The following is a 55,804-nucleotide window of genomic DNA, read 5'->3' on the forward strand; positions in this document are numbered from 1 at the left end:
TTAAATTCAAACACTACACTATCCGAACCATCTGATTTCTATACAATACTGTCTATTTTAAACCAAATTGCAAAGGATTAATGAATAAAAGAGGATATAATATTTCTATACAATACTGTCTATTTTAAACTGTTTTGGTTTGTTGAATCAATTGATACACTTGTGAATTTCTATACAATACTGTCTATTTTAAACTCACCATTTTTATTGGATTGATCCCATCTTTCAACAATTTCTATACAATACTGTCTATTTTAAACTCGTGTAACAACCAAATACAAAATTGTATTATTTATGCATTTCTATACAATACTGTCTATTTTAAACTTTGTTCTTATATATATACTTTTCTATATTAATAAAATTTCTATACAATACTGTCTATTTTAAACCATGCTCCACCGTAAATACAAAACCATATTCCGTTTTATTTCTATACAATACTGTCTATTTTAAACTGGTTCACCAATACTTATTTTACATGGACTGACTTTAATTTCTATACAATACTGTCTATTTTAAACTCAGTAGTGAGAGGAACAATAATATCATCGTTAATCACATTTCTATACAATACTGTCTATTTTAAACAAAGCTTGTTTATAATCTGTTTCATATATATGTAAACTAATTTCTATACAATACTGTCTATTTTAAACATTAGATGCAACCTACAATCACGAATTCATAAGTTGATTTCTATACAATACTGTCTATTTTAAACCCATATGAAAGAATGTTAGAATATAAAATTAGTAGATATTTCTATACAATACTGTCTATTTTAAACATTGAGCCAACGGTTTTTTAGGATTACCACTCGGATAAATTTCTATACAATACTGTCTATTTTAAACCCGTGTAAATCTAAATATTTTCCAGTAGCGTCTTGATTTCTATACAATACTGTCTATTTTAAACTTCATAGTAATACCAGTTCCAGCCAATTGTCTTTCGCATTTCTATACAATACTGTCTATTTTAAACAGGGAAAAAAGAGAAAGGAAAATTATATTTTAGGTGATTTCTATACAATACTGTCTATTTTAAACTTAATAGCTGAAGCAATATTTGAATCTATTTTTTCAATATTTCTATACAATACTGTCTATTTTAAACTTGTATGAAACAGGTAGTAGTAAATGTGACAGATAGATTTCTATACAATACTGTCTATTTTAAACTTCAAATGCTGATATAAGTTTAATTCAAGGAAAAAGATTTCTATACAATACTGTCTATTTTAAACATTAGAACTACGGAAAGGTGGTTCAACAAGAGAATTATTTCTATACAATACTGTCTATTTTAAACTATAAGCGATCCCCCTTAATTTTTTATTTGTGTTGGTATTTCTATACAATACTGTCTATTTTAAACTCCATATTAGGACAAAAATTATTTAAAAATAATAATTAATTTCTATACAATACTGTCTATTTTAAACCAATTGCTGACTCTCCTATATTTAATATTGCTTGTTATTTCTATACAATACTGTCTATTTTAAACACGTCTATAAAACAACTTATGACCTGCAGGAGTATATATATTTCTATACAATACTGTCTATTTTAAACTAGACTATATAAAATCATTTGGAGGTATACAATGAAATTTCTATACAATACTGTCTATTTTAAACAAATGAATAAAATGGAGAATGATTATTACTGAAAAATATTTCTATACAATACTGTCTATTTTAAACTATCTTCTTCAGATTGTTTAATATTAGATGCAGTTGAATTTCTATACAATACTGTCTATTTTAAACCGGAGAGTTTGATTAAATATGCTGGTGAATTATGATGTATTTCTATACAATACTGTCTATTTTAAACTCTTCGGCTTGTTTAATTAAACCTTTCAAACCATCAAATTTCTATACAATACTGTCTATTTTAAACTAGATTGTAATTCACCAGCAGTAGTGACAGTTAAACCATTTCTATACAATACTGTCTATTTTAAACTTATTTTCAAAACTTTTCTGAACAAGACTATGATTTAAATTTCTATACAATACTGTCTATTTTAAACGTTTCGGTAAAAAACATAGGTATTGGAATGAAAATGATTTCTATACAATACTGTCTATTTTAAACACAGATTTCATAATAATACATTACATCTAATCACATAATTTCTATACAATACTGTCTATTTTAAACAGTTGTATAGGACATAAAGACATTGCTGAATTAACATTTCTATACAATACTGTCTATTTTAAACTTTAAGGTTGAAACTACAAAATATCGTGGTAGAAAAATTTCTATACAATACTGTCTATTTTAAACGATAATACTCCTAAAAATCATATTAGTTTTAAATTTAATTTCTATACAATACTGTCTATTTTAAACTGTGACTGGAACTAATATGGGAACAAAATTAACTCCATTTCTATACAATACTGTCTATTTTAAACAATATGATTTTAATGTTTTTAGTTGAGATTTTATTAATTTCTATACAATACTGTCTATTTTAAACAATAAACGATTTACAATGTGCTATGGACAGAATGATAATTTCTATACAATACTGTCTATTTTAAACAAGTCTGTTGTTAGGTTTTTGTTATCCTCTAAGTTTAATTTCTATACAATACTGTCTATTTTAAACCCAATCAAAAAAATTATTAAAAAAAAATAAAACATATTCATTTCTATACAATACTGTCTATTTTAAACTTGAAAGGGCAATTATGAAAAAGATGAGTCCTCAACTCATTTCTATACAATACTGTCTATTTTAAACTATTTTTTAGGTTCGTGATATTTTATTACGCAATGGCATTTCTATACAATACTGTCTATTTTAAACCGAGGCGAAAAATCCTTAAATATGCGAATAACTATCTAAAAATCTTTCTGTATAATAGTCTGAAAGTCCACCTATATTAATGTTGCTTCTTTATAAAGGAGGACTAAATAATAAAACTAATGGGATTTTTTTCAATCCCTAAAACATTTTTCTCTAAAAATTTTGAAGGCACTTGATAAATAATTATTGAATCTTCATTTTTATCAATTAAATCTTCCAATTCTAACATGATTGTTTTATATTGGGATTTAGTAACTTTTCCTTCGAATACTGAATTTTGTTGCCAATGCAAGTAAGTTTTTAAGAATTTATGTACTTTATTTACTCTTTCAACATTTATGTCATAAACGATAATAAGATACATTACCACCACATCTTAAAACTTTCATATTTTTGATCATTTAAAACATGTTTAATCAACTTATAACCTTCTAATCTTATTAAATATCTATAAGAAACTTTTTTATGTAAAGTTGGATGTTTAATTGTTGTTTCTAACTTTTTTTGGTATTCAGATATGAATATTTGCTTTCCTTTTTCATTTAAAAGAACTCCAACATCCTTTGAGAAATGCTTTTTTCCAATCATATTATTATTCACTAGCTTAAATATTGTCCGATCAACAATGATTGGTTTGAATATGTCGGCAAGATCCAATGATAATGAAAATCTTCTCTCGGAAGGTTCATGTAAATAGCTAACTGAAGGATGGAGGTATGTTTGGTATAATTCTGAAAGTACGGTACTGTACAGTAAAGAATTTCCAAACGAAATTAATGAGTTTATCTCATTTGTTGGAGGTCTAATTTCTCTTTTATGAAAATGGAACTTCCTTAAAATTTTATTGAAGCTTTGATAAAAATTATTCCATATTCTTCCTTCACTACTCATTATTTGAGAAATGTCGCCAGCAATATTCTCTTTTTTAATATTTTCAATAAATAAATCTACTTCTTTTCCTTTTTTAGAATAATATTTTAATGTTTTTAGTGTATTATGTTTTATTCCTTCAACAAATTCTTTTGCAATAAATTCACGTTTATTTTTATCTAAATAATGCTCTGATTGTTTTACAACAACAAGTCCTGAATTGAATTTGATTTTTGGATATAATGATCCTTCATAAAAACCATATTTATTGAAGAAATTTACAACAATTCCTTCTTTCATAAATAATGATGATGCCCCAGATTTGAGGGAAACTTTACCAAAGCAATTTATTTCATTTATTGCATGAATAGGCAATTGCTTTTTTCCTTCTTCATTAACAAAAAATATTGTGTTATTTTTTCTTGATAATATTCCATGTGATGTTATATATAATGGATTTTTCATGATTATTCACACCATACATAATTCATAAAACGAACAACGTTTACAATAGGGCATCTTTTTAGCTTTTGGAGGTATCTCTAAATTAATTATTTCAATGATGCCTTCTAAAATATCATCCATTTCTTTAATAATTTCATCAGTTAAAATTACTTCTTCTTTTTTTCTTTCTTTAGGATATATTAAAATGCCTTTAGCATTAGGTTCAATGTCTTTTAGATTATATAAATAGAAATATAATTGATATTTCGCGCCAATTGACAATTTACTAGATTTTTTCATCTCAAAAATCTTTAAATCACCATCATTTTTAATATAATCAAAAACCATGTTATCTACTTTAACTTCTTTATTTTCACGAGAATAGCTTCTCTCATGAATTAATTTACCAATACTTATATCTTCATTATTATAATTCATATTGATTTGGTGAGAATAAAACCATAGTTCACGTTTACATGTAACATAATATTGAACCATAACCCCAGTAATCTTTTTGTTTTCCATAATATCTTAAATAATAAATGCATTTTCATTATCTTGAGATAAAAACCCAATATCAAGAGCATACTTTCTATCAATTTCATAATTTTCAATTACAAAAGTATTCGCATTTTCAATGAAATTAGTTGCACCAATTTTATTTTCGGGAACCGAAATAATGTATTTGTAAAATTCGCTTTTAATTTTTAAAAACTCATTTTTACGCTCAAATCCTGAAGTATTATTAATTATAGACTTAAATTGTTTGTAAACATCACAAGCATCAGAATTTATTTCAATGAACACATCCACTTTTGGTACTTTTTCTTCAATCAGGTTAAAATTATGATAAATTTCCTCAAATTTCAAATATTCAATATATTGTTCCAAATTCTCTTCCTGTGATGATCTTTTTAATAATAATTCAAAATAACGTTTGGAAGCCGTCAGATTAAATTCCTTTTCAGAAACAACATTCTCAAAAGATTCTAATAATTCTTTTGTTGTATTCAATAATAATGAATCATAAACATAGTTTGAATAGTTTCTTCTATTGTCATTTAATAAAATAATATTGACCTCTCCTTTTTCCTTAGAATTATTCCTATTACATCTACCTGCAGTTTGAATAATTGAATCTAGAGGAGCTAAATCCCTATAAACCACATCAACATCAATATCGACGCCAGCTTCAATTAACTGAGTTGTAACAATGATGTTACGTTTATTAGAATTTTTAATCTTGTTAATTCGTTCTAGCCTATGTTTGGGAATGATATTAGTTGAAAGAAATATCAATTGTGTTGAATCATTTATATAAAAAATACCATTTTCATCACAGCATTTTTCTAAAAATTGATATTTTTCCTTGATAAAATTATATAAATCAATGGCGGAGTTTATAGTATTTAATACAAACATGAAATCTTTATTTGAATTATAAACTTTTTCAAATACTTCTTCTTTAAATTCATCTAAATTTTGTGGTGTTAAATCAAAATTATAATTAATTCTGTCAAATTGATTAAAATAATAATTCACATCACTAACTAATGAGATTATCTCATTTTCAGTGAATAATAATGGCTGTGTAGCAGTCATTATGATAATATAACAATTATATTCATCAGTTAATTTTTTAAATAGATGATTGATGATTTTCCAGTATTTATGAGGAATAGACTGAATTTCATCTAAAATTATTATAGAATTAGTCAAATTATGAAATCTTCTCAATGTTTTATTCTGATTTGATAAAATAGTATTGAAGAATTGGACAAAGGTTGTGATTATAATTTCAGAGTTCCATCCTTCAATTAATAATTTGGAATTGGAAATATCATATTCCTCTTCATTATTATTCCTATAATTCATATCTGATAAAAAGTTGTGTTTTAATAAATAATTATTACCTTCTAAGTTGGCGTTATTGAGAATATCCTTAATTACCTCTTCATTTTGATCAATTATTGTCAAAAAAGGCAAAGAGTATATGATTCTTGGATTAAAGTTTAATTCTTTATTGATTTTTTCTTTTAGCTTTAAAGCTACAGAAAAACCGGTTAGTGTTTTACCTATACCTGTTGGAAGATTAATTGAAAGTATTTTCTCATTTAAATCTAAATTATTGATATTGTCAATGACCTCACAATATGCTTTTTCACGGATAATATTAATATCAGACTCATTATCTGTGAATTTATTTTTCTTATAATCATCTACAATATTTTCATCAATCATTAATCTTTCTATAGTATCTGTTTTAGATGCATCCATCTTATCGGCATCCAATAAAATTGAATAAAATAGCATCAATAAAAAGTAATAATTGGAATTAGGTTCTATTTCAAACATGAGTAAGTCGGTTTCAATTTCATGAATCAGATCTTCAAATTTATCAAAAAAACAATCAAAATCAATGTCAAATTTATTATAAAAATTCCTAAGGGTTATATTGGAATTTTTCAAATCATTTAATTGATTTTTGACCATTGTTTTTTTTGATTGCTTTCCAGGAAGTTCAGATGGGACATTTTTTAAATTACTGTGATGTCTTAAAACAACAATATAAGAAATAATTGACAAAGCTTTAAAATTTATATTATTTTTAGATAAATAATCTTTAACGGCAAAATAAGTAAAAATTGAAGATAAATAACTATGAGGAGTATTTGCCTTGCTTGCTCCATTCAATAAATAATTTTGAAAATAGGATGTTGATTTAGCAAAATCATGAGTCAAACCAATAATGAAACTTATTTTAGAAAATAAATCATTATTTTCAATATTCAAAAAATTAAAAGAGTTTTTGGAAAAGTTAGCAACATTTTCCAAATGGTCTTCTAATCTTTTTTTAGGATGAGACATTAATTCAGTACAAGATGACATTTTCATCACCAACAGAATAATATTCACCACTTTCTATTTGAATTGTGTTTCCATTTTCCTCATAATAAAATTCTAGGAATTTGGAAACAACCCTTTCAGAATTCATAAAACCGGGGCTCTTAGTAATTCCATATTTTTTATTCGGCTCAATGACAAGTTTGTAATTGTCTTTTAAAATAACTGAATTTATATCAATATTTTCACCAGTCATCTTGTTTAAATCCAATAAATCATCATAAGCCAAACTAAAATCAGCAATACACTCACTAATACCTAAACATGGAGTATATACAGATTTATGATTTTTAATTAATTCAAATAATTCATTTAATAATTGAGTGTCTTTTAATGAAATATATATTCTGTATTTAACATCTTTCAGAAATTCTGCTTGAACTTGAACTCTCGGATTTTCTGATATATCAGACAATAAAAATTTATTTCCTTTTGTATTTATGTAATTTAAATTAATGTTCATTTTTTTAATAGGATTTAATATTCTTAAACCGATTTTGCTGTTTTCTTCATTGAAAATATCGTGATAGCTATCTTTTTCTAAACCTAAAATTGCAGAAATCAATCCTGTAATTGAAGTTCTACTTGGAAAAGGATATGTGATAGTGGAAGTGGATGTGAATCCTTGTCTAAAATATCCATAATCCCCCCATATGTCAAAAACTAATAGCTTGTCTGTCATTTAAATCCCTCAAAATTCAATTTCAGAAGTTTCAATTCCTTTATTGTTTAATTCATTTAAAAGAGCATCAATAGATGTATAATCTTTGATAAATACTTCAGAATCAAATTTATAATTAATTCTCTCTATTTTATTAGCATTATTTTCAATAGCTTGAATTAATCTAGAAACATCAATTTCTAATTCTTTAATATTTCTTAATTTTTTATCATCATCAAAATCATGATTAATAGCTAATTTATTGTTTAAATCACCAATAAAGTAATTATTTTCATTATATTCAATTTGAAGCAACATTCGTGGAATTTGACCGAATTTTGATCGTGAAATTAAGTTTTTAGTACCATTCCAAATTCCATCCATCAATAAATTAACATCTTCATCGGTTAAATTTGTTTCAAGAGCTGCATTTTCATTAACAATACCATAAAAGCCAATTAATGAATATGGAACAATATATTCTTCCCTGAATGTTTTTTGGTCTTTTCCTTCACCTGAGGCAAATGCACCAGTACCTTTTATGTGCATTATTTCAACTTCATTCAAAGATCTTCCCATTCTGAATTGTACAGGTCCTGTTAATGTTATGGAACTTTTTTTACTTTTTAATTGGATTGGAATTGTAGCACCGAATAATCTTACATCAATACATTCCCTGAGAATGTTTTCTTTTAAATCAATTTTTGCTTCGTCGATAGAACCATATTTTCCACCAGTTGTGGAATAATCGTTTGCTCTGGTTTTAGCATCTTGGATTGTTCCATCGTCATTTTTAATTTCTTTGATGAAGATACCTTGGTTTTTGAAATCATGTAAGTAGTCACGGATTGTTCTTTTAAGTCTAACATCAGTAACAATATTCTTCTCAGTTTCTTCATCTAATCTAGGTTTATTGTCATCTAATGGATCTCCATTAGGATTTGCATCAGTAATATCATACAAAAATAAAATTTCACTTCTATTCATTTGAATCATCCTCTTTTTGTTTATTTTGATTAATAATATATGGGAGTGTGAAACCTAAAACAAAGAAATAACTAGTTTCATCCTTTTTTAATCCCCATTTATTCTCTGCAGCCATTAAATATTTAGAAATATCCTCTTCCATTTCTAAATATGCTTTATCATATTCCCTTAATTTATTAATTACCATAGGATAAAGCTTTTTAATTTTCTTTTGGTCTAAGGATAATCCCCATAATTTATTATAAAATGGTGTTGAGTTCAATTCTTTATATTGTACATTTAATAATCTACGAGTCAATGCACCTAGTAAGAAACAAGCGTACTTAGCAGGTGTATTTAACATAGATTCTAAGTCAAATTCAGCTTTTTCATTCATTATTTTTTCTCCTTTAATTAAATCTAGTTGATTTAATAAATTCAACAGCATTAATGATTTCAATATATTAATATTAATTGCATATCGTTCTTCATTTCTCCAATTACTTCTCAATTGGTTCATAATTTTTGAAAGTAAAAAAGAATAGTCAATTTTTCTCTGATTAATAATTTTAGCAACTAAATCTAAGTATACTTTATTGGAAAAGGAAGATGTGAAATCCTTTATAAATCTCCAATACCATTTGTTAGATTTAATCTTATTAAATTTGGAGTTAGAATTAATAATTTGGATAAAATTACCTTCAGTTTTGTCGCCCAAGATAGGTTTCATATTCTCTTCGCAGAAAAATTTAGAATCACTAATATTTTCTTGGACATCATATAACCTATTTAGCCAAGAGGGAATGACACTTTCAACATAAGCTAAAATATTGAATGCATTATTAGAAGCTTCATAGAATAAAAATTTAAATTCAACAAGGTCATTTAAATTTTTAACCAAAATATTCAGCTTATCCTCAATTTCCACTATATTTTCGGAATTTTGATTTTTTTCGGAAAGTTCATTGCTCTTCAATAATCTATATAAGATATCAAAACCTTTTTTATTATCAAATAAAAAATTTGGTATTACATAGTAAGTTAATCCAAACTCAGAAAAATTCAGATATCTCTCTACAAATTTTTTTCCAGCTTGTAAGTATAATGCACATTCGTTACAGATGGGTACCAATTTCCATTGATTTTCAAGCGTTATACCTGGAACATTACCTACTTTTTCAGGTGTTGAAAATGAAAAACCTATTGCATTTGAAACCAGCCCGTAAACCTCCTTGGGTTCATCGCACAAAAAGCAAGTACCATTACCCTTAACTTTCTTACTTCCTGATTTGTAGAACTTTTCATTAGCAGAATCTAATAATATTTCTTTGAAACAGTTAAAATCACCAATATAATAATTTTGATCATTTTTGGAAATCACCAAAGTTAAAAGAGTATTTGTTTTTCTAATTTCAAGAGATTCATGTAATTCAACTAAATCATTGAAAATTTGTTCTTTGTTTGAGTCAAGCAAATCATTAATCTTTCTATACATTTCATTTTTTTCTTTATTATTATTGAACCATTTTAGGAATTTATTATTAAATGTTTTTTTAGGATCAGTAAGCAAGCAGGAAGGAGTAATATCAGTTCCTCTTGAAGATCCTTTTTTATATAAGTATTTAACATTTTTTTCTGGGTCAAAACTTTCATGATAAACTCTATTATACTCAAAAGAGCCATCAGAACTCTTAATTAAATTAATAACAATCACGTCACGAGTATTTTTGTTGAGTTTTCCACTATCTAATAAAATATTGATTTTATCAAGATTTTCTGCTTCAATCCATAATTTTCCTAAATTATAAATAGCTTTAAGCAAGTTATCACCTCTTACAGTTTAAAAAACCGAATCCTAAACTATTTTTTTCACCAAGTCCAGTGTCAAATAAGAATTTATAAAATTTTTTATTATCTTTTGTTAAATTAACTTCCAAATCCCTCCATAAACTTCCAATAACAATGAAACTATTGCCATTTTTTTTAATCCTAATTGATACTTCTCTTACAAATTCAAAGCTAGAAAATAAATTTCCATTTAATTCAAATTCATCGTCATAGAAAGCATTATATTTCTTTATGGAGTTGTCTTTAACTCTATTTAAAAAGAAATTAAAATCAGGATTTTGCTTAAATGAATAGTAACGGTTAATTTTATTATCTTTAAACAATACAATGGGTGTTGCGGAAATGAAATTAAAACAATCATTATTTCTTAGGATCTTTACTTTTAATAGTTCCATTTTATATTTATTTAGTCTGAAAGTATTTTTATTTTTTAAAGATGAATATAATGCATTGATTAAAAATTTATCAGGAGAGGATACAATCAGTTTCTTTAAATTGTTACGTTCAAATTTAGATATTGGAAAAATATTGGAAAAATTAAAAAATTTAAATCCTTGTACATTGTGTAAATTTTTATAATTTTCATCTTCACGAAGCAATGAATAAATGAATCCTTGAAGATCATACTTATTGATTTCAGAATATTCTGCATCATCTATTGGTTCAAAAGTTATTAATAATCTCATTTTTACAACCTTAAAATTTAATCTATACATTACCTTAAATCTTTATCTAATTTATTTTAATTTAATCATATTTAAATGTTGTGTATAATTAATTAATTAATTAATTAATTAATTTTTTATATCAAGTACTACAAAATATGAATTATTTAAAATTGACTCAATAGTATTGAAACAGGTATTGTATTGATTATTTAAAATAGACATTATTGTATAAAAATTCCGTGTTTGTGTATACATGAATGCCTGTATCTTTTTATTTAAATAGATAAAAAATCTATAAAGTATGAGAAATCTAATATTATATTATGTATCTCATCTCATTTATTGAGTCATGGTCAATTGCCTGGGAAAATATGTTTTCCAGATTCTAATTCATTTTAAAATCATAGTACTAGCGGACATAGAAAAAATATATGATTTGTTATAATAAAACAGATTACTTAAATTGATTTATTTTTTTAATTTTATCTTTAATATAACTCTCAAGTAACATGTCTTCACAGTAAATATAACATCCTTTCATTCCACGAGTCATCAAAGTACGGTAAGTATTTTTAATTATCTCATCTGCTAATTCAATAGCTTTTTTAGGATTTTCTTTATACATCTTTTTAATTCCTCTTAAAGACTGATCAGTTTTAGCTCTTTTTTCAAAATCTGTTACTATTTTTTCACCATCAAAGCGAAGATCATTTCCGATTATTACACCAACATAATCAAATTCTAGGCCTTGTGATGTGTGAATACATCCTATTTCATTTATTGAGTTCTCATCTATTGCCCATGTTTTTGAATTTCCTAAGTTCCAACTCATTTCAAAGTTATCAATTACAATATCATGAACATAAGTATTATTTTTTCCTTCTTTAATCCAATCCCAACAGTAACCTGCTAATAATCTTGCATTGTTATTTGAATTTTTTTTGAAAATCAAGTCTTTTAACTCTCCAGGCGAATCAAGAACTCTAAAATCATAATCAAAGTCAAATCCATCAAAATTAGCAGTTTCTTCTATTTCTAAAACATCATTTAACCAAGATAAATATCCATCAGACCCATTGCATCTGAATTGAGATTCCAGTTTAATATGTTCAATTTCAGCATCAAATTCCTTTGCAAATTCATAAATAGCTTCAATACTACCATAATCTTTTAAAGTGACTCTTTGATGTTTATCAATGAAAAATACACTAAATTTAGCTGCATTAATTATTTCTTTTACTTGATTCTCACCTAAATTATTATACATGCCTGATTTTTTATTTAATCTATGGGCCTCATCAACTATTATTGCATCAAATTCATTACTTTTAGAGGATGTAAATGAACCAGATCCCTTAAATAAATTTTTTAAATAGTTTAAAGAGTACTTCCCACCACGTAACTTTTCAAAAAATACCTCTCTTGGGGCAGAATTTTTAGTAACATAAAGAGAAAGCATATCATCCTGCATTATATCAACAAGTAAATTAATAGCTACTACAGATTTACCTGTTCCAGGACCTCCTTCAACTATTAAAACTCTTTTTTTATCATCTATATAACTTTCACGAGCCATTTTAATAGCAAGTTCATAGGCGATCTTCTGTTCATCAATCATAACAAATTCCTTATTTCCTTCAAGCATGCTAGCTAAATTATCTTGAAGTTTTTTGGAAGGTCTGATTTTTCCATTATCAATTCTAAGTAAAATATCTGAATTATCACCATATTTTATATACTTTTTAATGAAATTTCTTAATTTTAAAGCATCATGTTTACCATATAATGGTGCTTCATCAAAATAAGGCTTATAAATTTCATCAGTTAATGGATCATCATCACTAAAATCATAATTATGCAAATAAGCACAAGGATAAAGTTCAATTTCATCCTCTTCAACTGTTTGATTGAAATTTTTAATTAAAGAAGCATATGACCAAACTTGATAAGAAGGATGAGTAGTTTCCCTTAATGCTCCACCTAAAATAGTTTTAACAACACCATCTTTCCCAGGAACTTTATAAGCTGAACCCCATTGTTTAAGCTCAATGATAACGACTGAATCATCTTCAAACTGATTTAAACCTGTTAATATAAAATCAATTCTTTTAGATGTTGTTGGAATTGTAAATTCAATAGCTACTCCACAATCATCAGGGATTTCTTTATCTTCTAAAATACGATACATGTATTGCATTGAGTTTTCCCAAGATCTAATTTGAGATTTTCCTGATTTTCCTATTTTTTGTTGGTAGATATCATAAATCTCATCAGTAATTGAACCTGAAAATACAGAATCAATGAATTCTTCTTTAGTAGCTTCATAAACAATCATGTTTATAACTCCATATATTTTAATGCATTGCCCTTAGATTTATCAACAGGATATTTAATAGCATTTTTCTTTATTTTATTTAAAATAATTTCTTTAACATTAAAATTCATTGCATCAGCCATATATAAACAGTATATCAATACATCAGCTAGTTCTTCAGCAACTTCTGATGAATTATAATCTTTCTGCCATTGAAAATGTTCTAATAATTCAGCTGCTTCAATTGAAATTGATTTTGCTAAATTTTCTGGAGTATGAAACTTTTTCCAATCTCTTTCAGTTTGGAATTTAATTAATTCATCAAATATTTCATCCATATAAAAAACCTATATATGTTCATTACAATATACTATCAATATCGTAATATTTATATTCTTTTAAGTGATTTTCCAGGTAGAATCATGAGTATATCAATTCTAAAGGGATTGGAAAATATTTCAAAAAATCATAGTCCCTGTTTATTGTAGAGGTATTATAACTTAGAATGTAATAGATTAAGATCCTTATTTTAATGGAATTTATTTTAAAATATTAATATTTTGTGTTTAAACAATATTTAAAGTTACCTAAATTAAATTCACTAAAACTCTAACAGATGAAAAATACTTTTTAAGAATATTGTGAATATTTTATGATGTTTATATAATAATAAACACCATATTAAAAATAACTTCTTAATTACAAATATCTAAATATTGGCAATTAGTACATGATTTACTTTTTACAGATGAAAAGTTTTTATTTTCAATATTTAATACTGTTTCATCTATTTTAGATTCCCAATCATTAATTTCATCATTATTAATTGGAATTGTAACTAATTTTTTGGATTTAATTGCATATATTGAAAGCTCTCCAATTTCCATATCTTTAAATTTATTGGTTTCATCCCTTAAACCTAATATATATGTGTATAATTGCATTTTATATTTTTTTAAGTATTTTTTCTCGGATTTTGTGTTTTTATAATCTAAGATTCCAATTTTACCATCTTTTGTTTCATATATTAAATCAATAAATCCATTAAGTGAATAATTGTCTTTTTTAATGTAAAATGAAACTTCTGAATCTATAATTTTTAAGTTTCCAGCAACATTATTATAATAATATAAAATATCTTTAATGAAACTGTTTAATTTAGACCTTTTTTCTTCATCTTCTATTTTGAAATTAGAACGTTCAAATAAGTTAGAAACAATATTTTTAACTTCCTCATCCCCAATATAATTATTATCATTGTCTATGATTTTTTTATTAATGATTTCGAATGCTTTGTGTATGAAATTACCGGCATCAATATATTTATTTTCAGTGGTTTTGAGATTAAATTCATGTTCTAATCTATATCTAAAAGGACATTCTATATAATTTTGAATAGAAGTGAAACTTAATTTAATTGATTCTTCATTATTTTTAGGTTTATCGCAAATAGTTTTCTCTATTACATCATAATTATCATTTAATTCTTTACAATAATCTGAATTTAAATCAATTGTCTTTTTAATGTTTTCATGACCTCTTGTAACACTTCCATCATTTAAACCTAAACAAGATAAAATTAATGTATCTTGAGCACGAGTCATTGCAACATATATAACCCTTTCTTCTTCTGCATCATGAGCCTCTTTTTCCTCTTCAATTGATTTAAAAGGATTATATTCAAGACAATCATTTGGAGTGTAATATACTGGTCTTCCATTAATATAACCGTTTTCAGGATTAGGATCCTTAAATTCAAGAGGAAACTTCTTATCCTCAATTGATGCTACAATTACAATAGGAAACTCAAGTCCTTTAGACTTATGAACAGTCATTATCTGCACACCATCATTGGATGTAGTAGATCCGTAATCTTCAATATTATGATATACAAACCAGAATGCACCTGCTAAATCTTTTGAGTTTCTAACATGCTCATAATTATAAAGAGTATTACTTAAAAGAGCAATATTTTCAACAATGCTTTCATTATTATTAATAAATTTCTCATTTAAACAACCAATCATTGTTAAAAGTTTAATAAAAATATCTAAAACTGTTGGTTGGTCATTATATTCAATTTTACCTTCCAAAGCAGATAAATAATCATTCCTTATAGAATTTAGTGAATAGAAAAATTCTAAATCATCTTTATTAGTTATTCCATATCCTTCTAAGTATTTATTTTCAAGGCTTGGAAACTTAACACGATTAAATATTTCAATTAATATTTCCTCATCACGATTAAAAACACCTGAATATGTTCTAATCCTACTTTTCTCCCCTGTAAATTCCTTATAGATAATTTTTTCCATCTCAATTACATCTTGTTCAAATTTATCTTGCAGACAGTTTAAAATGTTTTTAGTTTCATCTGAAAGATTAACTAAAATTTGATTGAAATTCGCACCAGTAAATGCTTTTAAATTAAGCCAATCTTTTTGCCAGCTATTGAAAATATGATTGCTCTCATTATTTTTAATAATATAGAAAAATAAAGTTAAAATAGATTTAATTTCATCCCTTTCAAGTAAGTCCTTTCTTCCTTTAACTTGATATGGAATGTTTCGCTTTTTTAAATTCTCAATTAAAGGATTAATACAATTACTATTGTTTTTAACAGAACGAACTAATATTCCAATTTCATTATACTCCTCAATTTTATTATTGGTTTTTAAGTGTTCAATTAAATCAATAATTTTATCTGCTTCAGTTTTTTTATTATCACTATCCATGTAATATACATCACGATGTTTTTCACGCTTTCCAATAGCTTTTGATTTATTATCATCTTCACTACGTTGTATAGTTATAAAATCCTGTGTAAAATCAATAATTTCATCAGTTGAGCGATAATTATAAGATAATTCTTTTCTCTCAACATTTGAATGTTTATATAATTTATCAAAATAATTTTCAAGAGATCCCCTAAATCCATAAATACTCTGTTCTATATCCCCAACTACTGTAAATGTATTTGCATTATTCATTAAAATTTCAAATATCCTCATTTGTACAGGATCAGTATCCTGGAACTCATCAATCATAATATTTTCAAATGGAGTTTCAGGTTCTTCTTCTAAAATTTCTAATACTTTAACCTGCATCAAGGCAAAGTCTATTAAATTCTCTTTTTTTAGAAGTTCTAAATAAGTAGGATATGACTCAGCTATTTTTAAATATCTAGCATTATAATAAGATTTTTTAAGTTCATCATCTTCTTTTATTTCATTTGTTGGAAATTTTCCATCAGTTTCATCTAAATAATTTTTAACAAAATCAACATATTCTTCTGAAATGGGTCTTGTTTTTTTAATATAATCAATTAGTTTTTCACTATCAACATTAAATGTAGTATATTCATTGTATTTATTTACAATATTCTTAACTTCTCTTGAGGGAATCCTATACTCATCAACAAATCCTAAATCTTTAAGGTGTTTAGAAACAAACAGATTAGTTTTTTCACTTAAATCATCATCAATAACATCAAAGCCTATATTACCTTTCTGTTCTAAAATTCTAGAACAAAAACCATGAATAGTTGAAATCTGCATTAAGTCAATGTCACTTTTAGGAATTTCTGAATCCGCCAATCTTTCTTTTAGTTCTTCTGCAGCTTTTCTTGTAAATGTAATTATAAGAAGAGTTTCGGGTTTGATTTTTAACTCATTTAATAAATATTTAACTCTTTCAATGATAACCCTTGTCTTTCCAGCACCAGGACCAGCTTCAACGCTTAAAGGATTATTACCCTCGTAATATACAACTTTTTCCTGTTTATCATCTAATTTAACCATTTAAGTCCACCTTTTTAAAATATTGGAATATACTAGTCCTTAAAGTCTTGTATCCTAAGGATCTTAACTTATTTTTAGTTTATATATTGAAATTTTATTATGTATTTACTGAATGTTTTCTACTGAATTATTCAAAACATTATGTACTCTTTCTTTACCATGATTACTGTATATGATTTCTGCATCATCATTGAACTCATAAGCATTCTTTAAACAGATATGGCAAACATTATCATCTTCAGCAGTTAAAATCTTAACTTCGGTGTAACCTTCATTCACATATGATTGTAACATTCCTGTATTTTGTGCTCGTGATACTTCTGTTTTAGCAATCATTACAGCCCTTTGTCGAGGTGACAAAGTACTATTAGGTAATGTTTCTAATCCAAGATTACTTATTTTTGGAGCTAATTTATGAGGGTTTTCTCCTTGTATTACACCTTGGAATATTTGATTTTTAATAGATCTTCTCAAGTATTTACTGAATGTTTTCTACTGAATTATTCAAAACAACACCCCGATATTGTTGCTATTGAACTTGACAGAGAAAGATATGCAAAAATAAGAAATAAAATGATGGGTATTGAAGAAGATGAGCATATTTCTGTTACTAGAATAATCAAAGAAAACAAAGTAGGATTATTTTTAGTAAGTACTCTCCTCGGATATTTTCAATCAAAAATTGGAGAGGAAGTGGATGTTGATCCAGGTTCTGAAATGAGTATTTACTGAATGTTTTCTACTGAATTATTCAAAACTTAATGCACCTTCAATATATACTCTAATAAAAATAGTAAGGTTTCAAATAATGAAACCTATTAGAAAAAATAAAAAAATTAACAAAAATAGATAGATAAAGTTGTAGTTAAAACAACCCTTTTAAAATAATTAATTCAATGCTTCAGAAATGTAGTTGGCTTGTTTAATCATTCTATTATCATCAAATTTGCTAATTTCTGATAAAAGAATTCTATGGAACTCTTCAACATCTTTAACATTTTCAAATACACAATCCTCAACTTGAGAAGTGATTTTGATAGTACCATATCCAAACATTTTACCAAAAAATCCTTTTTCATATGATACAGTATTAACCATATTTAGTGGTATTTGCATTTGTTCAGAACTAATAACACCGGCTTTACCAATTAAATGTTTATTAGTTATAATTAACTCTGCATTTCCCGCTTTGAAATAGAATATTATTGCTAAAAATATGAAAAAAAGACCTATGAAGAAAATTAATGTTATTAATCCAACAACTAATGGAATTAGGTAAATGGCACTACTAATTTCTGCTTTCTTAATAATCTTCTCTTCAACTTCAACTTTTTTAATTTCATTGGTTTTAATTTCATTATTTAATTGGGTACCACATTCTTTACAGAATTTCGCATCATCATCAATTTCAGCACCGCATTCTTTACAAAACATAATTAATAATATGGTAATAATTAGTATAAATAATTACAACAACAATCTCCAATACTGTTTTGGTATTTACTGAATGTTTTCTACTGAATTATTCAAAACTCAACCGTTCAAAATATTGACATCGATTTTGTAGAAACCAAAGACGCATATTTCATCAAAGCAGCAGTTCCAGGTGTTAAAAAAGAAGAAATTTCAATTGAAGCAGGTGACAATGATATCACTATTGAAACCACATTCAAACCTTACATTGAAGAATTTGATGAAGAAGATGAAGCTGAATTAATTTCTTCTGCTATCAAATCTGGTAAATGTGTTAAAACTGTAAGATTTTCTAACAGTATTGACATTGAAAAAGTTACTGCAAAATTCACAAATGGAATCGTTAAAATAACTCTTCCAAAATTAATCATACCAAAAGTATTTACTGAATGTTTTCTACTGAATTATTCAAAACGTAATGGTGCTAAAACTGCAAAACTTAAAAAAGCTCATGATGATGCAAGTTCAGATAGTTATACTCGTGATTTATGGGGTATGACTACTGCAGAAGTGTGTGAAAAGTATAAAGCACAGATTGCATATGCTTGTGGGTCTTCTCGTGAAGAATTAGGTAATAATCTAGTTAAAGTAATGGGTGGAAGTACAAATTCATCTAATGAAGGTTCTACTTCTGTGGGTAGTTGTAAAGAGGCATTGAAAGATGTATTGTATAATTGGGATGGTGAAGTTGAATGTTTTCTTCGTGATGATACAGTTCATATTCGTAAAATACCTTCACCTCATACTGCCACTTTAAGTTTAGTTGAAGGACAGAACATTGATTATGATAGTGTCTCTGTAACTGATTATAATCCTTCTACAGTTAATTATTTGACTTCTAGTTTTGATGAGTATGATTTAACAATACAAGATGATTATCTTATTAAGCGTTTTGGTAAAATTTCTTCTTCTGTTCCAATGGATACAGAGGTTGCCTCATTAAAAGATGCAAAAGCATTCTTGCAGAGGGAATGGAATAGTATTTACTGAATGTTTTCTACTGAATTATTCAAAACGGCGCAAGTGTAAGTATTAATGAAATATCTTCAACAACTGGAAGTGCTGGAGGATGCACATTAAATAATGTTCCAATAGGTGCTCAAACTATAATTGTAACTGCATCTGGGTATGAAAATTACTCTGAAACAATAAATGTTTCTAATGAAAATATTACTTTTGAAATAAAATTAAATAAGGAAGGTGAATAACTTTGGTATTATCAATATCTGAAATATTAAACGGAAGAGATGATTATCATGAGTATCATATTAAATCTCTCGATGGTGAAATTTGCTTAAGACCTTTGACAAGTGGAGAATGGGATAAAATCGATGAAATCAAACAAAAAGATTTAGGAGATTACACCATTAACGAAAAAACAATCACCAAAAAGAAAAGAAGAGTTAAAGGTGAAATGGAATCCAAAGCAAAATTCAACATCAATGCTTCAAGTAAAGCTACTAAAAAAGCAATGTATGAAGCAATCAAATTAAGTACAGATAATCCAGGTAACCCTGAAAAATGGACAATGGACCATATTAAGAAACTCCGTAAAAATGAGGTTGCTGAAATTTATGAAAAAATTGAAGAAATTTCAGGAGCTAATGATGTATTTACTGAATGTTTTCTACTGAATTATTCAAAACATGAGAAAGTCATTGAAGCAACAAAGGATATTATTACTGAAGCTAGAATTTGCCATGAAGAAGTGGTATGGGAAAGAAGAAAACATGATGATGAAAAAACTACTGTTGCAAATATTTGGCGTTTAGTTAAAATGACCAATAGACAACTGGAGTTTAAAAGATACTTCAAAAATAATATTGATTATTTATTAACTTTAGATTTAGATGATGAAGAGCAATTTGAAGAAGTCTATGAAGAACTGAAAAAACCTATTTCCACATTAAGAAGATATTCCAAATTTGGAATGACATTTTCCATTGATCCAAAAACTGATGCTTTAATTGATGAGGTTTTAGTAAAATCTGGTCGTGAAAAGTTACGTAATAAGATAAATAAAATTTCAAATAAAAAGTATTTTGTTGAATGATTTTTTTATTAAAAAAAATTAGAGAATTTAATTTTAAATTCTCCAATACTTTTTTTATTTATTCTTTTTAGAATAGTTCATCCTAATTAAATTAAAAGCAACAACAAGAATTAATATAATCACTCTCCAGTACCAAGCAATTGGAGCAAAAAGCAAACAGTAAAGTAGAATTACTCCAACTATTCCATGTGTAAGAAGATTTTTCCAGTCTGTTAAATATGTTTTTAATCCGTCAATGAGTTTCATCGCATTACCTTTATTTTTTTAATTAATTAAATATTTGAACTTTATATTATATTAGAGTACTGATTATCAAATCAGTTCTAAAAATGCATTTTTTAAATCTGTTAGAAATCTCTTTTGAGTTTCAACACTTGTACTTGAAGTGATAAAAAGGGATTTAAATCTTCAAGTTCAACTAATAAAAGCTTTCCTGTTTTTGTTCTGCATGCATCCACTCTTTGAATTCCATATTTAATATCATTCCATTCAATGAATTTTCTTGCAAATTTAAGATCATCTTCTGTTGGTACATATTCCTTGAGTTCCCAACGTTTTTTTGAATTAGGTGTATACATTGAATATTCAAATTTTTCATTGATAAAATAAAATGAAACTTCATATTCGAAATCTATTGCCGGTTCTATTAGCATTTTCTTCCCTTTTAAATCTTTATTCAGTAATTCCTCATCAGAAAGTTTTTCAAGACCTATTGAATCCGCCCCATCCTTAGGTTTTATTATATAAAAATCAGACTTTGGAAGTTTTTCAAAATTGTTAATATCATCTATTGTGGGGATTACAGGATAATTATTTTCTGTTAATTCAATAAGATAATGTTTACCGTTCATATCTGCTTTTCCTGTGATTTCATTAAAAGTTAAAAGGTCTTTTTCATGTACTCTTGATTTGAATAAGTCATATTCTTTCTGATAAAAAATAACAGAACCAGTATTTCTAAATACAATTAGATCTGCATTATCTTCAAAAACTTCAGCATCTTTTGGATGACATATTGCTATGTTAAAATCCTTCTTGCAATTGTTTTATGATAAATAAATCTTCTTCGTAGTAATTTCGCCCTTTTGCTTCATAAAAAAGATCAGTTAAATAAAGAATGCTTTTCATATTATCCTCTCAGTTAATTATCTTTTAATATTAATTAAAACTTATTATAATACATTAATTATATATATTATAAGAAATATATTGCATATGGTATAAACTTGATATAACTTGATATTTATTAGTTTATAAGTTGTACTATTAATGGATGATAATTCAAGAAAATATTGTTCAGAATTTAATGAATTTGTAAAAAAGCTTTATTAAAATACATATTCTAAAAAGGAGATTTTTATGAAAAAAGTAATTTTAGTAATATTAATGCTTTTTACATTAGCTTCAATCGGATTCGTATGTGCAGATGATTCTTCAGATGATGTGGAAACTGGACATATGTATATCCGTACAAATGGTGAATTCAATCCAAAAGACGTCGACAGTAATAAGACATATACAAGTAACTCAGTAACAGAATATCTTCCAATCACTAATTCTGGTGGTTCTTATAAGGGATCTTTGAATCAGGTATCTGTAAATGTTTCTGCTCTTAAAAAAGATGGGGAGGAACATGATGATGTTTGGAGTCATATTGTTGATAAAAATGGCAATGATATAAGTAAGGGCAGTTCCACAGGTGAAGTGAACTTAAACAAATATTTCAATATTTCTGATGAATTTGCTAATTATTTAAATGAATTGGGAAATAAGGGAATTGGTTATAATGAGAATGTATCTAATACAATCTTAAAAACCTGGTATCCAGATATATGGGAAAACGTAAATAATTTACATATCAATACAACAAAAGATGGATATAAGTTCTTTGCTTATGTTATTAAAAAACAGTCTGATGGAATACATATTGATGGTGTTTTAGTCTCTGCTTTCGTATTCAAAGTAGTTGAGATTAAAAATGACGTGAATGGTGAAAATCCTGATGCTGATATTGGGGAGATTCTTAAGAAGTTGGATGATGATATAAGCAATTATGATGATGAACCGGAGAATCTTACTGCAACCAATACAACTGAAGACACAATTGAAGATGACTTAAATAATGATACAACAGAAAACACAACTGGATTTGATCCATTGGGTGAAGAAAATGTTGATACTGTATTAGAAAATAGTTCTGATGATGATGTTTCAGAAGAAACCAATGAGCCTGAAGTATCTGATTCAAATGAACCTAAAATAGTAACTGACAGTCACGCTACTGGTAATCCAATATTGTTGATCATTATTGTTATTGGTTTGCTTGCTGGAGCATATGTAAAAAGATAAAATTCTTAAATAGTAATTTCCTAGGGCATCACTGCCCTATTTGCTATTTTTTTAATATAACTTTTTTTAAAAAAAATAGATTAATTTGCACTTGGTTTAATTGGTGCTAAATTATTTAATTCATTGATTTGAGATAAAATTTTACCTCCATCATTGAAAGTATTGTTGTTAATGACGTATACATCTATCAATGCTTTTTTATCATTTATTTTAACTATTTCAAGTGAACCGGTAAGTTTTAAACCGTCATCCGTATAATTGCTGATCTTTCCAATATCAATATGTAAAGTATTGGCAATACTTTCATAATATCTGCCGTAATCTGCATCAGCATATCCAACAACCATTTAATGAATATTGTCTTTAATTGCTGAATGCACTCATGTTTTATTAAAATCATTGGGTAATTTTATATCATTTATATCGATGTTACTGTATGCTTTATCATCATGAGCCGAAGCAACACCAATGGCCAATAATAAGAAGATTAAAATAATCATAATTTTTTTAAACATATAATAACTCCTTTTTTTGTTTATTATAAATATATAATTTCATTGTTAAATATTTTTTACAAAAAACATACGGAAATTAACTTTAATGTAAAAAACAAATAATAGACGGTAGAAAAATTTGCAGAAATAAATCAATGTTAATAAATGCAGCATTAAAAAAAGGAATGTGGTTTTTGATGACAAATTATATTAAATTCTGTTTAAAAATGATACAGAAACACGAAAAAGAGTATCCTGATTTGCCAACTGATATACTTGTAGATATTATAGATGTAACTTTAAATCGAGCTCCTGCATTATATTTCACACGAGAACAATTGCAAAATCATCAAGAATTCTGTATTATGTGTGGAAAATACTGTAAATATTTGGATTGCAAATATTTTAATGGTAAGACCTGTGATAATCATGGTGCACATTATACATTTTGTAAAGACTATCCATTGTATGATTTGGAGGGTAATGTGGCTTTGGCATTAGATCCAGAATGTAATTTTGCAATTAAAATAGCTGAAATAGCATTGGATAAAGAAATTAAGAAAAATTAGATTTATTGGGTGTTGATTAAATGATTGTGTATAGAAGACAGCTAACTGAAGATGATATTTCCCAATTAAAAAAAGATGAGCAATTGATTTATTATTATAACAATAATATAGCATTTACTGTAAATAATAATGTCGGAGAATATGTTTTGAGAAAAAGATTGATATATGATGATAAATTGCTTGAGGAACATTCAGTTAGAACAATTGCTCAGGTTATGAAAATAATAAAAATTAATTCATTGAAAGTGAAAATAGGGCAAAAATATCACTGATAATATCTGTTTATATTGATAAGTTAATAGTAAGAGGAATTGGTGAATATAGGTGGGCAAAAAAGAATTTTGGTTGATGTTAAAAATTAATATGGTTTTTTTAATGGAGAATATTTTATAATCAAAAGATTAAATATTATTAATTAATACACTTTAGGATGATATCATGAATATTTTAATATCCAATGACGATGGAGTTAATGCACCTGGAATATTGGCTGCAAAACAGGCTGTTGAAGATTTGGCTAATGTATATGTTGTAGCACCAGATAAGAACAATAGTAGTGTGGGCCGTCGTATTTCACTGTTTAAACATTTGAAACTTGAATCATGTGAACTTGAAGATTGAAGCAAAGCATATTCTGTTTCAGGTAGTCATGCAGATGCAGTAATTGTTGGTGCTGATTATGTAATGGATGAAAAACCGGATTTGGTGATAACCGGAATAAATCAGGGTGTGAACATTAGCTGTGATGTAACTTCATCAGGTACAGTATGCGCTGCCTTTGAAGCGGTCAGTATGGGAATTCCTGCAATTGCAGTTTCATTATTCATTGATCCAAAAACTTCTTACAAACAAGACGAAAATGGGGAATGGTATGTAGATTATGACTTCACTTTAGCGAAAAAAGTCTTGCATGATTTAGTATTGAAGATTATCGATAAAGGATTCCCTAAAGATGTTGACTTATTTAATTTAAATGTACCGACAAATCATGAATCTGAAGAGGTCAAGATTACTAATCTGTCACACAACATGCTTGACAAGAAAGTCATCGATAATACTGATGAGGAAAAAAGTGAAATCTTCAATTATCATCTAGAAGAAAATCAGAAAAGTGATGATTTAATCATGATTGCATCAGATCTTATTAAGGAATATGAAGAGGGAAGCGACGGATATGCATTATTTGTTGAAAAATGCCCTAGTTTAACTCCACTTAATGTTGATATGGCTTCTAAAAATCTAAAAGAGTGGTAATTTGGAGATTTATAATGAACCGTGATGAACTGGAAAATTATATTTTAGAAAATTATTCTTCAGAAATTGACTTTCCATGGGCTAAATTCCCAAATTATGAAGTATTCCGTCATAAAGATAATAGAAAATGGTTTGCTTTAATTATGGATGTTTCAAAGAATAAACTTGAATTGGAAGGGGATGAAAGTATGGATGTTGTAAATTTCAAGTGTGATCCAATACTTATAGATTCATTAAGAAATGAGAATGGCTTTTTTCCAGCATATCATATGAATAAAGAGCACTGGATTACTGTTTCTCTCGATGATGTTTGTGATGAAAAAATAAAGATGTTATTGGATATAAGTTTTGAATTAACTTTATCTAAATAATTATTTTTATCGATTTTTAGTTGAATAATGCATAGAGTTAAGATAATGATTCGTGAAATGGAAAAGTATGGCTGGCAGAGGGTTTTGGAAATATACTTTCAGGGTTTGGAAAGTGGGATTGCAACCTTTGAAAGAACATGCCTCACATATGATGGTTGGAACTAAAATCCTTTGTCATTTTGTCGTTATGTGGCTGTTGAGAAAGATAAAGTTGTAGGATGGATTGCACTTAGTCATACATTAAGTAGAGCTACCTATAGTGGATCTGTAGAAGTGAGAATATATGTTGATGATTCTTTTAAGCAAAAAGGAATAGGTTATAAATTAATGCAGGAAATTATCCGTATTGCTCCTAAAAAAGGTATTTGGAGTTTGTATGCAGCAATTTTTTCGATAAATGTTGTAAGCATTAAATTTCATGAAAAATGGGGGTTTAGAAAAATTAGATATCGAGAACGCATAGATAAAGACAAATTTGGAAAATGGTAGAACACAACACTAATGGAATTTAGATGGTAATTATTTTGTCAATAAAACTTTAGTTTTTCATGTTTTCATTCTATTTGTTGTACTTTTTGAATGTTTTCTACTGAATTATTCAAAACCTCATTACTACTCCAAATAAAAAACGAACTGAAGAGGGATAAATAAAATCCCTCTCTTCAAATTAAATTTTTATATTTTTTTATTATTTAAATTTTATCAAAAGAGGTGAAACAACATGTTAAGCATACTACAAATAATAAACTTAATATTATTAATAGTATTAGCAATATTATTATACAGAAATCATGAAAACAAACTCGTAATAGCACTATTCATAATAAGTGCAATCATATTTATTTGTGGGATAATAATCCCATAAATAAAACAATTTAAAGGAGGCATAAAAAAAATGGCTGAATACACAAGCATAAGAATAAGAAAAGACTTATCCGAAAAAATGCAACTAATCAAAGCACAAAACAACTACAAAAGCATCAACGAACTACTTGACAAAACACTAGACAAAACAATCAACGAAAAACTCGAAGTAATCCAAGAGCAAGCATTATTCTATGTAGGTGAAACACCAATAACATGGACTGATTTAAAAACAAGTACAAATGGTACAACATGGAGTCAAAGAAACGAAACAGTAACAGTATTATTCAAAGATAATCAAGGTGCTTTCCTCAGATTTGAATACAATGATGAAGTAGGGGTAGAATACTACCACTTCATATAAACTTATTTTGTATTTACTGAATGTTTTCTACTGAATTATTCAAAACTTTAAATAAAGCAATTAACAAATATGATAATATAAAACACAATACTCTTTTACATAGGAAGAGTGGTGGTGATTTTTTCATTGAAGATGTTGGTAAAATTGGGACATTTGAAACTCCAATTTCAACCACTTTTAATAAAAATGCTGTAAAGGATTATGGGGATTTTCATATTACAATACTTGCGCCAAAAGGAGCTAATGGAGCATATATCGAAGAAATAATGAAAAAGGGAAATAATAAAAATCATAATTTGGATGAGTGGTTATTGCCCTTAGGCACTAAATATAGAACATTATATAAAAATTATAAAACAAAAGAAGCAGTAATTATATTATTAACTTAAGGAAGGATACTGATGGGAGAAAGGAAATATGAAATCAATGTTGAAAAATTAAAAGAATTTTATAATGATTTTAAAAGTTTAGAAGATTGGATTCCTCATTTAATTCAAATGTACTTGCCTGTGGAAGTAGCTGTTACTGTTGGTTCAGAAGTTAAGAATAAGGATTTATGGTGGGATAGGATTATGGCTCATCAAAGAGCTAATCCTTATGAAGATTATTATGATTATATTAATTGGAAAATTGAATCTTTCCTTGCGAAATACCCTTATTTTGGACCTATTTTCAGTATTTACTGAATGTTTTCTACTGAATTATTCAAAACTAAAGAAGCTGTAATCATATTATTGACATGAAGTGATTAGAATGGGTGAACAAAAATATGAAATTAATAAAACTGTTTTAAAAGAATTTTATGAGGAATTAATGGCTTTAGAAGATTGGATTCCTTTTGAAATTAAAAGTTCATTACCTCTAGAAATATCTATGAAATTAGGTTCTAAAGTTAAAAATAAGGATTTGTGGTGGAATAAAATTATGGAGCACCAAAGGGCTAATCCTTATGATGATTATTATGATTATATTAATTGGGAAATTGAATCTTTCCTTGCGAAATACCCTTATTTTGAACCTATTTTCATTAAGAAATAATTACTCTTCAAATGCTCTCTCTCATTAATATTTTTTAATAAACAATTTAAAAATTATATTCTAAACTTATGATGGTGGTATATTATGAAATCAAAATTTTCGTATTTACTGAATGTTTTCTACTGAATTATTCAAAACAGTAATAGAACAGATAGTTTACAGTAAACCGAAGCAAGACACAATACAAAACATATAGGAATATGAGTATGGTTTTACTATTATATTTATATCTTCAAGGTCACTTATAAATATTACTAAAAAAACATTAGAAAAAAATAGTTGATTTTAGAAAAGCAACTCCAAATTATAAACTGGAGTGCCCAATAAATTAACATCTTCAAAAACATGTTTTGCAGCTATCCCATACCTTTCAGGATGATCATAATAATGACAATCATCTTCATATAAATTTCTGATGAAATCTGGATCATTTTTTAATAATTCATCGTATATGAATTCTAGTTTTTCTTCTTTTGTTGCAGTGTATGTTCCTGGTTCTAGGAATAGTTCAATGACTCTTTTTTCATATTCTTCATAGGTCATTGGGTATTTTTTTTCATTCATTTTTTCATCCCTTCATCTCTTATTCTTTCGGCATCATCATAATCTTTACCTTTATACACATTGTTATTTATAAAATATTTAGCTTTTTTATATTTACTTTGTTTTCCTGTGTATTCAAAGAAAATAATAGGTTCTTCTTTATATTCTTTAGGGTTTGTTTTGTTTCCTTTTTTCCAACTTTCTGGATAAAATTCATATACTCCTTCACACCAGCTGCGTGGTTCAAAACCACAGTGCCTATAAACTCCATAATTACCTGAGTAACTATCAAATTTGGTCCCACCATTTTTAATAGTGAATTCTAATAATGCTCTTATGGAATCTTTTTTACCATTTGTATTTGTACATACACTTATGATATCACCATCGGGTTTTACTGCGGCTGTACTTCCATTTTTGGTGACATACATTTTGCATTTTGATTTAATATAGTCTTCAGGAGTGTAATTTAAATCAACTCTCCATGCTTTATGTTTAGGGTTTTGAATAATTCAGTAGAAAACATTCAGTAAATACGAAATAGATTAAAAAAAGAACAAAAAGAAAAAGAAAAATTATTTTAAATTATATTTGGCAAGATAATCAAACTTATCTTCATTAGAACATTCTATATTATTATCACAAATCCATGCAATAACTTTATCCATTAATCCTTCAGAATATTTTGAAATAAAGATTTCTATGTCTTTTAATTTCACATCAGTTTCCCAATCACAGGTGTTAAAAATATCTTCCGCACTCCATTCTAAAACTGTGAAATCACCTATAATAACCAATGCTTGGAATGCAGTAATTTTAATTTGATTATTTGTATTAGGAACATAAAAATAACGATTTTCATCATCATACCAATAATCTTCATTATTAAATTTAATTAATCTTTTAAATTTATCAAAAACCATAATCATCCCTCATGTTTTTAGTTTTAGTCTTTTTCTTTCACGAAAAATTAATAATTTTTCAGTTTCCCAATCACCAGAAGTATGATTTCCTAAATGCCCGGTTCCAATCCAATTATTATTTTGAGTAACATTTTTATATCTTTTTCTAAATTGCCTAACTCTTTCACAGGTGTGCTCTAAATTTGAGTATTTTTTACAATCATCTGAACAATATAATGTTTTGTTTTGGAATTTTATAAATGTTTTTCCACAATAATTACATTTACTAACATAAAAACTGGTTTGTATAGATCCATCATCAAGTTTTATATCTTTTTTAAGCAACATAAGTCATCATAAAGAGGATTTTATTTTTCTTTCCATATTGGGCAACGTGTTAAACCACCGGATGAATTAACTTCTTTTCGTTTCTTTGAACATGCTAACTCCCATTTAGCAAATTGTTCATCCACAGGTACTGGAAACTTGAATTCGCATGTATCACAAGTATGATATTCAGTAATCATAATTTCACCTCATTCATTTTATTTAACACAATTAGCCAATCTTCTTTTGTAAGACTAACATAACCTAAAGGAGTTTTAAAACAGACACGTCCTTTATGCCTACCTTCTTTGATGATTTTTACATCAAATTGAGATGCAACATAATCATGGAAATTCATTAGTATTCAACTCCAAGACTTTTTGCTAATTGTTTCAAAGATGATTTACCCATATCCGTTCGCTCATGATGAATAGCTTCAATCAATGATAATCTAAAATGGATAATTTCATTACTTATATTCTCATTTGCTTTGTGTAATCTTCGATTACTATCATATAACTGATTTGCTAATAAGGTTACATCTGAAATTTGATTAGTTTCATCACCATTTAAAGTGTCAATGAATCTCCAATGCTCCCCATTAACCCGATATTTAAATCTGTTTTCATTCATGTCTTATCATCTCACAGGAATCATCAAAAGTACAACCAACATATCCTATTAAATATTCAGGACTCTCAAATCCAAAATCCTCTTTTAAAAACTTAATAAAATTATCTGGATAATTATACTTCCAGAAATACTCATCATCTTCTTTGGCTTTTTTCTTTGCTTTTTGACGTGCAATTTCAATCATCTTGCGAAACTCAATTTCAGTAAACTTTTTTTCATGCACTAAAATATGATGTTCAAAATCACTGTATGCAAACGCTTGAATTTCATAAATAAATTTTTTAGTCATTTGAATCTTCCTCTAAAAGTATGATTATTACCCCATTGGTAGAGAATATTACACCGGATAGGATACTCTAATTTACATGGATAATTTTTATTATCCTCATCTAAGCAATCACAGTTTTTACAATCTTTGGAAATCATTTCATATCATCTTCCTGTAACGTTCTTGTCTTTCGTCAAATTTATCTAAAGCTTTTAGATCATCATGGAAAAGAATATAAAAAAGGATTAAACCAGCCACTAGACCAGTAGTTAATCCTAATAAAAAAATTATTCCTATAATCATTCCTCATTAACTCCTTATTATCCTTTCATTGATTTTAGATTCCACAAGTTCCAAGCCTACAATTTTATCAAAATAGATAAAACTGCTGCTGTGAGTTTGTAATGAATAGCAAGCAAAACCATCTTCACAGATTTTAATCGCAGCAAATCTGCTCAAATCCAATGTTTCCATTTCATCTTTACTGAATCGAACATTTAAATAAAAATTAACATTATCATTAGTTCCCATTAACTTTTTAACATCCTCCAATTCTGTTATGAAATGATTAATAAGGTTATTATTTGATACATCAATGTTAAAGACCATCCTCATTTTAAAGGCACCCCCAAATCAAGTACAGCTTCCTTGTTTTTAAGTTTCATTAATTGTTTCTCCAGGTATTCTGCATACTTGAAAATTTTCCTGTCTTTCAAACTTTCTGCCTTGATGATCAAAACATCACTGATTAAAAAATCAATATCAATATTTTCACTTTCAATTGGTTTTGCAGGCAAATCTTTTGAAATAGTTAAATTACCCATATCACTCATGATTTAATCTCCATTCTATGATAAATTACTGCTTTTAAAAAACTAATTCTACGAGTCAAGTAATCAACTCTTAATTCCAATTCATTTTTCTCATTGATTAATTCTTTAAGAGTAATTCTAACATGATGTGCTCTTGTATCATCATTTGCTCTTCCGTAAAGTTCTTTAAAATCAATATCATCAACATATTTGATATTGAATTCTTTTTGGGAATATTCATCTTTGACATGGAGTAACTTTTTTTCTTTTTGACTTAGTTCCTCGATTGATTTATTCCATTCATCCATTATGTCTCCATCACTAAGTAGCCAAATTGGTTTTGGACCTATTGGTGGTTTTTCATCTGTGTTTAAATTGGTTAGTCTGTTTTCATCGTGAATGGTTTTCATTCTTTTATGAACATTGCTTGTCATGTTTTTTACCTCTTTTATAACATTGTTATTTTATTTCATTTATTTTGAAATTAATATTAATAATAATATTAATAATAATTCCCCTTGTAAACAAAAATGTAAACATTAAAATTGGACTTTATCAAAAATTAACATATGTTGACATATGTACATGGGTCGACATATGTTGAATTTGCATAAAAACAAAAAATAATGTATACAAAAATGTTTACAAATATTCATTTTCTCGGAACCTCTGCAAAATTGACAATATTCAAACCAGAAACACGACAATGCTCCAACAACAAATCAAAAGGAACACCATTACGTTTAGCAATCATCTTAACCTGATTCTTACCAACATGACCTAACTTCCCATGAATCCTATTAATACTAACCATACCATCATCCAACACAAAAGAATTCTGAGCTTTATTCAAACGTTCTTTACGATAAGCACATAACTTATCCTCCAAAACATTAATCTCATCACGCTTATCTTGAATTTGCTGAAGTAATTCATCCTCAGCATCATTATTCAATTCTAAAAATAACCTTAACTGATTCTCACAAAAATCACTTCTACTTTCCAATTTAACCCTGCAGACTCCCAAACTTCCTCATCAATAGTGATGCAAACACTTTTCTTACCCATCATTACCACCATTTTCAAGTTCAGCTAATTCCATTTCAGCAGCAATCAAATCAATTTTTAAATTATTAATCCTCTCTTTCAAAATACTTTTTTGCAATTCAACTTTTTTTCTTGGATCCACCATGTAAATAAGATACCATTCCACTGCATCCCTAACCGTGAACCCATAATCATTCATCAACTGTTTCGCTCTAGCAGTAACTCTACCACTAACCACCTCAGGAAAATCATCACCAGACCTCATATTCACACCAGCCTAGATTGTTTAGTAGTGCTTAATTTATTGTAACAAGTATTATCATCAAATAATGCATGATTTACTTGAGTTCTTAATTCTTTTTTAACAGCACGGATATGTTTACATTCATGTTTACGATAATAGAAATCTTCACAGGTGCAAATCCAACTGTCCTGGAAATCCCATGAAACCCTATTTTTACCATCATCAACAATGAAACTGAAACATTCCAAGGTAACATCAGGAGTTGGCATTTTTAATCCAACTCCTCTGGGCAATGTTTCTGAATATACTTAATCAAAGATGGACGCATATCCTGTTCAATTTCACCAGCCTTAATCAATTTAACAAGTTTAGATTTCATAGTAGACTTAGTAACAAGCTTACCATCCAATTCAACTTGCCTTTTAATATCTTGGCAGATAGCACGTAATGGATCATCATCCACTTGTTTTGGTGTTTCACCACCAACACTAGTATCATCCTTACCTTTTTCCTGGAAAGTCCTATACTTCACAACTTTATGGGAATAACCTTCTTTCTTCTTGTAGGTTAAGTATTTCTCGTTAACAATACTGTTAACCTTAATCACCATCTTAGATGATTGGAATTCCTCATTATAGATTACTTCCATATCTGCTTGACCTACAAAAATTAAGTGTTTACCTGAAGCCATTAAAGCACGTAACAAGTCTTGGAAACGTTCAGCACGGTCACTATATTTCTTGAGACCTTTAGCCTTACTGACCAACATCTCCAAAAGACTGGTTACACCATCCAATATGATGGTATCGAAATCATCACATCTGCTTATTTCTTCAATAGCTTCTTTAATTCCAGTGTAAGTTTTAATATCGTTTCTGAAATTCAATTCCAAAATAGGAACATTAGTATAGTTTGTATCATCAATATCGATACAAACAGGTTTAAGATTGTTTTCCCTACAGTATTGTTCTGCGAAAGTGGATTTACCACTACCATCTTTACCGTAAATCATAACTTTACGGAGGTTAGTTTCAGCAGATCTGTTTTTAAATTTTAATGCCATCTAGAACATGCCTCCTAAAATAGAGAGTAGTAGTGTACTACTAAATACAATCATCACACCATATGCCAAAAGGTCCAAAGGGACATAGAACTCCTGTTTTTTATGAAGTCTAACAGGAGCATTTTTATCATCACGGAAAAGACTCATAATTTCCCCCCGTTCAATTTGTTTTTCCTGAACCTTGATACTGCATCTATTATTGTTGATGCATAGTAATCATAGCAAAAATTGATGCTTGCTTTGTATTTTCCTTCTGCTTGGAGTTCAAAAACTAATCTTTGACGGAATAATTCTTCTACTAATTGAGGAATATCTTCACGTTGTACCTGTATTGCATCATGAGATTTACGATCACATCCAATACGAGTAACAATATTACAAAAATAGCCTTTACTCCAAAGAACATCCCTAATAACATCTTGCTCATCCCAACTCCATTTAGGAACAGTACTTGGTCTGAACAATTTTTGGTCTTCGGTGAAATAGGATCTACTCATCAGAGTCACCATCCTTATTGCAGTCGAAGGTGCATGTTTCACAGAATTGTTCTTCACAGTCAAAAAGAAGATCTGCTTCAGGAGGATATACTTCATAAGGTGAGTAGATACTCATGAGGATACCCTCCTTACTTCGCTTAGCCCTTTTTTGAGGATATTGTTTTCTTCACTTATTACTTTGAATTCATTTTTAAGAACAGTGTAATGTTCCATGAATTCTAACCGTTTTTCAGTTGGTAATTTATCAAAATTAGCCAACATTCTAGCAAATTCATTCAATTCTATCACTTTTTTGTGGAGGTATGAAATTGAAATATAAGACAAAAGTTCAAACAACCGGCGGGACATTATCCACATCTATCCCAAAAGTCATTAGAGACATTCTTGAAATAGAAAAAGGAGATTCTGTCCAATGGGAAGTGGATTTAGAAACTAGAACGGTTACTATGAAAAAATTAGAATAATCCATTACCCTACAAAATTTTTTAAAACCACATCATTATTTAAACAGCAGATTAGCAAATATTATATATTATGTAGTCCCAAAATAAGAAGTAGGTTACAGAAAATTCATTCACTTTTTCGGTGTTCTGTTTTTTATTGTAGCCGTCTAGGGGTGAGAAGTTGCAGCTTCGACGACCCTCTAGTTTTTTACAATAACATTGTACTTATTTTATGTTTATTCCATTAACTAATTTCTATAAATGTCCGTTTATTTTTAAAATAACCTCAAATAACTTTTGAACATCATCAGGAACATTAATTTCAACAACTTCAAAATCTGCTTTATCTTTCTGGTTCAAATATTCTTGGGCAAAACTACGTCCCATGAATTTAACTCCAGTAAAATTCATCACTACTTTTGAAACATCTGAACTAATATTATTATACAATTCTTCAATTTTATTTCTTGATCCTAAATCAGAATCTATTTCTTTTTCCAAGAAAATTTCAATTTCACTCATTTTACATTAACCTCCTTTTCATAATTCATTATCATATAGTTTTCTTTTTTATTCTTTTAATCTTTTTAGGTAACTCATATTCCCGACCAACCATATGTTCATAAATATCAATATTACGATTCGAATTCATTCTCAAACTAACCAATGTACCTTTAATATAATCATCAGGAATTTTTCTAGGAGTAACACGATTCCTAGTTATTTCAACTACACCATTACCTGAAGCAATTAGTACTATTCCTCTTGCTCCTTGAGTAACTATGTTTACAACTGTGTTTAATCCAGTTCCTCTACCAATGTATGCTCCTTCATCTTTAGTAGACATTCCATTTACAGCTTGAATAATTGCATCACAATCATTTTTAAAAGGAATGTTTGATTTTTTAAATGAACCTGGTATACTGATACCATTGTCCATAAAACAGTAATCAGTTTCATTACGTTTTGGCCAGTATTGGCCTATTACAAATCCATTATCAAAAAGGGAATGATCATATACATTGGTTATTATTTCATGGAAAATGTATTTTAATGATTGTTCCATTTCAGGTATTGGATTCATAATACTTAATATCTCTTTAGTTAGTTCTTCTGAGTTATCAGTAGTTTCATCTAACCATCTAAAAGGTAATGTGGTGTTTGTGTGTTTTTTGATGCCTAACACTTTATGTAAATAGTCATTTACAACAGAGTCATTATGTTCTTTTATTCGTTTATTGTAATTATAAATAAAACTCATTAAAGGCAACACTATTGTTGGTGTTAGGAAATCACAACTATCAATGTTGATTATTTCATCGTTGTAAATATCATGTTGGTCCATTATTTTTACATATTTGTTAAAATTATACATTAATGCAGGTGACATGGTTTTTGCTCCTCAAAATTGGAATTTTTTTTATTAATTTATTATCTTTTGTTTCATTGCATGGAATTCTTCCTCAGTTAATAATCCTTGATTATACATGTTTGCGAGTCTCTCCAGTTCATTAATATCATCATTACTGGTTGGATTTTGTGATTCTTGATTGGATTCTAATCCCCATCCAGATTCTTCATAATCTTTACCGCGAGCATTTTCATTAATTATATCAATAATATGATCTCTTAATAATTTGGTGTCTCTTGATTCGTGGATTCCTCTGACATAATTTATTTGTACTTTTATTTCTTGATTTTCCAATAGATAAATGAATATTTCTCGTTTATCATGTAATAATCCATCAATGTGTTCTGCTCCAATAATATCTTCATAAGGGACTCTTAAGTCTTTTTTATCTTTTCCTGCTTTTTTAAATACAACCCCCTTTTCAGTTATTTGTATCATGGAAAATTTTTGTATTTGTCTTCTTTCTTGAGATACACCGCTTGTTGCAGCTAATCCCACAAGCCCCATACTTGCTGTAGCTAATCCTTTTGTAAATGCTCCTGTGGATTTAATAATTAGCTCTTCATCCGGTAATGTGACTATGCATTTTATTCCTTCATAAATGTTTTTTCTTTTTAAGACTTTCTGAAGATTTTTATCATGTTTTTCTTCAGTATTATCAAATAGACCCATATTAATTTCACCCCTGTTTTTAGGTATTTTTTAGTTTTATTATTTTGTATATTTAAACATTTTTATTTGAATTATATTAAAAATTGTTCAGTAAAATTGTAAAATAATTTGAAATTGACCCATGTATTTTTGAGAATTTCAATAAACATATTCACAATAAAATACCATGAAATCAATACAATTTAACAATCTCAAATCAACTCATCAAAGGCATCAACATCAAAATTATTCTCACGTTTATCCTCCAAAATTTTTAACCTGGAATCAATATCACTAAACATATTCTCATAATTATTAATAATTTTATCTTTCTCAGCAACCTTATTTTCCAACTCTACAAATTCAGAACTCTTAATATCAAGATTATTAACATCTAAATTAATAGTTATTGCACCCATAAATTTAATATATTTTTCTTGTAAACTTTTTGGATCATCATAAAAATAAGACTCATCCGTACTATTACGTGACTTACCTTGTAAAGCATTAATATCATCTTTTTCCATTCCAGCATTCTTAAGATAAGATGCATGGAATTTTCTTAACATATGACTCCTGAATCTACGATGTTCACCCACCTTACCTAAGTTTAACATGTCATTAATCTCAGCAAATTTAGTGAATAACCAAACTTCATGAATTTTAAATAAACGGTCATTACCAGTTAACTGTTTTTTCCGACTTAACAAATAATTCAATATTTCAGATGTTGCTTCAGGAGTACAAAAAGTATAATAAAATTTATTATTCTTTTGTCTACGCAATCTAAAAGTAGGAATAACATCATCCCTTTCATTTAAAACATCAATAACATCATAAATATCATGTTCATCATGATAATGTTTTGTAGCTTCAATAAAATCATTAATAGTTAAATTTAATGTTTCAGCCATGGCACAACCAGAACTTGACATGAATAAAATAATAGCCCTCATCACTGGAGATTTAGTAATTTTTAATGCATGTTTAATTATCTCCTTATCAGGCAATTTATCAAATGTAATTGCTTCTGAAAAATTACTATTTTTCTCATTAAATGGAGGCAACGTATGTATCTCTATTTCATGATGTTTATAAAAAGTTAGCACCCTACCAAAATTCTTTTTGGCAGTGTTGTTTAAAAAGTTGTTTTGCAACCAATTGCGAAAATTAATTAAACGTTGTTTCAATTTACGATGTTTCCACCTAATACCTAATTCCTCTTCAGATTCTGCTTCTTCAAGTAGTTCTTCTAAAGTCATCTGATGGAAATTAGTGTACTGTTTTAAACTATATTTATACCCCTTTTTGGTGCGTGGTTTTAGGTTTCTTGATTTTACAAAATTATCAAGGATAATTTCATCATTCATATTCATATATTTTAACACCCCTATGATAATTTTTTTTCATAGAGAGCATTTGGTCAGTAATAAATAAAAAAAGTAAAGGAATTTAGTAACTGTTCTTCACTAGCTACTACTTCTTCTAACATTTTTTCATAATCTGCTAATTCTTTTATAAAATCTAAAATTAAAGGAATATCTTCTTTTTTAGCAAATCTAATGGAAAATTGAGACATAATATCACCTAAAAAGATAATAATTTCCTTAAAAATAATTAAAAAATAGTTATAAGAACTCTTTAAAAATTATAATGTATATTATGTAATTTATATAAGCACACAGAACTACTTGATGGGAATGCATAAATCATTTCATCAAGCTCATCTAAAGTTATTTTTTTATTAATAATAAATGTAAACATGTTTGCAACGTTTTCCGCATCTGCTGCATATATTTCAGCACCTACTATGTTTAATTCTTTATCTACAATAACTTTTACTTCTGCAGTACTGTCATTTTTAAGTTCTAGTGAATAAGACTTACCATACTTTATTGTATGAACTTCATATTCATCACTTTTATTAGCAATATAAGCTGGAACACCAACTGTTGCTATTCTAGGTATAGTATATGCAACTGCTGGAACAACAGGATATTTAATTTCATCTGCCTTACCTAATAATTCTTTTGCGAGATATTTAGAATGATGTATTGCAACAGTTACAAGTTTAGCAATACCAGTATCTGCAACATCTCCAGAAGCATAGATATTCGGAACTGCTGTTTGTAAGTGATTATTTACTTTAATTCCATTTTTAGTATAGGTTAATCCAACATTTTCAAGACCAATATCTTCCAAATTAGCTTCTCTTCCCATAGCAACTATTACATAATCTCCAGTTATACTTTCTCCACTATCAAGATTAACTGTAAATCCCTTTTCATATGCTTTGTTGTCTATTTTTGCTTGAGGATCTCTTAAGAGTTCATCACTATTCATGGAGTTTTCTATATTTGAAACTTTATCTTCTGGATTATTAATTACAATAGAATCATCTTTAATAATCTCTTTTACACTTTGATTGAAATGGAAGTGAATATTTTTCTCTTTTAAGATTTCTATAACTTTTTGGACATAAGGTTGGTGAAATTCTTTTAAAGCCATATCTCCACGAATGATTACATCAGCTTCATGGCCTGCTTCTGCAAGTATTGATGCAAATTCCATACCAACAAAACCTGCACCTATTATAATTGCATGTTTTGGAAGTTCTGCAATATCTAAAAAGTCAGTACTATCATGTAAGTATTCTTTTCCTTTAATATCTGGAATAACTGGTTTTAAACCTGTACAAATTACAATTTTATCAGAGGTAAATGTTTCATCACCTACTTTGATAGTATGTTCATCAACGATTATTCCTCTTCCATGTGCAACATCTAGATCATATTCCTTGAATTTACCATCTAAAAACTTAGACATTCCAGCAATACGTTTTTGTTTGAGTTTCATTAAGTCTGACCAGTTTACTTCAAAGTCACCTGATTTTCCAACACCTTCAAAATTATCAGTTAATGCTTTAATTTCATATGGTGCATCAAGTAATGCTTTAGAGTTACATCCTCTATTTGCACATGTTCCTCCAAATAAATCCTCTTCAACGATTAATATTTTAAGACCTGCTTTTCTTAAAAAGCGACCTCCTTGCCATGCTGCATTTCCACTTCCTATATAAATAACATCATAATCCATAAAATTAACCTCTACTCTAATCATTTATTAAAAATGATATATGCTATTATCTAACATTATCACTAATTAATTGGAATAACTCCTTTGTTTTACTTGTTATCATGAATTCCATAACATCTTCTGGAACTTCATATACAAATGTCGGATAACCTGCTTCTGCAATTGGTCTTGAAACTAATACTGCGGAAGTTGATTTGTATGTTTCATTACCAGTAACTGGATAATAATTAAAATCACTTGATTGATTTATATTTTTAGCTATTTCGACAGATGCATCATCCATTGCAGGTGTAGCTACATAAAATCCTTCACCATATTCTGGAATGTGAGAATGGCTAATAATAACTGCATCAGCATCACTAGCTGTGACATTTGGATTTACATAATCATGGACTAGTTGTTCCCCATTTGCACGTCCTAAACTATAATCCTCTGGATTTTTTGTAACTGTGACATTATAATGGATTATTTTAACATCTCCTCCTGCAAATTCTTTTGCAGCATTAATCTCAGGATCAATAGATAATGTTTCTCTTGGATGAATTCCAGTAATTAAAGCAATACTCTTTGTGGCATTTACATTTCCATAAACACCTACTTCTACACTACCTATATCTGTATCTGCAATAGTTTCATAATTAGCATTGTTGAAAATACCAGTTTCCATTATGACCATTGCTATAATAATTAAAAAAATTGCAATGATTATTATTTTTGTTTTTTTCTTCAAGATTACACCTGAAATTTAAAATTTAAAAAAAAGAATAATTAAAATTTAAAGAAATCTTTACACCATTTGAGTCTATGTTTAATATTTTGTACTTCCATTTCATAGGTTTTTTCAGCATCTCCGTAATTTTCTTCAAGATTTTCAGTTTTATTATCAACATTAACATTTGAAACTTTATCTAGAATGCCTGATTTTTCAATTTTTTCAATTTGAGTTAATACTTCTTGTTTTGCTTCAAAAAGCATGTCAATAGCTTGACCAACACTAATATCTTGTGATTCTAATTTTTTTACTTTTTCTAATTGCTCGTCGGTTAATTCAATTTCCATTTTATTCATGATGACACCTCAATTTAAATTATTTATTATATTTAGTAATATTTCTTTAAATTATTTTCTAACAAAAAGATAATTGTTTCATTAATAACTGTTTCATTAGAAACACTTATATAATTTTGTTTAAATAGAATAATACAGGTGAAAAATATGGATAAAATTCCAAATGTTTTTGATAATGCTCCACTGATAGGATGGATTCATAATATCTCAAAAAACCAACTAAAATATCTTAATTCACAAATTGAAGAACTTAACTTAGGTCGGGAAATGCGTTATATAATGATAATTTATGATAATCCAAATTGTTCACAAGATGATTTAGTAAATATTTATGGTGAAAGTAAAGCAAACATTGCTAAATCCTTAAAAAAACTTGAAAATGAGGGATATATCATAAGAAAAGTGAATCCAAAAAATAGACGTAAGTATATGTTAAAAACAACAAAAAAAGCAGAAGATGTAGTTCCGAAAATAAGACAAATTTCACTTGATTGGGAAATTAAAGTCGGAATTGATGAAAATGATTATGAACTAAAAGAAAAAATAAAAAAAATAGCAATTAATAGTATGAATCTTATTGATAATAAAGAGGGTAAATTATGAAAATTGAATTTGAAACCTATGTAATATTTGTATCATTTATAACTTCATTTTTTGGAGTATTTTTATCAAATGGTATAATTATAGGTGTTCCAGCAATAGCACAAGAGTTTGCAATGAACAATGTTATTCAAAATTGGATACCTACAATATTTTTCCTTGTTGTAGCTGTATTTACAGTTCCAGCAGGGCAAATTTCCGGAAAATTTGGTGTTAAAAAATCACTGCTTGCAGGAATTATAGTATTCCTATTAGGTTCAATAGGAACATGTCTTGCATTTTCAACTGAATCATTTTTAATATCTAGAATCATTCAAGGTGCTGGAGTTGCATTTGTAAATGTAGCTGCTATGGCAATGGTAGTTCAAGCAGTTAAACCTCAAAATAGGGGAAAAGCACTTGGTTTAACAGTTACTGGCGTGTATCTTGCAACTTCACTTTCACCAGTAATCTGTGGATTTTTGGTTCATAACTTAGGTTGGAGAGCAATGTTTTACTTTGTAATTCCATTTTTAGTATTATGTATTATATTATTAATATTAAAAATACCTCAAGAATGGAAGACATATCAAGATGACACAATAGATAAAGTTGGATCTATAGTATATGCTATTGGAATCTTATTATTCATCTATGGATTTACAACATCAATTACAACAACTGGTAAAATATTAACCGCTATTGGAATTATTTTACTAGTAATATTTGTATTATATGAACTAAGACAAAAATCACCAGTATTCAACATGAATCTATTTAAAAATAAAAAATTCACATCATCCAACATTGCAGCACTATGTAGCTATCTTGCAATAATGGTCGTTACAACAATATTAAATTACCATTTCCAATATGTAAGAGGATGGGATGCTCAAATGTCTGGAATGATATTAATTATCACACCAATTATCATGGCAATAATAGCTCCAAATGCAGGAAAACTATCTGATAAAGTACATCCACAAAAACTAGCTGCAATTGGAATGACCATTGCAACTATTGCACTTATAATCTTGACATGCTTAAATAAAGACACACCAATTTATTTAATAATTATAGCTATGATTCTACAAGGTATTGGTATGGGACTTTTCTCATCTCCAAACATGAATGCAATTATGAGTTCTGTTCCTCCCAAAGATGCACCAACTGCATCAGCTTCACAGGCTACAATGAGAACAATAGGTCAAACAATGAGTTTAGGTCTTTTAACATTAATATTCGCTTGGATAATGGGTAATTTAAAACTAAATCCACAATATGCAACTATGATTGTACAAGCTTCCCAAATCATCTGTGGAATCTGTACAGTAGCTTGTATCATAGCTATCTTCGCATCACTTGTCGGAATCAAATCTAGTGATAAATTTAATACAGATAGATAACTTAAAATTATCTATCAATTTTTTTTACTTTCAATATAGGTTGAATTTATATGGAAATTAGTGCAGAAGAAATGAAAAAAACAATAAAAAAAATATATGAACGCCTAGATGAAGTATCTCCAGTTGATTTTGACTGTGGAAAATTATGTGGAGAAATATGTTGTGTTTATGATGAAGAAGATTACCCCAATGAAGAATTAGCATTATATCTCCTACCAGGTGAAGAATTAATGTATGAAGATAGCGACAGTTATGAATTATATTATATTGATTCATCTGAAATTAAATATCCTCACTCATGGAAAGATCAAATTTATCTTGTTAAATGTATTAATCCACCAAAATGTGACCGTAGCATCAGACCAATTCAATGTCGAACATTTCCATTAATACCACACTTAAACAAAAAAGGAGAATTCCACTTAATATTTGATGAAAGCGAATTTCCATACAAATGCCCAATCGTCCATGACCATATAAAACTAAACGATGAATTTATAAAAGTAACTTACGAAATTTGGTCTGTTTTAATAGCTAATCCATTAGTTTACGATTTAGTAGATATGGATTCTAGAATGAGAGATAACAGAAAAACTAATTATGAAATCATAATATAGTTATAATTGCCAATTAATTTCATCAATATTATTTTCTTTTAAAAATTCATTAGCTAGTTTAAAATGATTACATCCAAAAAACCCTCTTCTTGCCGAAAATGGAGAGGGATGAGATGTAATTAAAACTAAATGATTATGGTTTGTTATTAATTCTTTTTTCTTTTCAGCCTGTTTTCCCCAAAGTAAAAACACAATAGGTTGTTTTTGCTTGTTTAATATATTAATCACATTATCTGTAAATGTTTGCCAACCACATTTACTGTGAGAATTTGCATTACCCTTTTCAACTGTTAAAACAGTATTTAACAAAAATACTCCCTGCTTAGCCCATTTTTCTAAGCATCCTGATTCAGGAATAGAATATGAATATTCACTACTGATTTCTTTAAAAATATTTTTCAATGAACGTGGAATGGGTCTACCTTCAGGTGTTGAAAATGAAAGCCCATGAGCTTGGCCTTCCTCATGATAAGGGTCTTGGCCTAAAATAACAACTTTAACATTACTTAATGGTGTTAATTTAAATGCATTAAATACATCTTCAAAAGGAGGATAAATAGTTTTGGTATTATATTCTTTTTTGATAAATTCTTTAATTTTTAAAAAGTAATCTTTTTCAAATTCATCCTTTAAAACTAAATCCCAATCATTATTTATCATAAAAACACATTCACAATTGTCTTATTTTGAATATAAAAAAAGATATGAAAGGATTATAATAATCCTATTTTAATATATCATCATTAGTTGTTTCAATTTTATCAACAACTTTTTGACCATCATTAGCTAAGTCACTAAATAATGTAATTGTTTCTTTCATTTTAGGAAGTGCTTGTTCTTTATATGTACTTACATCTTCAATAGCTTGAATTGCTTCTGAAAATGATGCTTTTAAGACTTCCGGTGAAATCATAGTCTCAGCACTGTGTTTTTGTATTTCACTTCCTTGTTCTTTAAGCATATGTGAAGTAGATTCAATAATATTTTCAGTGGTATCATTAATAATATTAATTTTATCCATAACAATTTTTTGATCATAAAGAGCACTAGCAACCATCACACCAGTTCTTAAAGCTGAAAGAGTTACGTTTTGTGCACGTTTAACACCACGAATTAACTCTTTATTATTTCTCCTAATTACATTAAGAGATACAATACCTTGTTGATTTACAACAATTGTTTGTTGCATGTCCATAATTCTTTGCCTAAGAGGGAATAAAATCTCTTCACGGACAAATTTTATTTTTTCTTCATCAATTCCTTCAATTTCTGCATTTTGAATTTGTGCTTCAATAGAGTCATCCATCTTTTTTGCAAGTTCAATATCTGCAAGAAGTTTTTTGGTAACTTCTCTTAAATAATTTTCCTCATTTAATAGAGTTGTATTATCATTTTGAAGGACTTTACTACTCTTATCAAGAGATTGAACAATATCAGAGATAGCTGTTTCTGCTTTTTCATATTTTGCAAAGTATTTTCTAACAGGATTCATTAAATTTCCAAGCACACCTTTTTTTGCAAAATTTATTTTACTTGGATCTAAATCTTTTATTTGATTATTTAATTCAAGTAAGTTTTCACCAATATTATCGGAATCTTTACCACCTTTTGTTAAATCAACAAATCTAGTAGCTAACATTTCATTATGAGCTGCAGATCTAGACATCTCATTTAAACCAAAATTATCTAACGGTTTTAATATTTGTTCTCTTTCTTGTGGATTATCTAAATCAACATTAAAAATTGCAACTGCATTATCTTGTGCTTGATTTTTAAGATTTGAATCTTCTAATCTTTTTTCTTCTTCTTTGAAAGTTGTTTCAACATCTTCTTTAATTTCATCAACATTTAATGAAAATCCTGTCATTATATCATCTCACTTTCCTGATAATTACTTAATATAATAATCTAATCTTTATAATTTTTATATCTATGTATTAAAATTGTTATTATTCTTCATGTTCCTTTTCAAGAAGAATTGTAACAGGACCATTATTTAATAAATCTACTTCCATATAGGCACCAAAGTCACCAGTTTCAACATCCACTTCCTCAGAGCATTTTGATACAAAATAATCAAATAACCTAGTTGCAACATCTGGAGATAATGCCTTGTGAAAAGAGGGTCTATTCTTTTTAGTTGAAGCATATAACGTAAATTGAGGAACCAATAACAATTTAGCCCCAATATCTTTTATGGATTTATTCATACGTCCATTTTTATCCTCAAAAATTCTTAATTTCACAAGTTTACGGGAAAGGTAATCTGCTTCACTTTCAGTATCATTTTCTCCAAAACCGACTAAAACCATTAAACCTCGCCCAATTTCACCAACTATTTGTCCATCAACCTTAACATTAGCATGTGCAACTCTTTGAACAACTAACTTCATCTAATTCACCTAATTTAATATTAAAAAAAAGTTAATTAAAATATTTTAAAAGTAAAAAAAAATAAAAAATTAAATATTAAGACTCTTTTTAACCTTATCAGTTGTATCACGAACTACTTCAGCAGCATCTAAAAACGCTTTCTTTTCAAAATCATTCATATGGACCGGTACAATCATTGCTATTCCCTTTTTAGAAGTAACTGCAGGAACACCTAATGAAACATTTTCAACTCCTTCAACTTCTCCTTCCAAGTAACAACTAACAGTTAGTACTTTATGAGAATCAGTTATCATCATTGAAATCAAATTTGAAATTGCAAAAGCAGGCCCGTACTCAGTAGCACCTTTTTTAGAAATAATAGTATTTCCAGCATTTTTAAGCTGTTCTACCAAAGCTCTAACATTCAAATCTGGATAGTGGAAATACTTTAAAGGAATTCCTCCAATAGATGTTGAACTTAAAAGAGGAACCATATGATTTCCATGCTCACCTACAACCCTTGTGTGGACCTCAGAACTGTTAATATTAACTTTCCTTGAGAAATAATTTTTCAACCTAAGAGAATCCAAATGATTTCCAACACCAATAACTCTCATCTTATCAAATCCAGATGATTCAAGTGCAATTGTTGTCATTACATCAACAGGATTTGTAGCAACGAGAATTATTGAATCTGGAGAATATTCAGCAACTTTTTTTGCATAACATTGTACAATTTTTGCATTCGGGATAGCTAAATCAAGTCTATTCATCCCAGGCTCACGATGGATTCCAGCAGCAATCAATACAATATCAGAACCTCTAATTTCATTAAAATCACATGTAGGAGTTAACTTACAATCAATATCTCTTGCAGCAAGTGCATCATAAATATCATAAGTTTCCCCTTTGACCCTATTGAGACTTTGAGGCCTTGAAAACATAACAATTTCATCAACTGTATCCATCCTTGCTAATGTGAATGCAACATTTTTACCAATTGTTCCAGTTGATCCTAAAATACTTACCTTTGCCATATTCCTTATTATTAATTTTCATTATAAAAATATTTTACGAACATACAAATAAATTAAAAAATTTCTATTAAAATTTAAATAAAATTACCATATGAATAAACAACTAAATTATTTTTATATTAACTAATAATCTTTATATGGTTTAAAATAGTATGTTATAATCAAATAAGGAGTAATAATATGGTAAATGATGATTTAAAACTAGAAACTAAATGTTATGATGCTAATGAATATGGTTATTTATATGGATTAAATAAGAAAATACCTGATGAAGAATTCAAAAAAGTAAAAGAATATTTCAAAGATTTTAGAAGAAGAGACTTTGTGGAAGGTAATGTCCAAGTAACTGGAAGACCAGAAGGTTACAGATGTCTTAAAAAAGATGTAAGTAAAGTAGAAGAAATATTAGGTATTACTAATACCCTAGAAAAAAGGGAAAATAAAATTAAAGAAGCTTTTAAAGACCCAATAAAAAAAGCAACTCTTATTGATAAATCTTATGAATGGTTAAAAATGTTATTTGAAAAAAGTGGAACAAGACCTGAACAAGATTTAAGTAGATTAGCTATTCATTCAACAAAAATTTATGATCCAAAAGACAGCTTTAAAAAAGGCTTTGAAAAAGGAGAAGGAGAACTGTTTATTTACACACCCCATGGAATGTGGTATATTATAAATAATTGTAGTGAATTTTCAGATAAATCCTTAAATAATGTAAAAACTCCACAAGGTGGTACAGTAGGTCATAGACTAATGTATGATGATTTAATTGACCAATTAATAAGAATCTATAGTGAAGAAAATTTATACACTGGTAAAAAATTATATTAATTAAAATTAACAAATATAATTATTCATATTAAATAGAAGGTTAATTATATGCAAAAGATTATTAACGCACATTGTCACATTTACCCAGATAAAATAGCATCAAAAGCAGTTGACGGAATAAAAAACTTTTATGATTTAAATATGTCATTAGATGGAACAGTAAATGGATTGATTGAAGATGGTAACACAGTTGGCGTTAATCATTATTTAATTCATTCTGTTGCTACTACTCCAAAACAAGTAAAATCCATTAATGAGTTTATTGCAGAATCTGTAAATACTAATCCTGAGATATTTACTGGATTTGGAACATTACATCCCGATAGTGAAGATATGCAAGGTGATTTTGACCATTTAATTGAACTTGGTCTTAAAGGTGTTAAAATACATCCTGATTTCCAACAATTTGCAATGAATGAAGATCGTGCATTTAAAATGGGAGAAATCATAAACGAAGGGAATGTACCTTTATTAGTTCATTGTGGAGATTTTAGATATAATTATTCTAATCCAGAACAAATAAAAGCATTTTTAGATAAATTTCCAAATTTAACATTTATTGGTGCTCATTTTGCAGGTTGGAGTGTTTGGGAAGATGCTACAGAAAAATTAGCTGGAATTCCAAATTTATATGTTGATTTAAGTTCCAGTTTATATGATTTAACCCCTGAAACAGCAGTTGATTTAATTCATGCATATGGTTCAGATAAAGTCTTATGGGGAACAGATTATCCAATGTGGGATTCACCTAGTGAAATGGAATATTTTAATAAACTTAATTTAAGTGAAAAAGAAAAATCTCAAATATTATATGATAATGCTGCAAAAATATTGGGTTTAATTTAAAAAAAGAGTCTGTAAGATTTTACAGACTTAAAGTCTAACAAGAAAAAGAAGAAAAATTTATAGGATTACTGTCTAAATCAATAATCCTCCTCATAATAATACTCATCATCATATGAATCATCATAATCTTCGTAATCATCCTCGTAAACATCATCATATCCATTTTCATAATCATCACTATATGAATTATCATAATAGTAATAATAATTATCATTTACATTATTTTGAGTATCCTCATTAACAAAAAACAAGTAATATTCTGGAACAGTTTTATTATCACTGGAAGACTGAGAATTTCCTGTATTGGATGAAGATGACACTTCACTTGAAGTTTTACTTGCAGCTGTTATTACATTACCTCTTTTCCAGTGAATGCTATCCAAGATAGTTGTCATTTCCTGTTCATCAATACCTATAACTATAACTGTCTGATTAATTGTATTATTATTTTTTACACAAATATAAACATCTTTTAAATTATTTTTATCATAGCTTTTACCTAACTTATCTGCCATCTTCATCATGTTTTTTTTATCAAGTTTATATAATCCATTTTCCTGTTTTTCACCATTTTTAGTCAAATTAGATAATGCTTTTGATACTAATTCACCAGCAGGATTAGATTTGTCTATACCCATGATTGTAGTATTTTTAGATGTAAGATAGGTAATACTGCATTCATCTTGATTTTTAAAAATTGTACTTTCAGGCACTTCAACAGTTGTACCTTTATCGAACAATTCTATAGTCATTATCGGTTCTTGCATTAAACTGAATGCTACTCCCCCAGTTAAAGCAATTATTAATCCTATTAAACATATAATTATTATTTTTTGGGTTTTATCCATTTTTCTACCTCTAGTAACTTTTCAAGTAAATATGTAAATTATATATTTATTATGTTATAAAAACATGTTTATAAAATTATTATTTATGTTAATCTAACTTATCAGTTAGTTAATAAAAAAAATTAATCATTAATAAATGCTGTGATTGCCGCAGGAGTTAATAATTCACTAGCAATCATCTTATCTATTTCATTCCAACTAAACCATCCAAAATCCTCATGTTCACTACTTATTTTAACTTCATCAGTCTTACAAGTTACTTTCATGATTAATTGGATTGATTTAACATCTTCTTTTGTTTTACAGGCAGTATAATCATTTCGAACAACATTATAAAGTTCATGAATATCAATTTCTAAACCAGTTTCTTCGAAGTATTCTCTTTTTAATGCTTCGTCAAAAAATTCATTTTTCTTAACTTTACCACCAGGAATTTCCCATTTTTCAGCATCATGACCTGAATGAGATTGGATTTTTAAAAGTAGAATTTTATCGTTAAACTCACAAATCCCCCTTACAGTTAAACCCCATAAAGTAGACATATTACTTCTCCAATAAAAAAAATAATTAAAGGAAATAATTTCCTTATTGTTTCATTGCTTTTTCAACAGCTACTGCAACAGCAACAGATGCACCAACCATTGGGTTATTACCCATACCAATTAATCCCATCATTTCCACATGAGCAGGAACTGAAGATGAACCAGCAAATTGAGCATCAGAATGCATACGACCTAATGTATCTGTCATACCATATGAAGCCGGACCAGCTGCCATATTATCTGGATGTAATGTCCTTCCAGTTCCACCACCAGATGCAACTGAGAAGTATTTTTTACCGTGTAATATGCACTCTTTTTTGTATGTTCCAGCTACTGGATGTTGGAAACGTGTTGGATTAGTTGAATTACCAGTAATTGATACATCAACACCTTCTAAATGCATAATAGCTACACCTTCACGTACATCATCTGCACCATAACATTTTACTTTTGCTCTTTCACCATTAGAATAAGCTTTTTCTTTAACTACTTTTACTTCTCCTGTGAAATAGTCAAATTCAGTTTCAACATGCGTAAATCCATTAATTCTAGAAATAATTAATGCTGCATCTTTTCCAAGTCCATTTAATATTACCCTTAAAGGTTTTTCACGTACTTCATTTGCAGAGTTTGCAATACCAATAGCTCCTTCAGCTGCTGCGAAACTTTCATGACCTGCAAGGAATGCAAAACATTCACTTTCATCACTTAAAAGCATTGATGCAAGGTTACCATGACCTAATCCAACTTTCCTATCATCTGCCACACTTCCAGGAATACAAAATGATTGCAATCCTTCACCAATTGCTTTAGCGGCTTCTGATGCTTTTACACAACCTTGTTTAATAGCTATTGCAGCACCAAGAGTATATGCCCAACATGCATTTTCAAAACAAATTGGTTGAACATCTTTTACAATATCATACGGATTAAAACCTTTATCAAGACATATTTGTTTTGCTTCTTGGAGGTCTTTAATTCCATATTTTTCTAAAACTGGAGTGATTTGATCAATTCTTCTTTCATAACTTTCAAATAAACTCATATTCATTCACTCCTTGGATCTATTTTTTTAACTGCATCATCAAATCTTCCATATTGACCAGTAGCTTTTTCAATAGCTTCTAATGGGTCAATACCTTCTTTAATTGAATCTAACATGACTCCAAGATTAATGTATTTATAACCAATTATTTCATCATCTTCATCAAGACCAATTTCTGTAATATATCCTTCGGTTAGTTCTAAATATCTTGGTCCTTTTTCTTTTGTTGAATAAATAGTTCCAACTTGGCTTCTATGACCTTTTCCTAAATCCTCAAGTCCAGCACCTATTTGAAGACCTCCTTCTGAGAATGCAGATTGTGTTCTTCCATAAACGATTTGTAAGAATAATTCACGCATTGCAGTATTAATAGCATCACAAACAAGATCAGTGTTTAATGCTTCAAGAATAGTTTTTCCAACTAAAATTTCACCAGCCATAGCTGCTGAGTGAGTCATTCCAGAACACCCTAAAGTTTCAACTAAAGCTTCTTCAATAATTCCATCTTTAACGTTTAATGTTAATTTACAACAACCTTGTTGCGGTGCACACCAACCAATACCATGTGTAAAACCAGAAATATCACTTACTTCTTTTGCTTTAACCCATTTACCCTCTTCAGGGATTGGAGCAGGGTCATGATTTGCACCTTTGCGAACAAGACACATATTTTCAATTTCTGTTGAATATATCATCTTATATCTCCAATAATTTACTAATTTAATATATTTATTTTTTTATTAATGTATTTTATGAAAATCAATTAAAATTATTTAAGTATAATGAGAATTAAATTCTTAATTGGTGTTTATCTATGGATTTCATAGTTGTTTTAGCTAAAATTCAACCTAAAGAAGGTTGTCTAGACAGTATCTTAGAACTTTCCGAAGAATTAATTTATGAATCTTTACTTGAAGAAGGAAATATTGATTATCAATTATTAAAATCTGATAAAGAGGATATATTGATATTTGTTGAAAAATGGGAAAGTTTAGAGCATCTTAAAAAACATATGGCTTCACCACATTTTTTAGACTTTAATAGTGAAAGTGAAGAATTTATCAAAAGCAATGATGTCCAAATTTTAAAATCCACAGAAATTGAGTTTTAATATGTTGATTACATGACTTAAAACTACTACTTTTTTTATTATTTTTTATTATTTTAAAAAAATGAATTATTAAATGAGATAGTTTAATCAAAACTATAAAAATAATTCATGTTAAATTTAATTAGCATGCTTAAAATTAGTTAACTATTATACAGTCATTAGGACAAATTGCCATACAAACCTTACAACTTTTACAAACTTGACAATCACGTACTTTAGATATATCATCTACAATCATAAAAACATTGTTTGGACATGCAATGTTACATTTTTCACATCCATCACAGTTACTTACATCAATTGTAATATGACATTTTTCAACAGCATCTTTTTTATTTCTCTTAAATAAAGAACCTAAACCCATAATGAATTATTTATAAAAAAGAGTTATTTAAAAGTTATCTAAAAAAATAAAAAAAAGAAGGTTTAGAATTTTAAACCAAGTTGATATGCTTCTTTTAATTTGTCAGATTGTTCTTCAGCTACAATACCTGCTGGGCCTGCACTACCTGCATCAACATGACCAATTACATCATAACCCATGAATCCAAACGGAGAAGCTTTAGTAAGCTCAATGTAATTATCGTAAGTGTGTTCAGGTTGATTTTCTGTAAAGATTAATGCTGCTTTACCAGAAAGATTTTTATCAGGATTTTGACCAATACCATAGAAACGATCAATAATTAATTTACCTTGAGCAGACATTTGACCATAGTAAATCGGAGTTGCAAATATTACTCCATCAGCTGCAATCATTTCATCTAATATTTTATTTCCATCATCATCACGTACACAATCTGGATTTTCAGCACAATACAAACATGCTTTACATGGTGCGATTTCTTGATCTTCTAAATAATATTTAGTTACTTCTCCACCATTTTCTTCAATACCTTTAATCATCTCATCCATTAATACATCACAATTTCCACCTTTACGTGGGCTTGCTTGAAGTGCTACAATTTTCATTTTATTATCTCCAAAAATTATTAATTAATTGAATTTATACTAATTGTATTACAATGATTTATAAATAAATCACTGCATGAATATAATCTCCATCAATACAATAAGAATCAATATACCAATTAAGACATGTAATTTTTTAATCTCACTTACTTTATATTATATATAATTTAAAGTATTTATAATAATTTATTTTAAAAAGTTTTAATAAAATTGTACATATGAAATTATCAAAATCAAAAGTTAATACATATTTGAAATGTCCTCTTGAGTTTAAATTTCAATATATTGATGAAATTGAAGTTCCTCAGAATAAATATATGGCACTTGGAAGTGATGTTCATTTAGTTGCTGAAAAATTCGCTGAAAAATTTGGTGATGATTTAGATAACATCAATATTGATAATGAACTCTTGAAAATAGCCCATGAAGAGGATATTGGATATGATTTAACACCACATATTGATAATTTAGGTTCATTTTTTAAAAAAGCATTTGTTGAAAATGATTTTAAATTACATTCACAAGAAGAATATTTACTTGATGAAGAAAATCGCTTTTCTGGAATTTGTGATATCATTTTAGAAGATGAAAATGAAGAGCTAATTGTTATTGATTATAAAACTTCCAAATCAAGTTCTTTTTCAAAATATCGTTTAGAACTTTGTTATTACAAATTACTTGTCGAGAATGTTTATAACAAACCAGTTTCTCGTGTGGGAATCTTCTTTACAAAAAATGGTCGTTTAAGATTGCTTGATGTTTGTGATGGTGATAAACGAAAACATTTAAATACCGAAGAAATTGATGAAGCAATTAAAACACTTCATGAAGTTAGAAATGATATTAATAATGAGAAATTTCCTGCTAAAAAGCAGTTTTTATGTAAATATTGTACTTATAAGCATCTCTGTGATGAATATTTTTAGTAATGCCTAAATTTAATTGAAAATTAAAAAAATATAATGAAGTTAAGAGGATGTTTCCTCAACTTCATCAAAGTCTACTTTTTCACCTAATATTTTAAGTCCAACATACATTACAACTATACCTATAGGAAGTATAATGTACCAAGGAATTCCTAAACCTGCCGGGATGTAACCAATTAGTATAGCGACACATGCAACAAATATTGCATAGTACATTTGTGTTTGAACATGATCGATATGGCTACAACTAGTTCCCATAGAAGATAAAATTGTTGTATCTGAAATTGGAGAACAATGATCTCCAAAGATAGCGCCAGTTAATACTCCACTAGTACAAACAACAGTAAAGGACATATCTCCACTACTTACTGCCCAAGCTAATGGAATTGCTAAAGGCATTAAAATACTCATAGTACCATATGCTGTACCTGTTGCAAATGAAATTAAAGCACCTAAAATAAAGATTAATGTAGGCACAATAAATTGAGGCAATGAATTTTTAAGAACACCCACTAAATAATTAGCAGTACCAACATCACCAATTACTCCACCTAAAGACCAAGCAAGGAGTAAAATTACACCAGTAATAACGATAGTTTTCATACCTCCAATCCATTCAGATATTGCATCTTCAATAGTAAGTATTTTTTCACCGACAGCCATTACAATAGCTACAATAGAAGCAAGTAGTGCAGCTTGGAAAAGAGCAACAGAAGCATCAGATTGAGATAAAGCAGTGAAAATTCCATCAAATGATAATGGGGAAGATTTCATAATTGCAATAAGAGCTTGGTCTTCTCCACCTAAAATGGTAGTGTATCCACTCCAATAAAATGCAATAAGAGCACTTATAATTAAAGTACCAATAGGAATGATTGCATTCCATATGGATAATTTGACTCCTTCAACAGGTTTAACTTCATCAAAACCAGGAGCATCAGGAACAATAACTTCTTCATCTTTTTTCCTTTTACGTGCTTTTTGTTCTGCTTTTTTCATCGGACCAAATTCATATAAAGTTATTGCAGAAATAACTATGAAAATTAAAATGAAAATATTATAGAACCTATATGGGATAGTTTCTAAAAATATACCAAAACCAGTAACATTAGTTACACCAACAGATTCAAATCCGGCAGCAATTAAACTGATTTCTAAACCAATCCAAGTAGAAATAATAGCAACACCTGCTACTGGAGCAGCAGTTGCATCTACAAGAAATGCTAATTTTTCTCTAGATACTTTAAGTTTGTCCATAACTGGTCTCATAATAGGACCAACAATTAAAGAATTTGCATAATCATCAAAGAAAACACATAATCCTAAAAACCAAGTGAATAATTGAGCTTTTCTCGGAGTATTAGCTTTTTTAGCAAAAGTATCAGCAAGAGCTTTTGCTCCACCCATTTTTGTTACTAATTGGATAATACCTCCAATAAGCAAACATTGAAGAATAATACCTGCATTCCAAGGATCAGCCATACAGGAGATAATTTGAGAACCCATTTGTAAAAATGCGTTAATTGCAGTGGA

The 55,804-nt window shown here is 28.0% G+C and carries 75 protein-coding genes, 3 pseudogenes and 1 CRISPR repeat array (1 of these 79 cut by a window edge); of the genes and pseudogenes, 23 read left to right on the forward strand and 55 right to left on the reverse strand.

Translation table 11 applies throughout. The features are described 5' to 3' along the window. The first annotated feature begins 34 nt into the window (after positions 1-34). A CRISPR array of direct repeats spans positions 35-2,832; the repeat unit is 29 nt; unit sequence ATTTCTATACAATACTGTCTATTTTAAAC. A gap of 103 nt (positions 2,833-2,935) precedes the next feature. From cas2 to ACI389_RS05100, 12 genes are all read right to left on the reverse strand, one after another. Next, positions 2,936-3,196 (reverse strand): CRISPR-associated endonuclease Cas2, encoded by a 261-nt coding sequence (gene cas2, locus ACI389_RS05045; protein WP_439780460.1) that lies wholly within the window; start codon positions 3,194-3,196, stop codon positions 2,936-2,938. Beyond that, the gene (gene cas1b / locus ACI389_RS05050; protein WP_439780461.1) at positions 3,196-4,167 is read right to left on the reverse strand and encodes a type I-B CRISPR-associated endonuclease Cas1b; all 972 of its coding nucleotides are present in this window, start codon (positions 4,165-4,167) and stop codon (positions 3,196-3,198) included. The genes cas2 and cas1b overlap by 1 nt, the downstream gene beginning before the upstream one ends. Before the next feature lie 6 nt (positions 4,168-4,173). Beyond that, the gene (cas4, locus tag ACI389_RS05055) at positions 4,174-4,671 is read right to left on the reverse strand and encodes a CRISPR-associated protein Cas4 (protein ID WP_439780462.1); all 498 of its coding nucleotides are present in this window, start codon (positions 4,669-4,671) and stop codon (positions 4,174-4,176) included. Between the two features lie 6 nt (positions 4,672-4,677). Further along, entirely contained in the window at positions 4,678-7,035 is a 2,358-nt protein-coding gene (gene cas3 / locus ACI389_RS05060) for a CRISPR-associated helicase Cas3' (protein WP_439780463.1), read from the reverse strand. Continuing rightward, positions 7,019-7,732, reverse strand: coding sequence for a type I-B CRISPR-associated protein Cas5b (cas5b, locus tag ACI389_RS05065; RefSeq protein WP_439780464.1), 714 nt, complete (start codon positions 7,730-7,732; stop codon positions 7,019-7,021). The genes cas3 and cas5b overlap by 17 nt, the downstream gene beginning before the upstream one ends. A gap of 9 nt (positions 7,733-7,741) precedes the next feature. Next, a complete protein-coding gene (gene cas7b / locus ACI389_RS05070; protein WP_439780465.1) occupies positions 7,742-8,698 on the reverse strand; it encodes a type I-B CRISPR-associated protein Cas7/Csh2 in 957 nt (318 codons plus the stop codon). Continuing rightward, a complete protein-coding gene (locus ACI389_RS05075) occupies positions 8,691-10,499 on the reverse strand; it encodes a TIGR02556 family CRISPR-associated protein (protein ID WP_439780466.1) in 1,809 nt (602 codons plus the stop codon). The genes cas7b and ACI389_RS05075 overlap by 8 nt, the downstream gene beginning before the upstream one ends. A 4-nt stretch (positions 10,500-10,503) precedes the next feature. After that, the gene (cas6, locus tag ACI389_RS05080) at positions 10,504-11,211 is read right to left on the reverse strand and encodes a CRISPR-associated endoribonuclease Cas6 (RefSeq protein WP_439780467.1); all 708 of its coding nucleotides are present in this window, start codon (positions 11,209-11,211) and stop codon (positions 10,504-10,506) included. Positions 11,212-11,647: 436 nt separating this feature from the next. Then, positions 11,648-13,528 carry a DNA/RNA helicase domain-containing protein gene (locus ACI389_RS05085; RefSeq protein WP_439780468.1) on the reverse strand — a complete coding sequence of 627 codons (1,881 nt, stop codon included), beginning with the start codon at positions 13,526-13,528 and terminating at the stop codon, positions 11,648-11,650. Positions 13,529-13,530: 2 nt separating this feature from the next. Beyond that, complete coding sequence (locus ACI389_RS05090; RefSeq protein WP_439780469.1) at positions 13,531-13,845, reverse strand: nucleotide pyrophosphohydrolase; 315 nt, start codon at positions 13,843-13,845, stop codon at positions 13,531-13,533. 357 nt (positions 13,846-14,202) lie between these two features. After that, positions 14,203-17,307 (reverse strand): ATP-dependent DNA helicase, encoded by a 3,105-nt coding sequence (locus ACI389_RS05095; RefSeq protein WP_439780470.1) that lies wholly within the window; start codon positions 17,305-17,307, stop codon positions 14,203-14,205. Positions 17,308-17,412: 105 nt separating this feature from the next. Continuing rightward, entirely contained in the window at positions 17,413-17,781 is a 369-nt protein-coding gene (locus ACI389_RS05100; protein WP_439780471.1) for a phage minor head protein, read from the reverse strand. A gap of 33 nt (positions 17,782-17,814) precedes the next feature. Between ACI389_RS05100 and ACI389_RS05105 the strand changes: the two are divergent. Beyond that, a pseudogene (locus tag ACI389_RS05105) lies at positions 17,815-18,027 on the forward strand (TraB/GumN family protein); the annotation flags it as partial. A gap of 168 nt (positions 18,028-18,195) precedes the next feature. On the opposite strand, the gene ACI389_RS05110 reads toward ACI389_RS05105, so the two are convergent. Beyond that, positions 18,196-18,741 carry a PH domain-containing protein gene (locus tag ACI389_RS05110; RefSeq protein WP_439780472.1) on the reverse strand — a complete coding sequence of 182 codons (546 nt, stop codon included), beginning with the start codon at positions 18,739-18,741 and terminating at the stop codon, positions 18,196-18,198. Between the two features lie 153 nt (positions 18,742-18,894). Here ACI389_RS05110 and ACI389_RS05115 point away from each other — a divergent pair. From ACI389_RS05115 to ACI389_RS05130, 4 genes and pseudogenes are all read left to right on the forward strand, one after another. After that, a pseudogene (locus ACI389_RS05115) lies at positions 18,895-19,086 on the forward strand (Hsp20/alpha crystallin family protein); the annotation flags it as partial. 189 nt (positions 19,087-19,275) lie between these two features. Beyond that, the gene (locus ACI389_RS05120; protein WP_439780473.1) at positions 19,276-19,770 is read left to right on the forward strand and encodes a hypothetical protein; all 495 of its coding nucleotides are present in this window, start codon (positions 19,276-19,278) and stop codon (positions 19,768-19,770) included. 17 nt (positions 19,771-19,787) lie between these two features. Then, the gene (locus ACI389_RS05125; RefSeq protein WP_439780604.1) at positions 19,788-19,988 is read left to right on the forward strand and encodes a PEGA domain-containing protein; all 201 of its coding nucleotides are present in this window, start codon (positions 19,788-19,790) and stop codon (positions 19,986-19,988) included. 2 nt (positions 19,989-19,990) lie between these two features. Then, positions 19,991-20,833, forward strand: coding sequence for a hypothetical protein (locus ACI389_RS05130; RefSeq protein ID WP_439780474.1), 843 nt, complete (start codon positions 19,991-19,993; stop codon positions 20,831-20,833). Between the two features lie 54 nt (positions 20,834-20,887). Here the strand turns inward: ACI389_RS05130 and ACI389_RS05135 are convergent, their stop codons facing one another. Together ACI389_RS05135 and ACI389_RS05140 are read right to left on the reverse strand one after the other, a co-directional pair. Continuing rightward, positions 20,888-21,079, reverse strand: coding sequence for a hypothetical protein (locus tag ACI389_RS05135; protein WP_294007809.1), 192 nt, complete (start codon positions 21,077-21,079; stop codon positions 20,888-20,890). 101 nt (positions 21,080-21,180) lie between these two features. Then, the gene (locus tag ACI389_RS05140) at positions 21,181-21,684 is read right to left on the reverse strand and encodes a hypothetical protein (RefSeq protein ID WP_439780475.1); all 504 of its coding nucleotides are present in this window, start codon (positions 21,682-21,684) and stop codon (positions 21,181-21,183) included. A gap of 508 nt (positions 21,685-22,192) precedes the next feature. On the opposite strand from ACI389_RS05140, the gene ACI389_RS05145 reads away from it, so the two are divergent. Then, on the forward strand, positions 22,193-23,182 hold the full coding sequence (locus ACI389_RS05145; RefSeq protein WP_439780476.1) for a hypothetical protein: 990 nt from the start codon (positions 22,193-22,195) through the stop codon (positions 23,180-23,182). 80 nt (positions 23,183-23,262) lie between these two features. Here ACI389_RS05145 and ACI389_RS05150 read toward each other — a convergent pair whose 3' ends face one another. Beyond that, entirely contained in the window at positions 23,263-23,529 is a 267-nt protein-coding gene (locus tag ACI389_RS05150; RefSeq protein ID WP_304096275.1) for a hypothetical protein, read from the reverse strand. Positions 23,530-23,873: 344 nt separating this feature from the next. On the opposite strand from ACI389_RS05150, the gene ACI389_RS05155 reads away from it, so the two are divergent. The 9 genes and pseudogenes from ACI389_RS05155 (at position 23,874) to ACI389_RS05195 (ending at position 28,136) form a co-directional block, all read left to right on the forward strand. Continuing rightward, a complete protein-coding gene (locus ACI389_RS05155) occupies positions 23,874-24,245 on the forward strand; it encodes a hypothetical protein (protein WP_439780477.1) in 372 nt (123 codons plus the stop codon). A gap of 20 nt (positions 24,246-24,265) precedes the next feature. Continuing rightward, the gene (locus ACI389_RS05160) at positions 24,266-24,517 is read left to right on the forward strand and encodes a hypothetical protein (protein ID WP_304091896.1); all 252 of its coding nucleotides are present in this window, start codon (positions 24,266-24,268) and stop codon (positions 24,515-24,517) included. Between the two features lie 166 nt (positions 24,518-24,683). Then, positions 24,684-25,499, forward strand: a pseudogene (gene surE, locus ACI389_RS05165) (5'/3'-nucleotidase SurE). 14 nt (positions 25,500-25,513) lie between these two features. Next, on the forward strand, positions 25,514-25,870 hold the full coding sequence (locus tag ACI389_RS05170) for an MmcQ/YjbR family DNA-binding protein (protein WP_439780478.1): 357 nt from the start codon (positions 25,514-25,516) through the stop codon (positions 25,868-25,870). A 189-nt stretch (positions 25,871-26,059) separates the two neighbouring features. Continuing rightward, positions 26,060-26,359, forward strand: coding sequence for a GNAT family N-acetyltransferase (locus ACI389_RS05175; protein ID WP_304096281.1), 300 nt, complete (start codon positions 26,060-26,062; stop codon positions 26,357-26,359). A gap of 454 nt (positions 26,360-26,813) precedes the next feature. Next, a complete protein-coding gene (locus tag ACI389_RS05180; RefSeq protein ID WP_439780479.1) occupies positions 26,814-27,098 on the forward strand; it encodes a hypothetical protein in 285 nt (94 codons plus the stop codon). 20 nt (positions 27,099-27,118) lie between these two features. Continuing rightward, positions 27,119-27,487 carry a hypothetical protein gene (locus tag ACI389_RS05185; protein ID WP_439780480.1) on the forward strand — a complete coding sequence of 123 codons (369 nt, stop codon included), beginning with the start codon at positions 27,119-27,121 and terminating at the stop codon, positions 27,485-27,487. Positions 27,488-27,499: 12 nt separating this feature from the next. Continuing rightward, entirely contained in the window at positions 27,500-27,784 is a 285-nt protein-coding gene (locus tag ACI389_RS05190) for a hypothetical protein (RefSeq protein WP_439780481.1), read from the forward strand. Between the two features lie 67 nt (positions 27,785-27,851). Then, on the forward strand, positions 27,852-28,136 hold the full coding sequence (locus ACI389_RS05195) for a hypothetical protein (protein WP_439780482.1): 285 nt from the start codon (positions 27,852-27,854) through the stop codon (positions 28,134-28,136). Between the two features lie 285 nt (positions 28,137-28,421). On the opposite strand, the gene ACI389_RS05200 is transcribed toward ACI389_RS05195, so the two are convergent. The 20 genes from ACI389_RS05200 to ACI389_RS05295 all read right to left on the reverse strand — a co-directional run bounded on the left by ACI389_RS05200 (position 28,422) and on the right by ACI389_RS05295 (position 34,751). Beyond that, a complete protein-coding gene (locus tag ACI389_RS05200; protein ID WP_439780483.1) occupies positions 28,422-28,679 on the reverse strand; it encodes a hypothetical protein in 258 nt (85 codons plus the stop codon). A gap of 17 nt (positions 28,680-28,696) precedes the next feature. Further along, positions 28,697-29,110 (reverse strand): hypothetical protein, encoded by a 414-nt coding sequence (locus ACI389_RS05205; RefSeq protein WP_439780484.1) that lies wholly within the window; start codon positions 29,108-29,110, stop codon positions 28,697-28,699. 144 nt (positions 29,111-29,254) lie between these two features. Continuing rightward, on the reverse strand, positions 29,255-29,602 hold the full coding sequence (locus ACI389_RS05210; protein WP_439780485.1) for a hypothetical protein: 348 nt from the start codon (positions 29,600-29,602) through the stop codon (positions 29,255-29,257). 9 nt (positions 29,603-29,611) lie between these two features. Continuing rightward, a complete protein-coding gene (locus ACI389_RS05215) occupies positions 29,612-29,929 on the reverse strand; it encodes a hypothetical protein (protein WP_439780486.1) in 318 nt (105 codons plus the stop codon). A gap of 20 nt (positions 29,930-29,949) precedes the next feature. Further along, the gene (locus tag ACI389_RS05220; protein WP_439780487.1) at positions 29,950-30,108 is read right to left on the reverse strand and encodes a hypothetical protein; all 159 of its coding nucleotides are present in this window, start codon (positions 30,106-30,108) and stop codon (positions 29,950-29,952) included. Then, positions 30,105-30,266, reverse strand: coding sequence for a hypothetical protein (locus ACI389_RS05225; protein ID WP_439780488.1), 162 nt, complete (start codon positions 30,264-30,266; stop codon positions 30,105-30,107). Before ACI389_RS05225 ends, ACI389_RS05220 begins: the two co-directional genes overlap by 4 nt. Continuing rightward, positions 30,266-30,541: a hypothetical protein gene (locus ACI389_RS05230; protein ID WP_439780489.1), complete on the reverse strand. Its 276-nt coding sequence runs from the start codon at positions 30,539-30,541 to the stop codon at positions 30,266-30,268. Before ACI389_RS05230 ends, ACI389_RS05225 begins: the two co-directional genes overlap by 1 nt. Further along, positions 30,534-30,830, reverse strand: a complete 297-nt coding sequence (locus tag ACI389_RS05235; protein ID WP_439780490.1) for a hypothetical protein — start codon at positions 30,828-30,830, stop codon at positions 30,534-30,536. Before ACI389_RS05235 ends, ACI389_RS05230 begins: the two co-directional genes overlap by 8 nt. Further along, positions 30,827-30,967, reverse strand: a complete 141-nt coding sequence (locus tag ACI389_RS05240) for a hypothetical protein (protein ID WP_439780491.1) — start codon at positions 30,965-30,967, stop codon at positions 30,827-30,829. The genes ACI389_RS05235 and ACI389_RS05240 overlap by 4 nt, the downstream gene beginning before the upstream one ends. Before the next feature lie 151 nt (positions 30,968-31,118). Beyond that, a complete protein-coding gene (locus ACI389_RS05245; protein WP_439780492.1) occupies positions 31,119-31,424 on the reverse strand; it encodes a hypothetical protein in 306 nt (101 codons plus the stop codon). Next, positions 31,421-31,642, reverse strand: a complete 222-nt coding sequence (locus tag ACI389_RS05250; protein WP_439780493.1) for a hypothetical protein — start codon at positions 31,640-31,642, stop codon at positions 31,421-31,423. Before ACI389_RS05250 ends, ACI389_RS05245 begins: the two co-directional genes overlap by 4 nt. Further along, positions 31,639-32,055 carry a hypothetical protein gene (locus tag ACI389_RS05255; protein WP_439780494.1) on the reverse strand — a complete coding sequence of 139 codons (417 nt, stop codon included), beginning with the start codon at positions 32,053-32,055 and terminating at the stop codon, positions 31,639-31,641. Before ACI389_RS05255 ends, ACI389_RS05250 begins: the two co-directional genes overlap by 4 nt. Before the next feature lie 218 nt (positions 32,056-32,273). Continuing rightward, entirely contained in the window at positions 32,274-32,627 is a 354-nt protein-coding gene (locus tag ACI389_RS05260; protein ID WP_439780495.1) for a hypothetical protein, read from the reverse strand. A 54-nt stretch (positions 32,628-32,681) separates the two neighbouring features. Further along, entirely contained in the window at positions 32,682-32,933 is a 252-nt protein-coding gene (locus ACI389_RS05265) for a hypothetical protein (protein WP_439780496.1), read from the reverse strand. 2 nt (positions 32,934-32,935) lie between these two features. Beyond that, positions 32,936-33,181, reverse strand: coding sequence for a hypothetical protein (locus ACI389_RS05270; RefSeq protein ID WP_439780497.1), 246 nt, complete (start codon positions 33,179-33,181; stop codon positions 32,936-32,938). A 2-nt stretch (positions 33,182-33,183) separates the two neighbouring features. Further along, positions 33,184-33,975, reverse strand: coding sequence for an AAA family ATPase (locus ACI389_RS05275; protein WP_439780498.1), 792 nt, complete (start codon positions 33,973-33,975; stop codon positions 33,184-33,186). Next, positions 33,976-34,122, reverse strand: a complete 147-nt coding sequence (locus ACI389_RS05280) for a hypothetical protein (protein ID WP_439780499.1) — start codon at positions 34,120-34,122, stop codon at positions 33,976-33,978. Continuing rightward, on the reverse strand, positions 34,119-34,472 hold the full coding sequence (locus tag ACI389_RS05285; RefSeq protein ID WP_439780500.1) for a hypothetical protein: 354 nt from the start codon (positions 34,470-34,472) through the stop codon (positions 34,119-34,121). The genes ACI389_RS05280 and ACI389_RS05285 overlap by 4 nt, the downstream gene beginning before the upstream one ends. Then, on the reverse strand, positions 34,465-34,587 hold the full coding sequence (locus tag ACI389_RS05290) for a hypothetical protein (RefSeq protein WP_439780501.1): 123 nt from the start codon (positions 34,585-34,587) through the stop codon (positions 34,465-34,467). Before ACI389_RS05290 ends, ACI389_RS05285 begins: the two co-directional genes overlap by 8 nt. After that, positions 34,584-34,751, reverse strand: a complete 168-nt coding sequence (locus ACI389_RS05295; RefSeq protein ID WP_439780502.1) for a hypothetical protein — start codon at positions 34,749-34,751, stop codon at positions 34,584-34,586. Before ACI389_RS05295 ends, ACI389_RS05290 begins: the two co-directional genes overlap by 4 nt. A 29-nt stretch (positions 34,752-34,780) precedes the next feature. On the opposite strand from ACI389_RS05295, the gene ACI389_RS05300 reads away from it, so the two are divergent. Continuing rightward, positions 34,781-34,936 (forward strand): AbrB/MazE/SpoVT family DNA-binding domain-containing protein, encoded by a 156-nt coding sequence (locus ACI389_RS05300; protein ID WP_439780503.1) that lies wholly within the window; start codon positions 34,781-34,783, stop codon positions 34,934-34,936. Positions 34,937-35,170: 234 nt separating this feature from the next. Here the strand turns inward: ACI389_RS05300 and ACI389_RS05305 are convergent, their stop codons facing one another. The 8 genes from ACI389_RS05305 to ACI389_RS05340 all read right to left on the reverse strand — a co-directional run bounded on the left by ACI389_RS05305 (position 35,171) and on the right by ACI389_RS05340 (position 41,141). Beyond that, positions 35,171-35,437: a hypothetical protein gene (locus tag ACI389_RS05305; RefSeq protein ID WP_439780504.1), complete on the reverse strand. Its 267-nt coding sequence runs from the start codon at positions 35,435-35,437 to the stop codon at positions 35,171-35,173. A gap of 31 nt (positions 35,438-35,468) precedes the next feature. Then, a complete protein-coding gene (locus ACI389_RS05310; RefSeq protein WP_439780505.1) occupies positions 35,469-36,305 on the reverse strand; it encodes a hypothetical protein in 837 nt (278 codons plus the stop codon). A 33-nt stretch (positions 36,306-36,338) separates the two neighbouring features. Further along, entirely contained in the window at positions 36,339-36,998 is a 660-nt protein-coding gene (locus tag ACI389_RS05315; protein WP_439780506.1) for an SHOCT domain-containing protein, read from the reverse strand. Between the two features lie 191 nt (positions 36,999-37,189). Continuing rightward, positions 37,190-38,353 carry a tyrosine-type recombinase/integrase gene (locus tag ACI389_RS05320; protein WP_439780507.1) on the reverse strand — a complete coding sequence of 388 codons (1,164 nt, stop codon included), beginning with the start codon at positions 38,351-38,353 and terminating at the stop codon, positions 37,190-37,192. Positions 38,354-38,400: 47 nt separating this feature from the next. Next, entirely contained in the window at positions 38,401-38,556 is a 156-nt protein-coding gene (locus tag ACI389_RS05325; RefSeq protein WP_439780508.1) for a hypothetical protein, read from the reverse strand. Between the two features lie 62 nt (positions 38,557-38,618). Then, positions 38,619-40,073, reverse strand: coding sequence for a dihydrolipoyl dehydrogenase family protein (locus ACI389_RS05330; RefSeq protein ID WP_439780509.1), 1,455 nt, complete (start codon positions 40,071-40,073; stop codon positions 38,619-38,621). 46 nt (positions 40,074-40,119) lie between these two features. Next, complete coding sequence (locus tag ACI389_RS05335) at positions 40,120-40,803, reverse strand: hypothetical protein (RefSeq protein WP_439780510.1); 684 nt, start codon at positions 40,801-40,803, stop codon at positions 40,120-40,122. Positions 40,804-40,841: 38 nt separating this feature from the next. Further along, entirely contained in the window at positions 40,842-41,141 is a 300-nt protein-coding gene (locus ACI389_RS05340; RefSeq protein ID WP_439780511.1) for a hypothetical protein, read from the reverse strand. 147 nt (positions 41,142-41,288) lie between these two features. Between ACI389_RS05340 and ACI389_RS05345 the strand changes: the two genes are divergently transcribed. The 3 genes from ACI389_RS05345 to ACI389_RS05355 are packed head-to-tail and all read left to right on the forward strand — an operon-like array spanning position 41,289 to position 43,743. Further along, complete coding sequence (locus ACI389_RS05345; RefSeq protein WP_439780512.1) at positions 41,289-41,744, forward strand: MarR family winged helix-turn-helix transcriptional regulator; 456 nt, start codon at positions 41,289-41,291, stop codon at positions 41,742-41,744. Beyond that, positions 41,741-43,126 carry an MFS transporter gene (locus tag ACI389_RS05350; RefSeq protein WP_439780513.1) on the forward strand — a complete coding sequence of 462 codons (1,386 nt, stop codon included), beginning with the start codon at positions 41,741-41,743 and terminating at the stop codon, positions 43,124-43,126. The genes ACI389_RS05345 and ACI389_RS05350 overlap by 4 nt, the downstream gene beginning before the upstream one ends. Before the next feature lie 50 nt (positions 43,127-43,176). Continuing rightward, positions 43,177-43,743 carry a hypothetical protein gene (locus ACI389_RS05355; protein ID WP_439780514.1) on the forward strand — a complete coding sequence of 189 codons (567 nt, stop codon included), beginning with the start codon at positions 43,177-43,179 and terminating at the stop codon, positions 43,741-43,743. Here ACI389_RS05355 and ung read toward each other — a convergent pair whose 3' ends face one another. From ung to ACI389_RS05375, 4 genes are all read right to left on the reverse strand, one after another. Beyond that, positions 43,744-44,403, reverse strand: coding sequence for a uracil-DNA glycosylase (ung, locus tag ACI389_RS05360; protein ID WP_439780515.1), 660 nt, complete (start codon positions 44,401-44,403; stop codon positions 43,744-43,746). A gap of 64 nt (positions 44,404-44,467) precedes the next feature. Further along, entirely contained in the window at positions 44,468-45,610 is a 1,143-nt protein-coding gene (locus tag ACI389_RS05365; RefSeq protein WP_439780516.1) for a toxic anion resistance protein, read from the reverse strand. A gap of 82 nt (positions 45,611-45,692) precedes the next feature. Continuing rightward, complete coding sequence (gene dtd / locus ACI389_RS05370) at positions 45,693-46,136, reverse strand: D-aminoacyl-tRNA deacylase (RefSeq protein ID WP_439780517.1); 444 nt, start codon at positions 46,134-46,136, stop codon at positions 45,693-45,695. Positions 46,137-46,205: 69 nt separating this feature from the next. Beyond that, positions 46,206-47,153: a malate dehydrogenase gene (locus ACI389_RS05375; RefSeq protein WP_439780518.1), complete on the reverse strand. Its 948-nt coding sequence runs from the start codon at positions 47,151-47,153 to the stop codon at positions 46,206-46,208. A 180-nt stretch (positions 47,154-47,333) separates the two neighbouring features. Between ACI389_RS05375 and ACI389_RS05380 the strand changes: the two genes are divergently transcribed. Both ACI389_RS05380 and ACI389_RS05385 read left to right on the forward strand, forming a co-directional pair. Continuing rightward, positions 47,334-47,984 carry a hypothetical protein gene (locus tag ACI389_RS05380; protein ID WP_439780519.1) on the forward strand — a complete coding sequence of 217 codons (651 nt, stop codon included), beginning with the start codon at positions 47,334-47,336 and terminating at the stop codon, positions 47,982-47,984. A gap of 48 nt (positions 47,985-48,032) precedes the next feature. Continuing rightward, positions 48,033-48,830, forward strand: a complete 798-nt coding sequence (locus ACI389_RS05385; protein ID WP_439780520.1) for an amidohydrolase family protein — start codon at positions 48,033-48,035, stop codon at positions 48,828-48,830. Positions 48,831-48,907: 77 nt separating this feature from the next. Here the strand turns inward: ACI389_RS05385 and ACI389_RS05390 are convergent, their stop codons facing one another. The 4 genes from ACI389_RS05390 to ACI389_RS05405 form a co-directional block, all read right to left on the reverse strand. Then, entirely contained in the window at positions 48,908-49,678 is a 771-nt protein-coding gene (locus ACI389_RS05390) for a hypothetical protein (RefSeq protein WP_439780521.1), read from the reverse strand. Positions 49,679-49,800: 122 nt separating this feature from the next. Continuing rightward, complete coding sequence (locus ACI389_RS05395; RefSeq protein WP_439780522.1) at positions 49,801-50,220, reverse strand: NUDIX domain-containing protein; 420 nt, start codon at positions 50,218-50,220, stop codon at positions 49,801-49,803. A 43-nt stretch (positions 50,221-50,263) separates the two neighbouring features. Beyond that, positions 50,264-51,265 carry a GGGtGRT protein gene (locus ACI389_RS05400; RefSeq protein ID WP_439780523.1) on the reverse strand — a complete coding sequence of 334 codons (1,002 nt, stop codon included), beginning with the start codon at positions 51,263-51,265 and terminating at the stop codon, positions 50,264-50,266. A gap of 2 nt (positions 51,266-51,267) precedes the next feature. Continuing rightward, a complete protein-coding gene (locus ACI389_RS05405) occupies positions 51,268-51,960 on the reverse strand; it encodes an iron-sulfur cluster assembly scaffold protein (protein WP_439780524.1) in 693 nt (230 codons plus the stop codon). 119 nt (positions 51,961-52,079) lie between these two features. Here ACI389_RS05405 and ACI389_RS05410 point away from each other — a divergent pair, with 119 nt between their 5' ends. Further along, on the forward strand, positions 52,080-52,376 hold the full coding sequence (locus ACI389_RS05410) for a putative quinol monooxygenase (protein WP_439780525.1): 297 nt from the start codon (positions 52,080-52,082) through the stop codon (positions 52,374-52,376). A 136-nt stretch (positions 52,377-52,512) separates the two neighbouring features. Here ACI389_RS05410 and ACI389_RS05415 read toward each other — a convergent pair whose 3' ends face one another. Together ACI389_RS05415 and ACI389_RS05420 are read right to left on the reverse strand one after the other, a co-directional pair. Next, positions 52,513-52,740, reverse strand: a complete 228-nt coding sequence (locus tag ACI389_RS05415; RefSeq protein WP_439780526.1) for a 4Fe-4S dicluster domain-containing protein — start codon at positions 52,738-52,740, stop codon at positions 52,513-52,515. A 62-nt stretch (positions 52,741-52,802) separates the two neighbouring features. Beyond that, positions 52,803-53,345, reverse strand: coding sequence for a flavodoxin family protein (locus tag ACI389_RS05420; RefSeq protein WP_439780527.1), 543 nt, complete (start codon positions 53,343-53,345; stop codon positions 52,803-52,805). A gap of 218 nt (positions 53,346-53,563) precedes the next feature. Between ACI389_RS05420 and ACI389_RS05425 the strand changes: the two genes are divergently transcribed. Next, on the forward strand, positions 53,564-54,271 hold the full coding sequence (locus ACI389_RS05425) for a RecB family exonuclease (protein ID WP_439780528.1): 708 nt from the start codon (positions 53,564-53,566) through the stop codon (positions 54,269-54,271). Positions 54,272-54,313: 42 nt separating this feature from the next. Here the strand turns inward: ACI389_RS05425 and ACI389_RS05430 are convergent, their stop codons facing one another. Then, positions 54,314-55,804: the 3' portion of a Na+/H+ antiporter NhaC family protein gene (locus ACI389_RS05430; protein ID WP_439780529.1), read on the reverse strand. The gene runs 252 nt beyond the window's last position; only the last 1,491 of its 1,743 coding nucleotides appear in the window; its start codon lies off the right edge, out of view — the gene reads right to left on this strand; it ends in the stop codon at positions 54,314-54,316.

The sequence above is a fragment of the Methanobrevibacter sp. genome (assembly GCF_051877095.1).
In the GTDB taxonomy this organism is placed as follows: Archaea; Methanobacteriota; Methanobacteria; order Methanobacteriales; family Methanobacteriaceae; genus Methanocatella.

Bases quoted from the DNA above. Each gene is read 5' to 3' on its own strand.
- ACI389_RS05320 (WP_439780507.1), bottom strand. From the start codon at position 38,353: ATGAATATGAATGATGAAATTATCCTTGATAATTTTGTAAAATCAAGA.
- ACI389_RS05245 (WP_439780492.1), bottom strand. From the start codon at position 31,424: ATGAGGATGGTCTTTAACATTGATGTATCAAATAATAACCTTATTAAT.
- cas7b (WP_439780465.1), bottom strand. From the start codon at position 8,698: ATGAATAGAAGTGAAATTTTATTTTTGTATGATATTACTGATGCAAAT.
- ACI389_RS05325 (WP_439780508.1), bottom strand. From the start codon at position 38,556: ATGTCTCAATTTTCCATTAGATTTGCTAAAAAAGAAGATATTCCTTTA.
- ACI389_RS05420 (WP_439780527.1), bottom strand. From the start codon at position 53,345: ATGAAAATTGTAGCACTTCAAGCAAGCCCACGTAAAGGTGGAAATTGT.
- ACI389_RS05250 (WP_439780493.1), bottom strand. From the start codon at position 31,642: ATGAGTGATATGGGTAATTTAACTATTTCAAAAGATTTGCCTGCAAAA.
- ACI389_RS05365 (WP_439780516.1), bottom strand. From the start codon at position 45,610: ATGACAGGATTTTCATTAAATGTTGATGAAATTAAAGAAGATGTTGAA.
- ACI389_RS05305 (WP_439780504.1), bottom strand. From the start codon at position 35,437: ATGAGTGAAATTGAAATTTTCTTGGAAAAAGAAATAGATTCTGATTTA.
- ACI389_RS05345 (WP_439780512.1), top strand. From the start codon at position 41,289: ATGGATAAAATTCCAAATGTTTTTGATAATGCTCCACTGATAGGATGG.
- ACI389_RS05145 (WP_439780476.1), top strand. From the start codon at position 22,193: ATGAAAAAAGTAATTTTAGTAATATTAATGCTTTTTACATTAGCTTCA.
- ACI389_RS05110 (WP_439780472.1), bottom strand. From the start codon at position 18,741: ATGTTTTGTAAAGAATGCGGTGCTGAAATTGATGATGATGCGAAATTC.
- ACI389_RS05180 (WP_439780479.1), top strand. From the start codon at position 26,814: ATGCAACTAATCAAAGCACAAAACAACTACAAAAGCATCAACGAACTA.
- ACI389_RS05405 (WP_439780524.1), bottom strand. From the start codon at position 51,960: ATGATATATTCAACAGAAATTGAAAATATGTGTCTTGTTCGCAAAGGT.
- ung (WP_439780515.1), bottom strand. From the start codon at position 44,403: ATGATAAATAATGATTGGGATTTAGTTTTAAAGGATGAATTTGAAAAA.
- ACI389_RS05285 (WP_439780500.1), bottom strand. From the start codon at position 34,472: ATGAGTAGATCCTATTTCACCGAAGACCAAAAATTGTTCAGACCAAGT.
- ACI389_RS05395 (WP_439780522.1), bottom strand. From the start codon at position 50,220: ATGTCTACTTTATGGGGTTTAACTGTAAGGGGGATTTGTGAGTTTAAC.
- ACI389_RS05095 (WP_439780470.1), bottom strand. From the start codon at position 17,307: ATGGTTAAATTAGATGATAAACAGGAAAAAGTTGTATATTACGAGGGT.
- ACI389_RS05410 (WP_439780525.1), top strand. From the start codon at position 52,080: ATGGATTTCATAGTTGTTTTAGCTAAAATTCAACCTAAAGAAGGTTGT.
- ACI389_RS05340 (WP_439780511.1), bottom strand. From the start codon at position 41,141: ATGAATAAAATGGAAATTGAATTAACCGACGAGCAATTAGAAAAAGTA.
- ACI389_RS05140 (WP_439780475.1), bottom strand. From the start codon at position 21,684: ATGAACGGTAAACATTATCTTATTGAATTAACAGAAAATAATTATCCT.
- ACI389_RS05230 (WP_439780489.1), bottom strand. From the start codon at position 30,541: ATGAATGAAAACAGATTTAAATATCGGGTTAATGGGGAGCATTGGAGA.
- ACI389_RS05400 (WP_439780523.1), bottom strand. From the start codon at position 51,265: ATGAGTTTATTTGAAAGTTATGAAAGAAGAATTGATCAAATCACTCCA.
- ACI389_RS05120 (WP_439780473.1), top strand. From the start codon at position 19,276: ATGACTACTGCAGAAGTGTGTGAAAAGTATAAAGCACAGATTGCATAT.
- ACI389_RS05150 (WP_304096275.1), bottom strand. From the start codon at position 23,529: ATGGTTGTTGGATATGCTGATGCAGATTACGGCAGATATTATGAAAGT.
- ACI389_RS05310 (WP_439780505.1), bottom strand. From the start codon at position 36,305: ATGTCACCTGCATTAATGTATAATTTTAACAAATATGTAAAAATAATG.
- cas1b (WP_439780461.1), bottom strand. From the start codon at position 4,167: ATGAAAAATCCATTATATATAACATCACATGGAATATTATCAAGAAAA.
- ACI389_RS05315 (WP_439780506.1), bottom strand. From the start codon at position 36,998: ATGGGTCTATTTGATAATACTGAAGAAAAACATGATAAAAATCTTCAG.
- ACI389_RS05355 (WP_439780514.1), top strand. From the start codon at position 43,177: ATGGAAATTAGTGCAGAAGAAATGAAAAAAACAATAAAAAAAATATAT.
- ACI389_RS05235 (WP_439780490.1), bottom strand. From the start codon at position 30,830: ATGACTAAAAAATTTATTTATGAAATTCAAGCGTTTGCATACAGTGAT.
- ACI389_RS05240 (WP_439780491.1), bottom strand. From the start codon at position 30,967: ATGATTTCCAAAGATTGTAAAAACTGTGATTGCTTAGATGAGGATAAT.
- ACI389_RS05380 (WP_439780519.1), top strand. From the start codon at position 47,334: ATGGTAAATGATGATTTAAAACTAGAAACTAAATGTTATGATGCTAAT.
- ACI389_RS05155 (WP_439780477.1), top strand. From the start codon at position 23,874: ATGACAAATTATATTAAATTCTGTTTAAAAATGATACAGAAACACGAA.
- dtd (WP_439780517.1), bottom strand. From the start codon at position 46,136: ATGAAGTTAGTTGTTCAAAGAGTTGCACATGCTAATGTTAAGGTTGAT.
- cas5b (WP_439780464.1), bottom strand. From the start codon at position 7,732: ATGACAGACAAGCTATTAGTTTTTGACATATGGGGGGATTATGGATAT.
- cas6 (WP_439780467.1), bottom strand. From the start codon at position 11,211: ATGAGATTATTAATAACTTTTGAACCAATAGATGATGCAGAATATTCT.
- cas3 (WP_439780463.1), bottom strand. From the start codon at position 7,035: ATGTCATCTTGTACTGAATTAATGTCTCATCCTAAAAAAAGATTAGAA.
- ACI389_RS05185 (WP_439780480.1), top strand. From the start codon at position 27,119: ATGTTTTCTACTGAATTATTCAAAACTTTAAATAAAGCAATTAACAAA.
- ACI389_RS05390 (WP_439780521.1), bottom strand. From the start codon at position 49,678: ATGGATAAAACCCAAAAAATAATAATTATATGTTTAATAGGATTAATA.
- ACI389_RS05090 (WP_439780469.1), bottom strand. From the start codon at position 13,845: ATGGATGAAATATTTGATGAATTAATTAAATTCCAAACTGAAAGAGAT.
- ACI389_RS05200 (WP_439780483.1), bottom strand. From the start codon at position 28,679: ATGACCTATGAAGAATATGAAAAAAGAGTCATTGAACTATTCCTAGAA.
- ACI389_RS05280 (WP_439780499.1), bottom strand. From the start codon at position 34,122: ATGAGTCTTTTCCGTGATGATAAAAATGCTCCTGTTAGACTTCATAAA.
- ACI389_RS05425 (WP_439780528.1), top strand. From the start codon at position 53,564: ATGAAATTATCAAAATCAAAAGTTAATACATATTTGAAATGTCCTCTT.
- ACI389_RS05195 (WP_439780482.1), top strand. From the start codon at position 27,852: ATGGGTGAACAAAAATATGAAATTAATAAAACTGTTTTAAAAGAATTT.
- ACI389_RS05085 (WP_439780468.1), bottom strand. From the start codon at position 13,528: ATGATTGTTTATGAAGCTACTAAAGAAGAATTCATTGATTCTGTATTT.
- ACI389_RS05270 (WP_439780497.1), bottom strand. From the start codon at position 33,181: ATGCCAACTCCTGATGTTACCTTGGAATGTTTCAGTTTCATTGTTGAT.
- ACI389_RS05210 (WP_439780485.1), bottom strand. From the start codon at position 29,602: ATGGTTTTTGATAAATTTAAAAGATTAATTAAATTTAATAATGAAGAT.
- ACI389_RS05330 (WP_439780509.1), bottom strand. From the start codon at position 40,073: ATGGATTATGATGTTATTTATATAGGAAGTGGAAATGCAGCATGGCAA.
- cas2 (WP_439780460.1), bottom strand. From the start codon at position 3,196: ATGTATCTTATTATCGTTTATGACATAAATGTTGAAAGAGTAAATAAA.
- ACI389_RS05160 (WP_304091896.1), top strand. From the start codon at position 24,266: ATGATTGTGTATAGAAGACAGCTAACTGAAGATGATATTTCCCAATTA.
- ACI389_RS05215 (WP_439780486.1), bottom strand. From the start codon at position 29,929: ATGTTGCTTAAAAAAGATATAAAACTTGATGATGGATCTATACAAACC.
- ACI389_RS05170 (WP_439780478.1), top strand. From the start codon at position 25,514: ATGAACCGTGATGAACTGGAAAATTATATTTTAGAAAATTATTCTTCA.
- ACI389_RS05415 (WP_439780526.1), bottom strand. From the start codon at position 52,740: ATGGGTTTAGGTTCTTTATTTAAGAGAAATAAAAAAGATGCTGTTGAA.
- ACI389_RS05265 (WP_439780496.1), bottom strand. From the start codon at position 32,933: ATGAGGTCTGGTGATGATTTTCCTGAGGTGGTTAGTGGTAGAGTTACT.
- ACI389_RS05350 (WP_439780513.1), top strand. From the start codon at position 41,741: ATGAAAATTGAATTTGAAACCTATGTAATATTTGTATCATTTATAACT.
- ACI389_RS05275 (WP_439780498.1), bottom strand. From the start codon at position 33,975: ATGGCATTAAAATTTAAAAACAGATCTGCTGAAACTAACCTCCGTAAA.
- ACI389_RS05220 (WP_439780487.1), bottom strand. From the start codon at position 30,108: ATGATTACTGAATATCATACTTGTGATACATGCGAATTCAAGTTTCCA.
- ACI389_RS05385 (WP_439780520.1), top strand. From the start codon at position 48,033: ATGCAAAAGATTATTAACGCACATTGTCACATTTACCCAGATAAAATA.
- ACI389_RS05135 (WP_294007809.1), bottom strand. From the start codon at position 21,079: ATGAAACTCATTGACGGATTAAAAACATATTTAACAGACTGGAAAAAT.
- ACI389_RS05375 (WP_439780518.1), bottom strand. From the start codon at position 47,153: ATGGCAAAGGTAAGTATTTTAGGATCAACTGGAACAATTGGTAAAAAT.
- ACI389_RS05255 (WP_439780494.1), bottom strand. From the start codon at position 32,055: ATGACAAGCAATGTTCATAAAAGAATGAAAACCATTCACGATGAAAAC.
- ACI389_RS05190 (WP_439780481.1), top strand. From the start codon at position 27,500: ATGGGAGAAAGGAAATATGAAATCAATGTTGAAAAATTAAAAGAATTT.
- ACI389_RS05225 (WP_439780488.1), bottom strand. From the start codon at position 30,266: ATGAATTTCCATGATTATGTTGCATCTCAATTTGATGTAAAAATCATC.
- cas4 (WP_439780462.1), bottom strand. From the start codon at position 4,671: ATGGAAAACAAAAAGATTACTGGGGTTATGGTTCAATATTATGTTACA.
- ACI389_RS05205 (WP_439780484.1), bottom strand. From the start codon at position 29,110: ATGTATGTCACCAAAAATGGAAGTACAGCCGCAGTAAAACCCGATGGT.
- ACI389_RS05290 (WP_439780501.1), bottom strand. From the start codon at position 34,587: ATGAGTATCTACTCACCTTATGAAGTATATCCTCCTGAAGCAGATCTT.